The organism is Pseudomonas fluorescens, from assembly GCF_041354075.1.
Classification (GTDB): domain Bacteria; phylum Pseudomonadota; class Gammaproteobacteria; order Pseudomonadales; family Pseudomonadaceae; genus Aquipseudomonas; species Aquipseudomonas fluorescens_CE.
The window spans coordinates 352,324-409,076 of record NZ_JARZGC010000002.1; the positions used below are offsets into that span (position 1 = coordinate 352,324).

Annotated in this window: 52 protein-coding genes and 2 pseudogenes (2 of these 54 only partly in view); 25 read left to right on the plus strand and 29 right to left on the minus strand. The window is 62.8% G+C overall.

Annotated elements, in window-relative coordinates; translation table 11 throughout:
* Both QIW53_RS03900 and QIW53_RS03905 read right to left on the minus strand, forming a co-directional pair.
* A protein-coding gene (locus tag QIW53_RS03900) for an aldo/keto reductase (RefSeq protein ID WP_371048367.1) crosses the window boundary here: on the minus strand, positions 1-571 show its 5' portion. The gene continues 374 nt to the left of window position 1, outside the view; the window shows 571 of its 945 coding nt (coding positions 1-571); it begins with the start codon at positions 569-571; its stop codon lies off the left edge, out of view.
* Positions 558-1,841, minus strand: a complete 1,284-nt coding sequence (locus tag QIW53_RS03905) for an NTP/NDP exchange transporter (RefSeq protein WP_371048368.1) — start codon at positions 1,839-1,841, stop codon at positions 558-560. Before QIW53_RS03905 ends, QIW53_RS03900 begins: the two co-directional genes overlap by 14 nt.
* Positions 1,842-1,939: 98 nt before the next feature.
* On the opposite strand from QIW53_RS03905, the gene QIW53_RS03910 reads away from it, so the two are divergent.
* Positions 1,940-2,722: an alpha/beta hydrolase gene (locus QIW53_RS03910; protein WP_371048369.1), complete on the plus strand. Its 783-nt coding sequence runs from the start codon at positions 1,940-1,942 to the stop codon at positions 2,720-2,722.
* Between the two features lie 9 nt (positions 2,723-2,731).
* Here the strand turns inward: QIW53_RS03910 and QIW53_RS03915 are convergent, their stop codons facing one another.
* The 3 genes from QIW53_RS03915 to QIW53_RS03925 form a co-directional block, all read right to left on the minus strand.
* Entirely contained in the window at positions 2,732-3,061 is a 330-nt protein-coding gene (locus QIW53_RS03915) for a hypothetical protein (protein WP_192303717.1), read from the minus strand.
* Positions 3,062-3,152: 91 nt separating this feature from the next.
* On the minus strand, positions 3,153-3,473 hold the full coding sequence (locus QIW53_RS03920; protein ID WP_371048370.1) for a DMT family transporter: 321 nt from the start codon (positions 3,471-3,473) through the stop codon (positions 3,153-3,155).
* Between the two features lie 66 nt (positions 3,474-3,539).
* Positions 3,540-3,995, minus strand: coding sequence for a carboxymuconolactone decarboxylase family protein (locus QIW53_RS03925; RefSeq protein WP_192303719.1), 456 nt, complete (start codon positions 3,993-3,995; stop codon positions 3,540-3,542).
* A gap of 200 nt (positions 3,996-4,195) precedes the next feature.
* On the opposite strand from QIW53_RS03925, the gene QIW53_RS03930 reads away from it, so the two are divergent.
* The 3 genes from QIW53_RS03930 (at position 4,196) to QIW53_RS03940 (ending at position 6,940) form a co-directional block, all read left to right on the plus strand.
* Positions 4,196-4,849 (plus strand): FMN-dependent NADH-azoreductase, encoded by a 654-nt coding sequence (locus tag QIW53_RS03930; protein ID WP_371048371.1) that lies wholly within the window; start codon positions 4,196-4,198, stop codon positions 4,847-4,849.
* Complete coding sequence (gene pdxR, locus QIW53_RS03935) at positions 4,815-6,230, plus strand: MocR-like pyridoxine biosynthesis transcription factor PdxR (RefSeq protein ID WP_371048372.1); 1,416 nt, start codon at positions 4,815-4,817, stop codon at positions 6,228-6,230. The genes QIW53_RS03930 and pdxR overlap by 35 nt, the downstream gene beginning before the upstream one ends.
* A gap of 104 nt (positions 6,231-6,334) precedes the next feature.
* On the plus strand, positions 6,335-6,940 hold the full coding sequence (locus QIW53_RS03940; protein ID WP_192303722.1) for a TIGR00730 family Rossman fold protein: 606 nt from the start codon (positions 6,335-6,337) through the stop codon (positions 6,938-6,940).
* Positions 6,941-7,008: 68 nt separating this feature from the next.
* Here QIW53_RS03940 and metE read toward each other — a convergent pair whose 3' ends face one another.
* The 8 genes from metE to QIW53_RS03980 form a co-directional block, all read right to left on the minus strand.
* On the minus strand, positions 7,009-9,297 hold the full coding sequence (gene metE / locus QIW53_RS03945) for a 5-methyltetrahydropteroyltriglutamate--homocysteine S-methyltransferase (protein WP_371048373.1): 2,289 nt from the start codon (positions 9,295-9,297) through the stop codon (positions 7,009-7,011).
* A 234-nt stretch (positions 9,298-9,531) separates the two neighbouring features.
* The gene (locus QIW53_RS03950; protein ID WP_371048374.1) at positions 9,532-10,572 is read right to left on the minus strand and encodes a GGDEF domain-containing protein; all 1,041 of its coding nucleotides are present in this window, start codon (positions 10,570-10,572) and stop codon (positions 9,532-9,534) included.
* Positions 10,573-10,680: 108 nt separating this feature from the next.
* The gene (locus QIW53_RS03955) at positions 10,681-11,700 is read right to left on the minus strand and encodes an ABC transporter substrate-binding protein (RefSeq protein ID WP_371048375.1); all 1,020 of its coding nucleotides are present in this window, start codon (positions 11,698-11,700) and stop codon (positions 10,681-10,683) included.
* A gap of 208 nt (positions 11,701-11,908) precedes the next feature.
* Positions 11,909-12,664 carry an ABC transporter permease gene (locus QIW53_RS03960; protein ID WP_371048376.1) on the minus strand — a complete coding sequence of 252 codons (756 nt, stop codon included), beginning with the start codon at positions 12,662-12,664 and terminating at the stop codon, positions 11,909-11,911.
* Positions 12,664-13,863, minus strand: coding sequence for an ABC transporter substrate-binding protein (locus QIW53_RS03965; protein ID WP_371048377.1), 1,200 nt, complete (start codon positions 13,861-13,863; stop codon positions 12,664-12,666). Before QIW53_RS03965 ends, QIW53_RS03960 begins: the two co-directional genes overlap by 1 nt.
* The gene (locus QIW53_RS03970; RefSeq protein ID WP_371048378.1) at positions 13,829-14,668 is read right to left on the minus strand and encodes an ABC transporter ATP-binding protein; all 840 of its coding nucleotides are present in this window, start codon (positions 14,666-14,668) and stop codon (positions 13,829-13,831) included. The genes QIW53_RS03965 and QIW53_RS03970 overlap by 35 nt, the downstream gene beginning before the upstream one ends.
* On the minus strand, positions 14,665-15,735 hold the full coding sequence (locus QIW53_RS03975) for an acyl-CoA dehydrogenase (protein ID WP_371048379.1): 1,071 nt from the start codon (positions 15,733-15,735) through the stop codon (positions 14,665-14,667). The genes QIW53_RS03970 and QIW53_RS03975 overlap by 4 nt, the downstream gene beginning before the upstream one ends.
* Before the next feature lie 19 nt (positions 15,736-15,754).
* Positions 15,755-16,312 (minus strand): carboxymuconolactone decarboxylase family protein, encoded by a 558-nt coding sequence (locus tag QIW53_RS03980; RefSeq protein ID WP_371048380.1) that lies wholly within the window; start codon positions 16,310-16,312, stop codon positions 15,755-15,757.
* A 103-nt stretch (positions 16,313-16,415) separates the two neighbouring features.
* Between QIW53_RS03980 and QIW53_RS03985 the strand changes: the two genes are divergently transcribed.
* Both QIW53_RS03985 and QIW53_RS03990 read left to right on the plus strand, forming a co-directional pair.
* Entirely contained in the window at positions 16,416-17,327 is a 912-nt protein-coding gene (locus QIW53_RS03985; RefSeq protein ID WP_371048381.1) for an AraC family transcriptional regulator, read from the plus strand.
* Between the two features lie 63 nt (positions 17,328-17,390).
* Positions 17,391-17,696 carry a DUF7693 family protein gene (locus QIW53_RS03990; RefSeq protein WP_371048382.1) on the plus strand — a complete coding sequence of 102 codons (306 nt, stop codon included), beginning with the start codon at positions 17,391-17,393 and terminating at the stop codon, positions 17,694-17,696.
* On the opposite strand, the gene QIW53_RS03995 is transcribed toward QIW53_RS03990, so the two are convergent.
* Both QIW53_RS03995 and QIW53_RS04000 read right to left on the minus strand, forming a co-directional pair.
* Entirely contained in the window at positions 17,680-18,954 is a 1,275-nt protein-coding gene (locus QIW53_RS03995) for a glucarate dehydratase family protein (protein WP_371048383.1), read from the minus strand. The genes QIW53_RS03990 and QIW53_RS03995 overlap by 17 nt on opposite strands.
* A complete protein-coding gene (locus tag QIW53_RS04000) occupies positions 18,951-20,348 on the minus strand; it encodes an MFS transporter (RefSeq protein WP_371048384.1) in 1,398 nt (465 codons plus the stop codon). Before QIW53_RS04000 ends, QIW53_RS03995 begins: the two co-directional genes overlap by 4 nt.
* Positions 20,349-20,454: 106 nt before the next feature.
* On the opposite strand from QIW53_RS04000, the gene QIW53_RS04005 reads away from it, so the two are divergent.
* Positions 20,455-21,357, plus strand: a complete 903-nt coding sequence (locus QIW53_RS04005; protein WP_371048385.1) for a LysR substrate-binding domain-containing protein — start codon at positions 20,455-20,457, stop codon at positions 21,355-21,357.
* 81 nt (positions 21,358-21,438) lie between these two features.
* Here the strand turns inward: QIW53_RS04005 and QIW53_RS04010 are convergent, their stop codons facing one another.
* Genes QIW53_RS04010 through QIW53_RS04020 form a run of 3 tightly spaced genes read right to left on the minus strand, consistent with a single transcriptional unit; the run spans position 21,439 to position 24,552 of the window.
* On the minus strand, positions 21,439-22,230 hold the full coding sequence (locus QIW53_RS04010; protein ID WP_371048386.1) for an SDR family oxidoreductase: 792 nt from the start codon (positions 22,228-22,230) through the stop codon (positions 21,439-21,441).
* Positions 22,231-22,242: 12 nt separating this feature from the next.
* A complete protein-coding gene (locus QIW53_RS04015; RefSeq protein ID WP_371048387.1) occupies positions 22,243-23,568 on the minus strand; it encodes an MFS transporter in 1,326 nt (441 codons plus the stop codon).
* A 45-nt stretch (positions 23,569-23,613) separates the two neighbouring features.
* Positions 23,614-24,552 (minus strand): 3-keto-5-aminohexanoate cleavage protein, encoded by a 939-nt coding sequence (locus tag QIW53_RS04020; RefSeq protein WP_371048388.1) that lies wholly within the window; start codon positions 24,550-24,552, stop codon positions 23,614-23,616.
* Between the two features lie 140 nt (positions 24,553-24,692).
* Between QIW53_RS04020 and QIW53_RS04025 the strand changes: the two genes are divergently transcribed.
* Complete coding sequence (locus QIW53_RS04025; RefSeq protein WP_371048389.1) at positions 24,693-25,721, plus strand: AraC family transcriptional regulator; 1,029 nt, start codon at positions 24,693-24,695, stop codon at positions 25,719-25,721.
* Between the two features lie 39 nt (positions 25,722-25,760).
* On the opposite strand, the gene QIW53_RS04030 is transcribed toward QIW53_RS04025, so the two are convergent.
* A complete protein-coding gene (locus QIW53_RS04030) occupies positions 25,761-26,987 on the minus strand; it encodes an OprD family porin (protein ID WP_371048390.1) in 1,227 nt (408 codons plus the stop codon).
* A 263-nt stretch (positions 26,988-27,250) separates the two neighbouring features.
* Positions 27,251-27,811 (minus strand): MarR family winged helix-turn-helix transcriptional regulator, encoded by a 561-nt coding sequence (locus QIW53_RS04035; protein WP_371048391.1) that lies wholly within the window; start codon positions 27,809-27,811, stop codon positions 27,251-27,253.
* Between the two features lie 127 nt (positions 27,812-27,938).
* On the opposite strand from QIW53_RS04035, the gene QIW53_RS04040 reads away from it, so the two are divergent.
* From QIW53_RS04040 to QIW53_RS04050, 3 genes are read left to right on the plus strand one after another with little or no spacing between them, the layout of a single operon-like run.
* Entirely contained in the window at positions 27,939-28,679 is a 741-nt protein-coding gene (locus tag QIW53_RS04040; RefSeq protein WP_371048392.1) for a hypothetical protein, read from the plus strand.
* Positions 28,679-28,939, plus strand: coding sequence for a DUF2024 family protein (locus QIW53_RS04045; protein ID WP_371048393.1), 261 nt, complete (start codon positions 28,679-28,681; stop codon positions 28,937-28,939). The genes QIW53_RS04040 and QIW53_RS04045 overlap by 1 nt, the downstream gene beginning before the upstream one ends.
* Positions 28,940-28,943: 4 nt before the next feature.
* A complete protein-coding gene (locus tag QIW53_RS04050) occupies positions 28,944-29,222 on the plus strand; it encodes a Rho-binding antiterminator (RefSeq protein ID WP_371048394.1) in 279 nt (92 codons plus the stop codon).
* 63 nt (positions 29,223-29,285) lie between these two features.
* Here QIW53_RS04050 and QIW53_RS04055 read toward each other — a convergent pair whose 3' ends face one another.
* Positions 29,286-29,486, minus strand: a complete 201-nt coding sequence (locus QIW53_RS04055) for a YbdD/YjiX family protein (RefSeq protein WP_371048395.1) — start codon at positions 29,484-29,486, stop codon at positions 29,286-29,288.
* Between the two features lie 215 nt (positions 29,487-29,701).
* Here QIW53_RS04055 and QIW53_RS04060 point away from each other — a divergent pair, with 215 nt between their 5' ends.
* Complete coding sequence (locus tag QIW53_RS04060; protein WP_371048396.1) at positions 29,702-30,679, plus strand: EamA family transporter; 978 nt, start codon at positions 29,702-29,704, stop codon at positions 30,677-30,679.
* Here QIW53_RS04060 and mdeB read toward each other — a convergent pair.
* The 3 genes from mdeB to QIW53_RS04075 form a co-directional block, all read right to left on the minus strand.
* Entirely contained in the window at positions 30,676-33,375 is a 2,700-nt protein-coding gene (gene mdeB / locus QIW53_RS04065) for an alpha-ketoglutarate dehydrogenase (RefSeq protein WP_371048397.1), read from the minus strand. The two genes, QIW53_RS04060 and mdeB, sit on opposite strands and share 4 nt — an antisense overlap.
* A gap of 78 nt (positions 33,376-33,453) precedes the next feature.
* The gene (locus QIW53_RS04070; RefSeq protein ID WP_371048398.1) at positions 33,454-33,918 is read right to left on the minus strand and encodes a transketolase; all 465 of its coding nucleotides are present in this window, start codon (positions 33,916-33,918) and stop codon (positions 33,454-33,456) included.
* 175 nt (positions 33,919-34,093) lie between these two features.
* Entirely contained in the window at positions 34,094-35,110 is a 1,017-nt protein-coding gene (locus tag QIW53_RS04075; RefSeq protein ID WP_371048399.1) for a 1-aminocyclopropane-1-carboxylate deaminase, read from the minus strand.
* A gap of 201 nt (positions 35,111-35,311) precedes the next feature.
* Here QIW53_RS04075 and QIW53_RS04080 point away from each other — a divergent pair, with 201 nt between their 5' ends.
* Positions 35,312-35,821 carry an Lrp/AsnC family transcriptional regulator gene (locus QIW53_RS04080; RefSeq protein WP_371048400.1) on the plus strand — a complete coding sequence of 170 codons (510 nt, stop codon included), beginning with the start codon at positions 35,312-35,314 and terminating at the stop codon, positions 35,819-35,821.
* Positions 35,822-35,839: 18 nt separating this feature from the next.
* On the opposite strand, the gene QIW53_RS04085 is transcribed toward QIW53_RS04080, so the two are convergent.
* Both QIW53_RS04085 and QIW53_RS04090 read right to left on the minus strand, forming a co-directional pair.
* Complete coding sequence (locus QIW53_RS04085; protein ID WP_371048401.1) at positions 35,840-37,183, minus strand: PQQ-dependent sugar dehydrogenase; 1,344 nt, start codon at positions 37,181-37,183, stop codon at positions 35,840-35,842.
* Positions 37,184-37,351: 168 nt separating this feature from the next.
* On the minus strand, positions 37,352-38,275 hold the full coding sequence (locus QIW53_RS04090; protein WP_371048402.1) for a LysR family transcriptional regulator: 924 nt from the start codon (positions 38,273-38,275) through the stop codon (positions 37,352-37,354).
* Between the two features lie 175 nt (positions 38,276-38,450).
* Here QIW53_RS04090 and QIW53_RS04095 point away from each other — a divergent pair, with 175 nt between their 5' ends.
* The 11 genes from QIW53_RS04095 to QIW53_RS04145 all read left to right on the plus strand — a co-directional run bounded on the left by QIW53_RS04095 (position 38,451) and on the right by QIW53_RS04145 (position 50,912).
* Positions 38,451-39,590: an iron-containing alcohol dehydrogenase gene (locus tag QIW53_RS04095; RefSeq protein WP_371048403.1), complete on the plus strand. Its 1,140-nt coding sequence runs from the start codon at positions 38,451-38,453 to the stop codon at positions 39,588-39,590.
* A gap of 73 nt (positions 39,591-39,663) precedes the next feature.
* A complete protein-coding gene (locus QIW53_RS04100; RefSeq protein ID WP_371048404.1) occupies positions 39,664-40,443 on the plus strand; it encodes an enoyl-CoA hydratase-related protein in 780 nt (259 codons plus the stop codon).
* A gap of 1 nt (position 40,444) precedes the next feature.
* A complete protein-coding gene (locus tag QIW53_RS04105; protein ID WP_371048405.1) occupies positions 40,445-41,653 on the plus strand; it encodes a CaiB/BaiF CoA transferase family protein in 1,209 nt (402 codons plus the stop codon).
* 183 nt (positions 41,654-41,836) lie between these two features.
* Entirely contained in the window at positions 41,837-42,880 is a 1,044-nt protein-coding gene (locus QIW53_RS04110; protein ID WP_371048406.1) for a TRAP transporter substrate-binding protein, read from the plus strand.
* A gap of 15 nt (positions 42,881-42,895) precedes the next feature.
* Entirely contained in the window at positions 42,896-44,794 is a 1,899-nt protein-coding gene (locus QIW53_RS04115) for a TRAP transporter large permease (RefSeq protein WP_192303818.1), read from the plus strand.
* Positions 44,795-44,822: 28 nt separating this feature from the next.
* Complete coding sequence (locus tag QIW53_RS04120; protein WP_371048407.1) at positions 44,823-45,281, plus strand: thioesterase family protein; 459 nt, start codon at positions 44,823-44,825, stop codon at positions 45,279-45,281.
* 14 nt (positions 45,282-45,295) lie between these two features.
* Entirely contained in the window at positions 45,296-46,255 is a 960-nt protein-coding gene (locus tag QIW53_RS04125; protein ID WP_371048408.1) for an amidohydrolase family protein, read from the plus strand.
* Positions 46,248-47,207: an amidohydrolase family protein gene (locus tag QIW53_RS04130; protein ID WP_371048409.1), complete on the plus strand. Its 960-nt coding sequence runs from the start codon at positions 46,248-46,250 to the stop codon at positions 47,205-47,207. Before QIW53_RS04125 ends, QIW53_RS04130 begins: the two co-directional genes overlap by 8 nt.
* A 31-nt stretch (positions 47,208-47,238) precedes the next feature.
* Positions 47,239-48,816: an aldehyde dehydrogenase (NADP(+)) gene (locus tag QIW53_RS04135; protein WP_371048410.1), complete on the plus strand. Its 1,578-nt coding sequence runs from the start codon at positions 47,239-47,241 to the stop codon at positions 48,814-48,816.
* 129 nt (positions 48,817-48,945) lie between these two features.
* Complete coding sequence (locus QIW53_RS04140; RefSeq protein WP_371048411.1) at positions 48,946-49,518, plus strand: PPC domain-containing DNA-binding protein; 573 nt, start codon at positions 48,946-48,948, stop codon at positions 49,516-49,518.
* An 86-nt stretch (positions 49,519-49,604) separates the two neighbouring features.
* Positions 49,605-50,912: an OprD family porin gene (locus QIW53_RS04145; RefSeq protein ID WP_371048412.1), complete on the plus strand. Its 1,308-nt coding sequence runs from the start codon at positions 49,605-49,607 to the stop codon at positions 50,910-50,912.
* Between the two features lie 45 nt (positions 50,913-50,957).
* On the opposite strand, the pseudogene QIW53_RS04150 reads toward QIW53_RS04145, so the two are convergent.
* Positions 50,958-51,494, minus strand: a pseudogene (locus QIW53_RS04150) (methyl-accepting chemotaxis protein); the annotation flags it as partial.
* A gap of 324 nt (positions 51,495-51,818) precedes the next feature.
* A pseudogene (locus tag QIW53_RS04155) lies at positions 51,819-52,940 on the minus strand (PDC sensor domain-containing protein); the annotation flags it as partial.
* 436 nt (positions 52,941-53,376) lie between these two features.
* Here QIW53_RS04155 and katG point away from each other — a divergent pair.
* A complete protein-coding gene (gene katG / locus QIW53_RS04160) occupies positions 53,377-55,641 on the plus strand; it encodes a catalase/peroxidase HPI (protein ID WP_371048413.1) in 2,265 nt (754 codons plus the stop codon).
* A gap of 351 nt (positions 55,642-55,992) precedes the next feature.
* Here the strand turns inward: katG and QIW53_RS04165 are convergent, their stop codons facing one another.
* Positions 55,993-56,753 carry the final stretch of a thiamine pyrophosphate-requiring protein gene (locus QIW53_RS04165; protein WP_371048414.1) on the minus strand. The gene runs 1,030 nt beyond the window's last position, so 761 of the gene's 1,791 nt are visible here — the last part of the coding sequence; its start codon lies off the right edge, out of view; the stop codon is at positions 55,993-55,995.

A 56,753-nucleotide genomic window follows, 5' to 3' on the forward strand; every position in this document is an offset into this window, starting at 1 on the left:
CCTCATAGGCCGACGCGGTGTAATGGGTGATGCCGATGTAGCGAATGCGCCCTTGCTCCTTCCACTGGCGCAGGGTCGGCAGGTGGGTTTTCCAGTCCAGCAGGTTGTGGATCTGCATCAGGTCGATGCGGTCGGTCTGCAGCAACTTGAAGGATTGCTCCATCTGCGCGATGCCTTCCTCGCGGCCCCGCGTCCACACCTTGGTCGCCAGGAACGCCGGCGAGCGTGGCTGGTGGATCGACAGCAGCTCGCCGGTGGTCTGTTCGGCGCGGCCGTACATGGGCGAGCTGTCGATCACCGTCCCGCCCTTTTCGAACAGCGCACTGAGCACGGCGGGCAGCTGCTTGTAGGCTGGATCGGCCGGTGCGACATCAAAGCCGCGATACGTGCCCAGGCCGACCATCGGCAAGGGCTCGTTGCTGGAAGGAATGGCGCGGGTCAGCATGTTCTTGCCTCCTGTTTCCTTCGGCGGCGCACTGCTCGCGAAGGCCGGATCGAAAGTGAGCACCGCCGAAGCACCGGCAGCCAGCGTGAGTATTTGTCGACGCGTGTATCCATCAGTGTGGCTCATGGTGTTGCCCCTCCCCTGTCTTGCTCGCCTTTTGCGCCTGTTGCCCCGCCAGCCACGCGCTTAACGCGACCCACAGTGCGGCAAACGGCACGATCATCAGCGCCACCAGGCCAAACCCCGCGCCCAGCGCCGTCAGGCCGGCGGACAACCAGCCACTGGCGGCATCGCCGCCGCGATACACCAGGGTCTCGATCACATTCTTGGCCTTGTACTTTTCCTCGCGGCTGACCACCGTCCACAACACCTCGCGCGCCGGCCGTACCAGGGCGAACTCCACGGCGCGGCGCACCCCCTGGGCCAGTGCAACCGTGGTCGGCAGCGGTGCCAGGGCCATGGCGGCGAAGGCCACGATCGTCGCCAGCGGCAATGCCGTCAGCGCCCCGCCGATGCCGATCAGGCGGATCAAGGGCGCCGTCAGCAACAGCTGCATGGTCAAGGTGAGCGCCGAGACGATCAGGTCGACCACCGCGAAGTATTGCGTGCGGCTGGCCACATCAGAATAGCTGTCGGCGACGATTCGTCCCTGTTCGAAATACAACAAGGTCGCGGCGCTGGTGTGCAGCAGCATGAACGCCACCAATCCCAACAGGTACCGCGAGCGCCAGATCAGCGTGATCCCGGCGAGCATGCTGCCGCCCAGCCGTTGGTCGTCAAGCCCGCGTCGGGCGCCTTGTGCCGTGGTGCGCCGCAACAATGCCCGGTAGCAGCGCACCGCGACTTCCAGCAGCAGCGCCGCCAGGAACGTCAGCGCCAGCGGGCCGAGACGGGTCGCCAGGGTGGCGGCCAGCAACGGCCCGATGAAAGTGCCCAGAGTGCCGCCCGCCGCGATGAAACCGAACAACCGTCGCCCCTGCTCACTGGAAAAGCGATCCACCAGCACACTCCAGAAGATCGAGACGATGAACAGGTTGTAAAGGCTGATCCAGACGAAGAACACCCGCCCGACATTCACCGGGGCGACACGGTGGGCGATCAGCACGCCGAACAGCAGCATCGACACGGCGATCAGCCGGTAGATCAACGGCACAAAACGGGTCGCTGGCCAGCGCGACGCAAGGAAGCCGAACACCGGCACCATCAGCAGCATGACCAGGAAGGTCGCGGTGAACAGCCACTGCAACTGGCCGGCGCCGCCCTCCAGTCCCAGCGCATCGCGCAGGGGCCGCACCAGGTAATAGCTGGCGAGCACGCAGAAATGGAACGCGAACCCCAGCCCCAGCGCCGCCCTTTCATCGGGTAACACGTCGAGCCATTTACCCACGATGGGCATCGCTACCCCCCTCCCCGGCCCTTATCGGCACGCCGCTGTCGTTCAACTACACTCTGACAGCGATCGCGCCGTCGCGGTGTTCAACCCCAGAGCAGTCAATGTCACGCCCTAACGTTAGCCGAATGTCACGTACCCTGATCTGTCTCGTCGTCATCCTGGCCGGTTCATACCTGGCCCTGTGCGCCGCATTGCTGGTGTTTCAGCGCGCGCTGATTTACTTCCCGCAGCCCGCCACGCTCGACACACCCAGGCTGACCCTGGACGTGGCCGACGCGCATGTGCAGGTCAGCATCCGGCCGCACGAAGGGCCCAAGGCATTGATTTATTTTGGCGGCAATGCCGAAGATGTGTCGCGCAACCTGCCTGAGTTTGCCGAAGCGTTCCCCGACCATGCGCTGTACTTGATGCATTACCGGGGTTTCGGCGGCAGCAGCGGCTCACCGTCGGAAGAGGCGATTGCCCGCGATGCCCTGACGTTGTTCGACAAGGTCTACGACAGCCATGGGGAAGTCGCCGTGATCGGCCGCAGCCTCGGCTCGGGGGTTGCGGTGCGCCTCGCCAGTCAGCGCCCCGCCGCGCGCTTGGTGCTGATCACGCCTTACGACAGCCTGGAACGACTCGCCGTGCGTCAGTACCCGATCTTTCCGGTGAAGTGGCTGCTCAAGGACCGTTTCGACGCGTGGAAATACGCCGAGCATGTCTCGACCCCGACACTGCTGCTGGCCGCCGAGCAGGACGACATCATCCCGCGTGCAAGCACCGACGCCCTCTACCGGCATTTCCCCAAGGGCGTGGCGGTGCTGAAGGAGATCGCGGGGGTCGGGCACAATTCGATCTCCGACAGCCCCGAATACCTGAATCTGATCGCCGACGGGTTGTAGCTCATTCGATCATTTGCGTGCCAGCTTGTAGCGCAGGCAGTCCTCGTTGAAACTGCGGCGCAAGGCTTCGGGACTCATTCGTGTGGGGCTGTCGTAGGTCTGCTCGGTAATGCCCATGGCCATCATGCGCATCCACGGCTTGCTGAACTTGTAGGTCTGCAATTTCTTGCGGGCGGCATACAACGAAACGCCCGCCAGTTTCAGTTCCTGAGCTCGGGCTGCGGTGCCCGCGCCCCAACTGCACATGTAGCGGTCATTGGCTTGAAGCGCCCTGGCCTGCGCCTGCACGGCAAAACCTGCCAGGCCCAGGGATATCAGTGAAATCCATACATAACGCATTTAAAGCCAGCCCTAACCACCTGAAAGTAAAGTGATTCTGTCTGTAACTTTCGGGCTTCGGGGCCAGCAAAATGCCTTATCTGAAACATTTTCAGTTGGCCGTCACCAGCTTGAGTCCGATCACGCCGCCGAGGATGATGGCGATGCACAAGACCCGCAACAGGGTGGTGGCGTCACCCAGCACAGCCATGCCGAGTATCGCGGTGCCCGCTGCACCGATGCCGGTCCATACTGCATAGGCAGTGCCCACGGGCAACGTGCGCAAGGACAGTGAGAGCAGGAAGACACTGGACAAACCGGTGGCGGCCGCCAGCAGTCCCGGGATCAATCGGGTAAATCCGTCAGAGCCTTTCATGAAGAACGCAAAGGCAATTTCAAGAAGGCCTGCAATACCGAGCAGTAACCATGCCATGGAAGTGACTCCCTCGGGTGAGCCGCCGAGCCTGTACGCCCGGCGAGTTTAGGTTGAAGCGCCGACTCAGGCGTTGTTGGCCGCGGCGGGCTTGGCACGGAACGCCACGCCGAACCGGTTGAAGGCATTCATCAAGCCGATGGCGTAGGTGAGGTCCGCCAGTTCCTTATCGCCGAATTCGGCCGCCGCAGCGGCATAGTCCGTCTCGGGTACCCCGGTCTGCGCCACCTGGGTGACCGTTTCCGCCCAGCTCAGCGCGATGCGTTCGCGGCGACTGAACACGTCGCCGACATCACGCCAAACGGGCACCAGCACCAGTTTTTCAACGCTGACGCCGAGCTTGACCAAGTCCCGCGAGTGCATGTCGATGCAGAAGGCGCAGCCGTTGATCTGGGAGACACGCAAATAGACCAGATCGATCAGTTCATGGGGCAGGCCGCTGTTTTGCAGGTACACGTAAACCCCGCCGAAAGCCTTGTAGCCCTCGGGCGAAGCCTTGGCGTAGTCGAGACGATTGTTCATGGTGAATCCCTTGTATTGGCTGATTGGAGGCCCCCATCGTGGGGGCTGCCGAGCCTGCCGTTAAGGTCCATGATCAGCCTTGAGGCATAGGCCATGACCCAGTGATCATGGCCCAGGCCGGAAGTCGATTCATGGCTCTTCGACCTGGGGCATGGACTTCATAGAATCATTGCTCTGGCCCACAACGCTTCGGATAAATCATGAACATCCTCCACGTCACTTGCAGCCCTCGCGGCGAATCGTCCGAAAGCCATCGGCTGTCGAAAACCATCATCGGCTGTCTGCTCCAGACCAACCCGGCCGCCACGGTCATCAACCGGGTGGTGGGCGCAACGGCGTTGTCGCCCATCGATGAGCCATACGCCATGTCCCAACAGGCGCTCGCCGATGTCACTGAAGCCGGCTCGATTGCCCTGTCGAACGGGCTGATCGAGGAACTGCAACAGGCCGACGTGCTGGTGATCGCAACGCCGATGCACAACTTCGCCGTGCCGGCGGCGCTCAAGCTCTGGATCGACCATGTCGCCCGGGTCAGGCGCACGTTCAATGTCGGCGCACAAGGCAAGACCAGCCTGCTGCGCGACCGCCCGGTGTATGTGGCAGTGGCCTCGGGCGGCCGGTTTTCCGGGTTGACCGCGCGTCAACCGGACTTTCTGACGCCCTACCTGAAGGCTGTACTGGGTATGATCGGGCTGCATGACCTGCATTTCTTCTGCGTCGAAGGCACCGCCATGGGCCCCGATGCCTTGAACGCTGCTCGGGACCACACGCAGCAGGCAGTGCGGGACCATTTCTCTGCTAACCCATCGGTTGAGGCCAATGCCCCTTCACAGCCCACACTTTTCAGCGCTTGATCCGACCTCTGAGGACCCGATCTACCGGCAGATCTACTGGCGGTTCCGTGGTGCGATCAGCGACGGGCTGCTCGTGCCCGGTGACCGGGTGCCAGCGGCCAGGGCCCTGGCGAAAGAGCTTGGCCTGGCACGCGGCACCATCGACACCGCCTATTCACTGCTGACAGCCGAAGGGTATCTGCTCTCGCGGGGCCAGGCAGGCACCGTGGTGGCTCCCGGGATCAGTTTAGGAAAGCCTCGCGCACAGACAGAACGGCCCAACCCGGCCACCGGCCCGTCGATCCGACAGAAGGCGCCAGTCCTGCCCTTTCAAATGGCGCTGCCGGCGCTGGACGCCTTTCCGCGCAAGATCTGGTCGCAGATCGGTGCACGCTGCGTGCGTGCCACACAAATCGCAGACATGGCCAATCCGTCGGTGCTCGGCCTGGAATCCTTGCGCAATGCCATTGCCACTTACCTGCAAGTGGCACGGGGAATCACCTGCTCGCCCGCGCAGGTGTTCATCACCTCGGGGTATCGCAACAGCCTGGCGTTGATTGCCCATGCCCTGCTCAAGGCTGGCGACCGTGTACTGGTCGAGGACCCCGGCTACCTGCCCACCCGCCAGTTGCTGGCGCACCTGCAGATCGAAGCGGTCGCGGTACCGGTCGATCAGGAGGGCATGCGCGTCGAGCATGGGCTGAGCAACACACCGCAGGCCAGGGCGGCGGTCGTCACCCCGGCCCATCAAAGCCCGCTGTGCGTGTCGCTGTCGCTGCCGCGCCGCCTGCAGTTGCTTGACTGGGCAACTCGCCAAGAAACCTGGATCGTCGAAGATGATTACGACGGCGAGTATCGATACGTCAGCCGTCCGCTGCCGGCGCTGAAAAGCCTGGATCGCGATGGGCGAGTGCTCTACGCCGGCACCTTCAGCAAGGTGCTGTTTCCGGGCATCCGCCTTTCTTACCTGGTGGTGCCGCCAGCGCAGGTCGAACGCTTCGCCTGCATCAGCGAGACCTTCCTGGGCGGGTGCCCGGAGTTGACGCAAGCCATCGTCGCGACGTTCCTGACAGAAGGCCATTTCGCCCGCCATATCCAGCGCATGCGCAAACTCTACGGCGAACGCCGCGAGGCCACGGCCCGCGGGCTGAAGAACGTCCTGGGTGAACGCATCCACATCGACCCGCTGCCCGGCGGCATGCACCTGATCCTGCGCCTGAGGCCCCCGCAGTCTGATCGCGCACTGGTCGAGCGGCTGTTGGCAGCGGGAATCTATGCCGAAGCACTGAGCGACTGGCACACGCACGACCCCAGCGATTCTGCATTGCTGCTCGGGTTTGCCAATATCGACTCGCAGGCCACCGCTGAACATTTGGGCCAACGCATCCTGGCGTTGATGTAACGCGTGGGCCAACGGCATGGCCCAGGCAGACAGCCGGTTCTTGGCCCTGTATCGCCTGGGGGGGACATCGCATCATCGGGATTTGGCCCACCCGGAAAAAACCGATGCCCAGTCCTTCCCCGCTTCGCAGCATTGCCGTGTTCTCAGGCTCCAACACCGGCTTCAACCCCGCCTACGTCGCAGGCGCCCAGGCCCTGGGCCGGGAAATCGCCAGGCGCGGCATTCGCCTGATCTACGGCGGCACCGACAAGGGCTTGATGGGCGTCATCGCCGACACCGTGATGACCGAGGGCGGTGAAGCGGTCGGCATCATCACCCGACTGCTGTTCGACCTTGGCCATCTTCACCCCCGCCTGACCCGCCACGAAGTGACCCCGGACATGCGCAGTCGCAAGACACGCATGGCGGAGTCGGCAGACGCGTTCATTGCCCTGCCCGGCGGACTGGGAACGTTCGAAGAATTGTTTGAAGCAGCGACCCTGACGCAACTCGGAGAACACCACAAAGGTGTCGCCTGTCTGAACATCGGTGATTTTTTCAAACCGGTGCGCAGCCTGCTCGACCATGCGGTGCAAGAAGGCTTCATGAAAGCGGAGCACAGCCAGATGCTGGTTTTCGATACCGACCCGGCGGCGCTGATCGACGCGCTGGAACAGTGGCAGCCGCCCACCGCGACGAAGTGGATTGAATCGCCGCGCTCACGGGTTTAGTCGGACTGCCATCGGAGGGAGCCCGGCCAGGGCTCAGGTGCTCCGGCCGGGGTGATGCGAAGGGCCTCTTACGCCCATTCTTTACGCAATTGGCGGGCCGCTGCGACCATGTGCACCAGCGCCGCTTCGGTCTCCGGCCAGCCGCGGGTTTTCAGGCCACAGTCCGGGTTGACCCACAAACGCTCGGCAGGAATGCGCTGGGCTGCCTTGCGCAACAGGTTGGCCATTTCCGGGGCATCCGGCACCCGTGGCGAGTGGATGTCATAGACGCCCGGACCGATGTCGTTCGGGTAATCGAAGGCTTCGAAGGCGTCGAGCAGTTCCATGTCCGAACGCGAGGTTTCGATGGTGATCACATCGGCGTCCATGGCCGCGATGGATTTGATCACGTCGTTGAACTCGCTGTAGCACATGTGGGTATGGATCTGCGTTTCGTCACGCACACCGCTGGCGGTCAGGCGGAAGGCTTCCACGGCCCAGTCCAGGTATTGCTGCCAGTCGGCCCGGCGTAGCGGCAGGCCTTCGCGGAACGCGGCTTCGTCGATCTGCACGACCTTGATGCCGGCCGCTTCCAGGTCCACCACCTCGTCACGCAAGGCCAGGGCCAATTGCCGGGCCTGAACTTTGCGCGAGACGTCTTCACGAGGAAACGACCACATCAGCATGGTCACGGGACCGGTCAGCATGCCTTTCATGACCTTGTGGGTCAGGCCCTGGGCGTAGCGGATCCACTCCACGGTCATCGCCTGCGGTCGGCTCAGGTCACCGAAGATCACCGCCGGTTTCACGCAACGCGAACCGTAACTCTGCACCCAGCCGAAACGGGTGAACACGTAACCATCGAGCTGCTCGGCGAAGTACTCGACCATGTCGTTGCGCTCGGCCTCGCCGTGCACCAGCACGTCCAGCCCCAGGCGCTCCTGCACCTGCACCGCATGGCGGATTTCACTGTGCATGGCTTCGGTGTATTCGGCTTCGCTCAGCTTGCCTTGCTTGAACGACTGACGGGCGAGGCGAATGCCGGCGGTTTGCGGAAACGAGCCAATGGTGGTGGTCGGGAACAGTGGCAGATTCAGCCGCACCCGTTGCTTGCCGATACGGCCGTCAAAGGACGAGTGACGCTGGCTGTCGCGGGCAGTGATGGCCGCCACGCGTGCCTGCACGTCAGGTTTGTGGATACGCGGCGAAGCGGCGCGGCTGGCCTGGACGGATCGGCTGTTGGTCAACGCGCGCAGCACGTGCGGTGCTTCCGGTTCGTTGACCGCCTGGGCCAGCACGGCGACTTCTTCACACTTCTGCACAGCAAACGCCAGCCAGCTTTTCAGCTCGGCGTCGAGCTTGTCTTCACGCCCCAGGTCCACCGGGCTGTGCAGCAGCGAACAGGACGGCGCCACCCACAAACGATCCCCCAGGCGCTCGTTGGCGTGTTGCAGGGTGGCCAGGGCTTGCTCCAGATCGCAGCGCCAGACGTTACGGCCGTTGACCACGCCCAGCGACAGCACTTTGTAGGCCGGCAGGCGATCGAGAATGGTCGGGTATTGCTCGGGGGCACGCACCAGATCGATGTGCAAACCGTCCACTGGCAGGTTGGCGGCCAGGCCCAGGTTCTCTTCCAGTCCGCCAAAATAAGTGGCGACCAGTTTCTTCAGCGGGTCGCGCTGAATCAGGTTGTAGGCGCGTTCAAAAGCGTTTTTCCAGTCCTGCGGCAGGTCGAGCACCAGGATCGGCTCGTCGATCTGCACCCACTCCACGCCTTGCGCGGCCAGGCGCTGGAAGATCTGGCCGTAAAGCGGCAACAGGCGATCCAGCAGATCGAGCTTGTCGAAATCGCCGCCCTTGGCCTTGCCCAGCCACAGATACGTCAACGGCCCGATCACCACCGGCTTGACGTTGTGGCCCAGTGCTCGCGCTTCTTCGACCTCTTCGAACAACTGGTCCCAGCCCAGCTGGAAGGATTGATCAACGGTGAATTCCGGGACCAGGTAGTGATAGTTGGTGTCGAACCACTTGGTCATTTCCTGGGCGTGTGCACCGCCACAGCAGCTGTCGCTGACGCCACGGGCCATGCCGAACAAAGTTTGCAACGACGCTTGGCCGTCTGCCGGGCGGAAGCGCTCAGGGATCACGCCGAACATCAGGGAATGAGTCAGGACCTGGTCGTACCAGGCGAAATCGCCGACCGGCAACAGCTCGATGCCGGCGTTTTTCTGCAAGTCCCAATGGCTCTTGCGCAATTCACGGCCGACGGCGCGCAGACCGTCTTCGCTCAGTTCGCCCTTCCAGAACGCTTCCTGTGCTTTCTTCAATTCGCGGTCGCGGCCGATGCGCGGAAATCCAAGGGAATGGGCCAAAGCCATGACAAATAACTCCAATGTGTTTGATGGAGACATTGTCGGTAGGTGGCAGGCTGTGAGACAAACTCATTTTAGTCTTGATGATCAAGAGTTTTGCTCATGATAAGAACTGTGGGAGCGGGCTTGCTCCGGGCGGCGCTCCGACGAAGGCGGTGTGTCAGCGGTAACTCATGTCACTGACACACCGCCTTCGCGAGCAAGCCCGCTCCCACAGTGGGTGTGTGTGGCAAAAAGGTATTAGCAATGCACCCGATTACGCCCCGTACGCTTGGCCTGGTACAGCGCATCATCGGCGCGGGTCAGCAGGTTGTCCGGTTGCTCGCCCGGGTGCGCGAAGGCCACGCCGAAGGAGGCGGTGATGGTATCCAGCACCTTGCCGTCGCCACGGGCCTTGATCCGCAACGACTGCACTTTCACCCGCAGTTGCTCGGCGAACGCCGCGGCGCTTTCCAGGTCGGCGCACTGCTGCAGAATCACGCAAAACTCCTCGCCGCCGTAACGCGCCGGGGTGGCGTGGGGCGGCAGTGAATTGCGCAACACTTGCCCGACATGCTGGAGCACGCGATCCCCCAAGGGGTGACCGTACTGGTCGTTGAATTGCTTGAAGTGATCGATATCCAGCATGACCAGAGCCATGCCGCCCGCACCGTTGCTCAACGCCTGCTCCAGCACGCGAGTGAACGCGCAGCGGTTGAGCAATTCGGTGAGGCCATCGAGCGTGGCAGCCAGTTGCGCGCGCTCGAGCTTGCTGCGCAGGCTCTGGATTTCGTTCTGCGCCGAACTCAGCTGGGCGAGAAACCGCTCCTGCTGGGACTGCATCAGTTGAGTGCTCTGTTGCAGTTCGCCGAGGATGTCCGGCAAACGCTCATGGACCGGCCCCTCGAGCATTTCGATGCACCGGCCCAGGCTGCTTTGAAAATCGAGACTGCCCTCCACGCTCCGGGAAACGTCGCGGTGCATGTCGTCCACCAGGTTGATCGCCTGTTGCTGGCCGGCGCGCGCCTCCTCCAGCTCGTCGCGAATGATGTAGTCGCGAAACAACCGGGTGGCGGATTCCGGCGGAATGCCGTCGAAGTCCTTGACCACCCGGTCCAGGTGCCGGTTGAGTTCGCTGTCCGCGCCTTTGCTGTAGGTGTACCACAGCGCGTAATGCACCGGATTGGGCGGGATGTTGTGTCGCACCATCAAGGGAACGGCTTGTTTGAGCAGCGCCGCAGCTTCGCGGGAGTCTTCCGGGTACAGCGCCAGCGCAGTCGCACGCGTCTCTCTTTGGCTCATGTCATCACTGTTGTTGTTAATGATAGGCAGATGCAAAACCTGCCGAGCATAACCAGACATGAGGCAATCTGCCATCCCTCTTAGGTGTTAGTGCTGCACACTGGCGTATCAGCTGCCGGCATCACCGTGGGCTTCTTCGAAGAAATAATCCTTCCAGCTCTCGGCCTTGTTTTTCAACACGCCCAGCTCCTGCAATTTCTCGGCGTAGACCGCCGTGCGCTGCGGCACCACCGTGAAGTTGATTTCCGGGTCGTTGACGATGCTTTCGACCAGTTCCAGCGGCAGTTTCGATTGCTCGACGCGGATGTAGGTCTTGGCGGCGGCGGACTTGTCGGCCTTGATGATCTTCTCGGCCTCGGCCAGGGCGTCGTAGAACGCCTTGTAGGTCTTCGGGTTTTCGTCGTGGAATTTTTCGGTGGTGTACAGCACGTTGAAGGTCGCCTGGCCGCCCAGCACGTCGTAGGAACTCAGCACCTTGTGCACGTTGGGATTCTGCAGTTCCTGGTATTGGAACGGCGGGCTGGAGAAGTGCGAATTGATCTCCGAACCACCGGCAATCAGCGCCGCTGTCGCATCCGGATGAGCGAGGCTGATCGAGATGTCGTCGAATTTCTTGTACTGGTCATTGCCGAACTGCCGGGCAGTTTCGATCTGCAAGGTGCGCGACTGGAACCCTACCCCGGCCGCCGGCACGGCGATGCGGTCCTTGCTGGAGAAGTCCTTGAGCGTCTTCACGTTCGGGTTGTTGGTCAGCAGGTAATTGGGCATCGACCCCAGCGAAGCGATGGCCTTGACGTTCTGCTTGCCCTTGGTGCGGTCCCAGATGGTCAACATCGGCGGCACACCTGCGGACACCACGTCCAGGGCACCGGCCAGCAGCGCCTCGTTCATCGCCGTGGCGCCGGAAATGCTGTTCCAGTCGACCTTGATGTCCAGGCCCCGAGCCTTGCCGTGCTTCTCGATGAGCTGCTGATCGCGCACCACGTCGAGAATCAGGTAACCGATGCCGAATTGCTGGGCGATGCTGATCTTGCCTTCAGCCTGGGCGCCGGGGCTGAGCAATGCGCTCACGGCGGCCAATGAGGCCGCGAGAATTGTCAGTGCCGAACGCTTGTGGGGAGTTGCCATGGAATGCTCACTATCAGTCAGGGGTGATCCAATGATGGCCGAATGATTTCGCGGCCTGCCGTGGGCAGTGATAGTGCATGAAAATACTTAGGCGAAATAATTCTTAATTATTATTTGTTTATTCCTTAAAGAAATATAAAGGACACCGTCCATTCCCCCGGACGCCGAGCAAGGATTGGCCAACCGGTGCCCATCGATGCGCGGCGGATCAGGCCGGTGACCAGCGTCGGTGCAGCCCACGCGCCAGGGCATCGAGGGCAAATCCCAGCACGCCAATCAACAGGACCATCGCCATCAGCTCGGAGTACGCCAGCCGGTCTCGGGTATCGAGGATGAAATAGCCCAGGCCCGCACTGACACCGAGCATTTCGCAAGGCACCAGCACGATCCACAGGATGCCGATGGACAGGCGCACTCCGGTCAACACATGGCCGAGCACGCCGGGCAGGATCACCTTGCGCAGGGTTTCCCAACGCGTCGCGCTGAGGCTGCGGCTCAGTTGCAGCCAACGGGGGTCGAGCTGGCGCACCCCGGCGGCGGTGTTGAGCAGGATCGGCCAGATCGCGGCGAAGGTCAGCAGGAAGTAGATCGGCTGGTCGCCCACGCCCATCAACATCACCACCACCGGCATCCACGACAGCGGCGAGATCATTCGCAGGAACTGAAACGCCGGGGTGGTCGCCGCCTCCAGGTGACGATAGCTGCCCACCAACAAGCCCAGCGGAACGCCGATCAGCAGCGCCAGCAGCAGGCCCACCAGAATGCGCTGCAGGCTGACGAACACGTGTTCGTACAGCTCGCCTCGTCCCAGCAGTTCCACCAGGCTGACCAGGGTCGCCTCGGGGGCGAAGCGCGCCGCCAGGCCCTCGGCGCTGCCGAACAGCCGCACCCCCAGCCACCACACAAGCAGCAGGCACAACAGCCCCGCCACCCCCAACAGCCATGAAGCAATGTGCTTGTTCATCAGGCGCCAAACTCTTCGCTGCGCTCGAAGCTGTCCGGCAGACCGAACGCCTTCAGGCCGCCGACGGCCGCAATGGCGTTACGCACGAAACGGTCGTCCACCAGGTCCCGGGCAGCGGCTTGCGGATCGAGGCTGGCGAGGAAACTCTTGTCGCCTTCGATCAACGTGTCCTTGAGACGCTTGACCAGCTCTTCGGTATAGCTGGGGAACGGGTATGGCTGGAAGTCGATGCGCTGCTCATCCCAGTGGCTGTGCTGGATCGCGCCGCTGGCCAGGTATTGCTCGCGGTCGGACGCCGCCGGTGCCAGCACTCGGTTCAACACCGGTTGAGCGTGCGGTGTGTAGCGGTTGTCGCCGTCCTTGGACAGCAGCCTGGCGGCTTCTTCGCGGTGGTCGCGGGTCCACAGTTGCGCCTTGACGATGGCGTTCACCACTTTCTGCGACCACTCGGGACGGTTGTTCAGGTCCTGCTCGTGCATGAACACCACGCAGCAGGCGTGATTGCGCCAGATGTCGCCGGTAAAGCGTTGCACCCGACCGACCTTGAGGTCTTCGGCCAGGGCGTTGAACGGCTCGGCGACGATGTAGCCGGCGATGCGTTTGCTGGCCAGGGCTGGCGGCATGTCCGAGGGCGCCAGCACCACCAGGTTGACTTCGTTCGGCGCCAGCACGGCGCTGGCCGATTTGCTCACCGGGACCAGTCCGTGATCGCGGAACAACTGTTGCACCACGACATTGTGAATCGAGTACCAGAACGGAATCGCCACCGATTGCCCGCCCAGTTGCGCGACTTCGGTGATGCCCGGTGCCACGGTCAGGCCCGAACCGCCGACATGGTTCCAGGCCACGACCTTGGCCGGCACCTTGCTGCCATAACGCGCCCACACGGTCATCGGCGACAGCAGGTGAATCACGTTGACCTGACCGGAGATGAACGCCTCGATCACTTGCGCCCAACTGCGCAACAGCACCGGCCGCTCGGCCTGAATGCCCTCGGCTTCGAACAGGCCGTTGTTATGCGCCACCAGCAATGGCGTGGCGTCGGTGATCGGCAGGTAGCCGATGCGCACCGGCGCGTTGGGGTCCGAGGCGGCGCGGGCCTGCAGGCTGTTGAGCAGCGGCAGCGCGCCGCCGGCGGTCAGCAAGGCGCTGAGTTTGAGGAAGTCACGACGTGTGTGGGTGAAGTCGTCCAGGCACATGTTCAATCTCCGGTTCGGGCAAGGGTTGGGAATGTGGATTGCGGCTCGCCCGCCGAAGGGTTTTGAGAATCTCGATACGCAGTGCGCCCAGTTCCTCGACCAGCTCGGCACGCGGCTGTGGCAGGTCGATGCGCCATTCGCCAAGGGTCCGCGCCGGGCTGTTACCCAGTAGCAGAATCCGCTCGGAGAGCAGCAGGGCTTCGTCAATGTCGTGGGTGATCAACACCGCGGCGGTGTTGTGCTCGGCAATGACCTGAAGCAGCAGTTGTTGCATGTCGGCGCGGGTCACTTCATCCAGCGCGCCGAAGGGTTCGTCCAGCAGCAAGACCTGTGGCTGACGCGCCAGGCAGCGGGCAATCGCCGTACGCTGGGCCATGCCGCCGGACAGTTGTGCCGGGTGCTGATGGCGCGCGTGCTGCAACCCGACAGCGGCAATCGCGTGATCGATCCGCGCCTTGCGCTCCTCCGGGCTCAGGTGGGGTTGCCGGGCAAAATCGAGGCCGAACGCGACATTCTTTTCCAGGTTCAGCCACGGCAACAGGCTCGGGTCCTGGAACGCCACCGCCACCCGTGGATGAGGGCCGTTCAACACCTCGCCATGCAGGCTGACGCGACCGCCATGGGCCGTTTGCAGACCGGCCAGCACCCGCAGCAGGCTGGATTTGCCGACGCCGCTGGGGCCGAGAATCGACACCACCTCCCCTGCTCGCAATTGCAGGTCAAAATCCTCCAGCACCGTGTGCCAGCCCTGTGCCCGGGCGTACCCGAGGCTGATGCCTTCGGCCTTCAGCAACGGCGCGCTCATGCCGCCGCGTCCCCCGCCTGACGTTGCAGTTCGGCATGCAGTTGCACCAGGCTCGGGGTAACGATCGGCACGAACGCCGACTCGCGCCAACGCCGGGCGAATCCGCTGCCGTACTCGCTCAGGTAGGCTTTGCCGCCACTGGCCTGCAACTCCAGTTGCACCGCCTGCGCCGCCGAGTCGGCCAGGGCAATGCGCAGGCGGAACAAGGCGGCGGGCTGGGCGAGAAAACGGCCGTCGAGCAGGCCTTTCTTCAGCTCACTGACCGTCGATTCCAACTGCCCGCGTTGTTGTCGCAACGGCTCCAGCAGAATCGAACGAGCGCCTTGCAGATGCGCCTCGACTTCGTGCAGCGAACGTCGCGCCAGACCGATCGCCATCGCGCATTGCAACCCCAGAAATGCCGGGCGCACGGCCGGCAGGAACACCCGGGCGTCTTCATGCAGCAGCCAGTTGCGATCGATCTCCACCCGTTGAAAGTCCAGCGCCGCAGTATTGCTCGACTGCAGACCCATCAGTTGCAGATCGTCCGAGCGCTGCACCCCGGCGAGCGCATCCGGGATCGCCAGGATAAAGGGTGCGCCACCGGCCTCATCATCGATGGCCGCCGCCACCACGAAACCGCTCTTGCGCAGGTTGGTCACCCAATGCAGGCGACCGTTGAGCATCCAACCCTCGTCCTGCAACCTGGCGCGCACTTGCAGCGTCTCGATGCCCGAGAGGAATTTCATGGCATTCGACAGGCCGGTGGCCCCGGCCAGTTCGCCCGCCAGCAACGACGGCAATAAGCCTTCACGCAGCACCGTGTTGGGGCTTTGCAGCAGGTATTCGATGAAGGCGCGCTGTCCCCAGAACACAAACGCCGCCGCCAGGGAATGGCCGGCAACGGCGGCCACCACCTCCACGGCGTCGGCGATGTCGCCACCGCTGCCGCCCAGCACCGGATCGATGCCGACCCGCAGCACCTCGGCACTGGCCAGTTGCGCCAACACCTGCTGCGCGTCGCCCTCACCCTGGTCCAGCGTCTGGGCGTGGGTGTCCAGCCATTGAATCAATGCCGGCTTGAGCATGTGGTTTTCTCCTGTTGAATCATTGGCCCGACTGCCAGCGATAGCGGGCCAGCTCCGGGTTGAGCGGCGTACCGGCAAAGACATTGGCGAAGTTGCACAAAGTGGCCAGGCTCACGCCGAGAATCACTTCCAGCGCGTTGCCTTCGCTGTAGCCGGCGGCCTTGAAGGCGCCATAGGTCGCTTCGCTGACGTTGCCGCGAGTGGCGATGACTTCGCGGGCGAATGCCGCGAGGGCTTCAAGCTTTTCTTCCGGTACGGTGGCTTGCTCGCGCAGGGCACTGACCACCTCGTCCGGCAGTTTTGCCTTGTTCACGGCGACAGCGGTGTGGCCCGCCACGCAAAAATCACAGCCGTGGGTGGTGGCAGCAATGAGTTGCACCACCTCGCGCTCGGCCAGGCTCAGTTCGGCTTTGCCATTGAGCGCCGATACCGTAACGTAGGTTTCCAGCGCCGCCGGCGCACTGGCCAGCACCGCCAGCAGATTCGGGATGAACCCGGACGCTTTCTGGGCATTTTCCAGGAAGGGCCGGGCCGCTTCGGGAGCGCTTTGCAAAGTGTGTAGAGTGACGCGCGACATGGAGTGGACTCCTGCTGTGGGGTGTCCTGCAAGTCTGTTGGTTATAAGAATTCCGATCCATATTCTAAAGTAGCGATTACTTGCTCCTGAGTGTTTCCATTAGATGATTTCGTCGAGCCCACTGGTTGATTGGTTATTAGAAAGCCTGGAACTCCAGGCCAGCCTGTTCCATGTCGGCCGCTATTGCGGCGGCTGGCATGCGAGCACCCACGGCATGGCGCGGGCCAGTTTTCATCTGATCGTCCAGGGGCATTGCTGGCTGCACGTCGAAGGCGAAGATCAGGCCCGGCGGCTGGACGCCGGCGATGCGGTTTTTCTGCTGCGGGACTTGAACTATCGGCTGTCCAGCACCGAGGACAGTGACGTCGCACAGCGCTTGCCGAAGATGGCCATGACCCCTCTGGACAGCCAGGCACAGGACGGCGTCGGCCTGGTCTGCGGCTTTTTCCATTTCAAGTCCGGGTTGTCATCATTGATCATCGAAGGCTTGCCGGACTGGATCATCCTGCGTGCCGGTGACCCGTCCTCTAACGCGGCCCGCGCCTTGTTCGAACTGATCCTCGAAGAATGCCAACGCCTGCCCGCCCCCTCCTCCGCACTGCTGGAACGTCTGAGCCATCTGCTGTTTCTCTACGTATTGCGCCAGCAGGTGGCCGACAACCCGGACCTTGGCGGGCTGGTCGCCCTGGCCCGACACCCGCAGTTCGCACCGCTGCTGGATCAATTGATCGAACAGCCGCAGCAGCCCTGGCCACTGGAAAGCATGGCAGCCTGCACCGGCCTGTCGCGCTCGGCGTTTTTCAAGCGTTTCAGTGAATTGGCCGGACAGTCGCCGGGCCAGGTGCTGCTGGCCCTGCGCATTCGCCATGCCTGCCAGTTGCTGAAGAGCAACCACACGGTGGAGCAAGCCTGCAGCGCCGTGGGGTATCAATCGATCGCCGCGTTTACCCGGGCCTTCGCCAAGGCCGTGGGCGTGGGGCCGGGGGCTTATCGCAGGCAACATGAGGGTCGCTGAAAACCCGGCGAGCAACGAAGCAGGAGCGTATCTTGCGATGACCCATTGCTGCCGGAGTTGCGCGTGCCGCCACTGACCACCCGTGAGATTTATCAATTGCTACGCGACGCCGCCCTTGAGGTTCGCCCGCTGCGATGCCTCGAAGAGCCCTGCGAATCCGGGCTGATCCGCGTCGACATCGAGGGTTGGCGGCTGACCCTCGAAGTCGACGGCAATCATCTGCGCCACTGCCGGTATTGTCAGAGCCCGGACGGTCGTGAAGTCGGGTTTGACAGCTGGCAGCGTTACGGCACCGATCCGGTGAGTCTGCTCAGCACCTGGGAACTGGCCCGGATCGAGCGCTTGCTGGCCGTCAGAAACGCGGTTTGACCGCCTTCCATTCCGGTTTGTAGCGCTGCATCTGTTTCACGTCGTCGCGCTGGCGAATGCCGCAGGTCAGGTACTGATCGTGCAGCTTGCCCAGTTGATCGTGATCCAGCTCCAGGCCCAGCCCCGGTGCGCGGGTGATTTTCACGCAGCCATCGACGATCGGCAGCTTGCCGCCCTTGATCACCTCCTCGTCCGGTTCCTGCCATGGGTAATGCGTGTCGCAGGCGTAATCCAGGTTCGGCACGGCAGCCGCCACGTGCGCCATGGCCATCAGGCTGATGCCCAGGTGCGAGTTGGAATGCATCGACACGCCAAGGCCGAAGGTTTCGCACATTTTCGCCAGCGCCTGGGTATCCCGCAGGCCGCCCCAGTAATGGTGGTCGGCGAGGACGATCTGCACGCTGTTCAAGGCCACGCTGCGGCGGAATTCGTCGAAATCGGTGACCACCATGTTGGTCGCCAGCGGCAGCCCGGTGCGCTTGTGCAGCTCGGCCATGCCGTCGAGGCCGGGGGTCGGGTCTTCGTAATACTGCAGGTCGTCACCGAGCAGTTCAGCCATGCGGATCGAGGTTTCCAGCGACCAGTTGCCATTCGGGTCGATGCGCAGCGGATAACCGGGAAAGGCCTTTTTCAGCGCCTTGATGCACGACACTTCATGCTCGGGCGGCAGGGTGCCGGCCTTGAGCTTGATGCTCTTGAAACCGTAGGCCTCGATCATCCGCCGGGCCTGGGCGACGATCTGCGCTTCGCTCAGCGCCTCCCCCCAGTTGTCCGGTTTGTAGGGGGAATCCACATGCTCGGCGTACTTGAAAAACAGGTAGGCGCTGAACGGGATCTCATCGCGAATCGCCCCGCCCAGCAAGTCCACCAGGGGCAGGTTCAACGAATGCGCCTGCAAATCGAGGAACGCCACTTCGAACGCCGAATAGGCATTGCTCACCGCTTTGCTGGCATGGGAGCCCGGTGCCAGTTCGGCGCCGGCCAGGCTCGCGGGCTTGTTCGCCGCCACGGTGGCCTGGACGATGCGCCGCAGTTGATTGAGGTCGAACGGGTCGAGGCCGATCAGTTGCGACTGCAATTGCTGCTGGATCGCCAGGGCCGGCGCATCGCCGTAGCTTTCCCCCAGACCGATGTAGCCGTTGTCGCTTTCGATTTCGATGATCGAGCGCAGCGCGAAGGGTTCGTGAATTCCGCTGGCATTGAGCAGCGGCGGATCGCGGAAGGCAATCGGGGTCACGGTGACGCGTTTGATTTTCAAGAGGCTGCTCCTTTCAGGCCTGGGCGCAGAGTGGTTTGACTGGCTGAATCGACGGGTGTGGCGTCATGGGCGGCGTGATCGCTCAGCGCACGAATGGGCTGCCCCCGAGGGGTGGTGCGGGCGAAGAAGATCACCACGGCCGCGACCAGCGACGTCGCCGCCAGGCCGTAAAGGCCCCCTTCGATGGAGCCGGTTTTCTGCTCCAGGAAACCGAAGGTCGCCGGCGCGACAAAGCCGCCGAGGTTGCCGATGGAGTTGATCAGGGCGATCACCGCCGCCGCGATGCGCGCGTCGAGGTAGCCTTGGGGAATCGGCCAGAACAAGGCCGAAGCCGCCTTGAACCCGATCGCGGCAAAGCAGATGGCGACGAAGGCGAAGACCGGCCCGCCAGTGGTGGACATGAACATGCCGAACGCCGCGATCACCAGGGTCAGGGCGACCCAGGCCTGTTGGTGTTTCCATTTCGATGCCATGGCCGCGAAGCCGTACATCGCGACGATGGAAATGATCCACGGAATCGAGTTGAACAGGCCGACCTGGAAGTCGCCGAGGTTGCCCATTTTCTTGATCATGCTCGGCAGCCAGAACGTGGCGCCGTAGATGGTCAGGGCGATAGAAAAGTAGATGAAGCAGAACAGCGCGATCTGTCTGTCCGCCAGCAACCTGAACATCGACGGCTTGACCGTCTGCGTGGCTTCACGAGCCTTCTGCTCCGAGGCAATGGCGTCGATCAGGGCGTCTTTCTCTTCGGCACTCAACCAGTTCGCCTGGCGCGGATGGGACTGCAGCCAGAACCAGACGAAACCGCAGAGCACGATCGAGGCAAAACCTTCGATCAGGAACATCCACTGCCAGCCATGCAGGCTCAAACCGCTGACGTGCAACAAGGCACCGGAGACCGGGCCGGAAATCACCGAGGCGATGGCCGAGCCGCTGAGGAAAATTGCCATGGCCTTGCCACGTTCGGTCGACGGCAGCCATTGGGTGAAGTAGTAAATGATGCCGGGAAAGAACCCCGCCTCGGCCGCGCCGAGAATGAAGCGCAGCACGTAGAAGCTTGTCTCGCCACGCACGAACGCCATGGCCATGGCCGCCGCGCCCCAGGTGAACATGATGCGCGTCAGCCAGGCCCGGGCGCCGTAGCGTTGCAGCAACATGTTGGAAGGCACTTCGAAAATGGCGTAACCGATGAAGAACAGACCGGCGCCCAGCCCATAGGCGGCGGCACCGATGCCCAGGTCGGTTTCCAGGTGACTGCGCACGAAACCGATGTTGACCCGGTCGATGTAGTTGACGATGAACATCACCACGAACAGCGGCAGCACATGGCGTTTCACCTTGGCCGCCGCGCGGGCCAGCGCAGACGGATCCGAGGGACTCTGGAGGGTATTCAAGGGGCGACTCCCGTTCATTGTTTTTTTAGGGACGGGTCGATCATGGACGCCGGGATTGATCCCGTCTAATCTAACTTGGCACTTGATTGATACCTGGATTAGATCAATGTTCGAACTGACGCAACTGCGCTGCTTTACTACGGTGGCCACTGAGCTCAACTTTCGCCGCGCCGCCGAACGGTTGAACATGACCCAGCCACCGTTGAGCCGGCAGATCCAGTTGCTGGAGCATCACCTGGGCGTTGAGCTGTTCACCCGCAGCACCCGTAGCGTGGCGCTGACCGCCGCCGGCCGGGCGTTTTTCGTCGAAGCGCAGAACCTGCTGGAACGTGCGCAACAGGCCGCCGTCACCGCCCGGCGTTTCGCCGAGGGCGACATCGGCTCGGTGAACATCAGTTTTGTCGGCAGCGCGGTGTACGAATTCCTGCCCAAGGTGATTGCCGAGGCGCGCCTCAAGCAACCGCAGGTCAAGATCGACCTGGCGGAAATGAACACCTACCAGCAGCACGAAGCGCTGCGCGCCCGCCGCATCGACCTGGGCATCGTGCGCGCGCCGTTGCTGGAGCCCGGTTACGCCACCGAATGCCTGGTGCGCGAACCCTTCGTGCTGGCGGTGCCCAGCCGTCACCGGTTGGCCAGCGCCGACACGGTCTCGGTCAGCGACCTCGATGGGCAACCCTTCCTGATGTACTCCCACGCCGCCTACCCGCCGTTCAACGAACTGCTGACCGGCATGCTGCGTTCGGCCCGTGTCGCGCCGGAGTACGTGCAGTGGCTCGGTTCGTCACTGACGATCCTGGCACTGGTCAACGCCGGCATGGGCCTGGCCCTGGTGCCCCGCTGCGCCAGCAGTGTGGTGTTCAAGAATGTGGTGTTTCGCGACATCGACCTGGGGGAAGGCGTGCAGAGCGAGCTGCACCTGATCTGGCGGGAAAACAACGACAATCCGGCGTTCGCGATGTTGCTGGAAGCGATTCGTACGGCGGTGCGGGAGGGTTGGGGATCTTAGAGATTCAGACACAAAACCACTGTGGGAGCGGGTTCGACCATCGCGGACGAGTCCGCTCCTACAGGGTCCGGTGAATTGCCGTTACAGGTACTCGACATTCCCATCGACACTGATCGCTTGCCCCGTAATGTTCACCGCCGCTCGCGAGGACAGGAACAGCGCCATCGCGGCGACGTCTTCCATGGTAACCATCCGGCGCAACGAGATTTTCTCCAGGTACTGCTCGCGCATGCTGTCAAAATCGATGCCCAGCGCCTGGGCCCTGGCATCGATGACCCGGTCCATGCGCTCGCCTTCCACCACTCCCGGCAAAATGGCGTTGACCCGGATGTTGTCAGGTCCCAGTTCACCCGCCAGGGATTTCATCAACCCGACAATCGCCCATTTGGTTGACGCATACGGCGTCCTGAACGGATACCCGAGCCGTCCCGCCACGGATGACATGGCAATGATGTGGGGGTTCTGTCTGGATTTCTTCAGCCAGGGCACCGCTTTGCTCAGGAAGAAATACTGGCTGTTCAGGTTGGTCGCCACCGTCTGCTCCCAGGCATCGCTGTCCAGCGCTTCGATGTTCCCGGTCGGCCCGGCGATGCCAGCGTTGTTCACCAGCACATCGAGCCCGCCCAACAGGGAAATCGCTTCGTCCATGATCCGATCGACCTGTTGTTTGATCCCGACATCCACCACGCCACCGTGCAGACCCGGAAATTCGAGCTTCATCCGCTCGACCGCGCTGGCGTTGATGTCGCAGACGTAGACCTGCGCACCGACCTCATGGAAAGCGCGGGCGATCACGGCGCCAATGCCTGCGGCCCCACCGGTGACGACCACTTTCAGGTTTGCCGGCGGCGCCAGCAGATCGACAATCCTCATGCCCCTCTCCCCTTATTGTGTGACTTGCGCGGCCGACCGCGGACTGACTTCATGACGGATCGCCGAGGCCAGCAGCGGTACCAGCAGCAGCCCCAGGATCGCGGCGCCCACAATCACATAGAAACCCGATGAGCTCAGGCCCGTAGCTTTCTCTGCGAGCCCGAACAGGTAGGGCCCGGCAAATCCACCGAGCAAGCCGATGGTGTTGATGAACGCCAAACCGGCGGCAGCCTGGATCCCCTGCAGCCGTTTCATGGCGATCGCCCAGTAGATCGGCAGCACGCCGCCGGCGAAAAACGCGGTGGCGGTAAACAGCGCAATCCGTACTGACGCCTCATCAATCAAGGTAAACGCCACTGAACTGGCGATCAGGCCGCCGGTGAACAATCCCAGGCAGTAGCAATCCCTGGCAATCCTTCGGTGGATTCGGGGCAGCACCAGGACCCCGGCCAGAAAGCCGATGCCAACGCTGCTCGACAGCAGGCCAACGGTCAACGGCGAAGTGATGTGCATCTGCTGGATGATCGACGGTGTGAAGAACACCAGCCCGACGAACGCCACCTGGTTGAGGAAGTAGATCAGGCCGATCAGCACCGTTGTCGGGCGCTTCAACGCCTTGACCCAATGCCCGGAATACTCGTGCGAGTCCGCATGGCCGGGGAGCAAGGCATGTTCCTCCAGGGATTGCGCTTGTGCCGCCGTCAGCCAGCGGGCGTCACGTGGCCGTTCCGGCAGCTTGAACCACAGGATTACCCCGACAATGATGCTCGGCAGGCCTTCGAGCAGGAACATCCATTGCCAGCCATGCAGCCCGCCGATGCCGTCCATTTTCATCAGCGCGCCGCCGATCGGATTGCCGATCACCAGGGCCAGCGCCGGTGCGAGGTAAATCCAGCCGATGGCAATCGCACGATCCTTGGGTGCAAACCACAGCGTCACCATGTACATGAGCGCAGGAAACAGGCCGGCCTCGGCAATACCCAGCAAGACCCGAAGCAGGTAGAACGACCATTCGCCCTGGACGAACATCATGGCCGAGGACAACGCGCCCCAGGTGACCGCGATCCGCGCAATCCAGCGACGCGGCCCGATGCGGTGGGCCAACAGGTTGCTGGGCACTTCCAGCAGTGCATAACCGAGGAAGAAGATCCCTGCGCCCAGACCGTAGGCCGCGGCACTGATGCCCAGGTCGGCGTTGAGGGCAGCTTTGGCCAGGGCGACGTTGGTTCGGTCCAGATAGGACATGAAGTAAATGGCGCACATCAACGGAATGAGTCGTGTCATCGCCCGCCGGGTGGCCAGCCAATGCAGCTCCTCGGTGTTTTGCATGATCGTCATGGTCAAGCCTCTTGTTTTTATTTTTCTTAAATTCAAACAGCGGGTTTACAGGTGGACCTTGTCTCTGCCTTTGAGGCCGAGCATCTGTCGCGCCTCCTGCGGCGTGGCGATCTCATACGACAGTTCTTCAAGGATGTGGCGCACCTTGCGCACTTGCTCGGCGTTGGTCCTGGCCTTCACGCCCTTCGCCAGGTAGATGCTGTCCTCCAGGCCCACGCGCACGTTGCCGCCCATGATCGCGCCCATGGTCACGAAAGGCAGTTGGTGCCGCCCTGCCCCGAGAATGGAGAACTGATAGTTTTCTCGGCCAAACAGACGGTCGGCCGTCGCACGCATGATGCTCAGGTTCTCCGGGTCGGCGCCCAGGCCACCCAGAATGCCAAAGCACGACTGGATGAAAAATGGGGGTTTGACCAGCCCCTGTTCGACGAAATACGCCAGGTTGTAGAGGTGGCCCACGTCGTAGCATTCAAATTCGAAGCGGGTCCCGTATTCACCGAGTTCCAGCATGATGTCGCGGATGTCCTTGAAGGTGTTCTTGAACACCACGTCCTCCATACCTTCGATGTGTTCCTTTTCCCACTCATGGCGCCAGGCCGAGATCTTGCGGGCAATCGGGTGGATCGAAAAATTCATCGATCCCATGTTCAGTGAACACAGCTCCGGCTTGGCAAGCAGCGGGTAGGCAAGCCTCTGCGCCAGCGTCATCCGTGTACTGCCACCGGTGGTGATGTTGATGATGGCGTCCGTGGCCTGGGCGATGGCCGGCACGAACTGGCTGAACACCGCCGGGTCCGGCGTAGGCCGCCCATCCAGAGGGTCACGGGCATGCAGGTGCAGCACCGCCGCACCCGCCTCGGCCGCTTCAATCGACTGCTGCTGGATCTCGGCCGGCGTCAGCGGCAGGTATTCGGACATCGAGGGGGTGTGCGTGGCGCCGGTGATTGCGCAGGAGATGATGACCTTGCGGTTGACTGAACTCATGGGTAATCCGAATTGTTATGGTTATCGGCGGAGGTTCACAGCCGCCTTTCGTGAGATGAGCTTATTGAAATTAACCGGCGATAGTAAGATCCTTAACGGACACCAATGAATCCCTAAGGGACACCTTCAGGAGTTAACCGATGGCGCTGAAAATGCCCCTGTTCAATGAGCGTATCTACGCGCCCTACAAGATCGCGGCGCTGGTGGAAGTGTTGAGCGAACAAGGCATCGCCCCGGCGGACAGCCTCAAGGGCAGCGGCGTCGACGAACAAGCCATCTATGACGCGACCGCACTCACGTCGGTGCGCCAATACGCGGCGGTCTGCAGCAATGCGGTGTCGCTGTCCACAGACCCTGCCACCCCCTTCAAGACCGGCTCGCGCCTGCACCTGTCGGCCTATGGCATGTATGGCTATGCGCTGATGTCCTGCCTGTCATTGCGCGACTACTTTCGGCTTGGCGTGAAATACCACTCCCTCGCCACGCCGACCTTGACGATCGAATGGCACGAATATGAGAACGAAGCGGTGTGGACCTTCCCGGACGCGTCCAACCCGGTGCCATCGATGGAAATCAAACGGTTTCTGATCGAACAGCAATTCACCCAGCACGTGACCCATCTGCAGGACGTGTTCGGCAGGAGCTGTCCACCGACCAAAGCCTGTTTTTCCTATCCCGCACCGGCACACGCCGCCATTTATGAGCAATACCTGGGCTGCCCGTGCGTCTTCGACCACGATCAATGCGAGTTGCACTACGACAGCTCGATCCTCGACCAAAAGCCCCATCTGGCCCATCGACTGACAGCGACAGTGCTGCAGGAAACCTGTGATCGCCTGATCGGCCAGGCGAAGGTGTCGTCGGGCATTTCCGGCGAGGTGTATCAGATGATGATGCAGACGCCGGGCGCGTTTCCGGACATGGAAACCGTGGCTGAAAAACTGCACATGACCACCCGCAGCCTGCGACGCAAGTTGCAGGACGAGGACACCTCGTTCGTGGCCATTACCGATGACGTCAGGTGCTCGCTGGCCATCGAATACCTCAAGACCACGATCATGAGCACCGACGATATTGCGCTGCTGCTGGGGTTCTCGGAGCCGACCAACTTTCGTCGCGCTTTCAAGCGCTGGACCGGCAAAACCACTCGGGACTACCGCCAGGGATGAGGGTGATGGTCGGGCGGCCGACCATCACCCTGGTACGCCTTAAAAAACGGACAGCGGATAACTGACGATCAAGCGGTTTTCGTTGAAGTCAGCCAGGCTGAAATCGCGTTTGATCACCGAGTTGCGCCAGCGAAGGGACAGGTTTTTCAGCGTGCCGCCCTGCACGACATAGGTGAGTTCGGACTCGCGCCCCCACTCCTTGCCGTCGGTGACACCACCGCTGTGGACATCGGCGCCCTTGATGTAGCGGTTCATCAGGGTCAGCCCCGGCATGCCCCAACCGGCGAAATCAAAGTCATGACGAAGTTGCCAGGACCGCTCGTTGGCGAAGTCATAACTGTTGCTGAAACTGTCGTTCGCCAACGTTGCACCGCTGGTGCCGTTGAGGCGCATCCAGTTGTCGCCCTCCACTTTTTGCAGGCCCAGGTAAAACGTACTGGCCTGGAAACGCGCGGACAACAGGGCCGACCAGGTTGTGTTATCGAGCGCACCCGCCAGTTTCTTGCCGTCATCCTCGCCACTGAAATAACCGAGGTTCGCGCCCAACACCCATTGCCCCACGGGTTGTGTGTGGGTCAGATTGAAATAACGTTGATGGTAGATATCCTCCAACTGCGCATACCACGCGCCAACCTGAGTCTGTTTGTTGTTGAACGCATATTCCACGCCGGCAAAGTTGAAGCGATCGGAAGTGATGCCCGGCCGATTGAACATCGACATCCGCTCCATGCTTGCGTCGTTGCGCGGACTGTTGCCACGAAACTGCCCGCCGTAAAACGTGAAGTTGTCCAGGTCTTTCGAGGTGATTTGTGCACCGCGAAATGTTTGCGGAAGTGATCGACCGTCATCCGAGCGAATCACTGGCAGCACAACGGCCCATTCACCGATGCGCGCCTGGGTCTTGGCGAAGCGGACTTTCGCGGCAACCGCCAGGCGTCCGAAGTCATCGGCCGGTCGCCCGTCGTCATGCACCGGCAAGAGCTGCGTGTTGGCGGTGCCCTTGCCGCCATCGAGCTTTTGCGAATACAGACCCAGGGCGTCAACGCCGAACCCGACCGCTCCCGGCGTGAAGCCGGAGCGCGCATCGATGATCACACTCTGCGTCCATTCCTCGGCCTTGGCTTGCGGGGAGTTACGTTCGGTAAAGTTGCGATTGATGTAGTAGTTTCTGAAGTTGGCGCTGACCTGCGCATCATCGACTAACCCCTCGGCCATCGCGGCGAGCGGCATCAGCGAACCGCCCAACAATAGACACTTGAATGACATCGAAACAGCGTGGTGATTGACCCGGGCGCAATATCGCATATGAACTCTCTTTTATTTTTATTAAGAGCGAGACGGTGTATGCAAAACCCGGCGGCCTTGTTCAAGGCGCAACTCCACCTTCGGCGAGCGTCGTTCAAAGACGCTGCCAAATCCGTCGCCGGCTGTTCTGCACGAGGCGATCCTAGCCGGGTTGAGTCGCAACCATAAGATCCATAGCAGACACGATGAGATCTTAAAGGGACAATTTCAGCTTTTCAGATGCATCACGCGTCAGAGGTTTCGGGCACGACATGCTCGCGGCAGATCAACCCGATCTCCTGCGACTCCAGCGGCTCCTGGGTCAGGCCGCAAAAGGCTCCCGCTTCCTTCTGCTGATGAAACCGGCAGCTACGGCACAGGCCGAAGCTCGGTACGTTTTCCCCTCGCTGGATGTTTCTCAGCAATTCCAGCAGCAGCCCTTCCAGATCTTCCGAGCGTGTTCCCATGCGCCGGGCGGCCGCGACCAGGAAGTCCGGCGGCATCACCGCGTCGAGCAGCGCCCGGGCGGGCGCCGTCAGTTGCAGGTGAACGCTGCGCTTGTCTTTGGTGTCCTGGATCTTGACCAACAGGCCTTTGGTCTCCAGGGCCTTGAGCGATTGCGAGACGGTGCCCTTGGTCAGCCCCAGGTATTCGGTGACCGCCAACGGCGTGTTGGAGTAGCGGTTGCAGCGCCCCAGGTACATCAACGCACTCAACTGAATCGGCTGCAGATCCGTCAGCTTCGGGTGTTCGCGGAACCAGACGCGGGTCAGGCTCGACAGCCTTTCCAACAGATCGAATAACACGGGCGTTTCCTGATCAATGAGCTCGATAGATAGTATCGAATAAAAACCATATTGACAAAGGCCGGCTTTGCCGTAGGCTTTTACGTGTCGATTCGAAACTACTTTCATGCATTGAACTGGAGGCTCCATGAAAACCGTACTGGCACTGACCCTCGGCACCCTGCTCGCTTCACAGGCATGGGCACACGGCCCGGAGGGCATTCACAGCGACAAGAGCAAGACCGACGCGGCGTTCGACCTGGTGCACACGCGCGTCTTCAAGCAAGGCAACGATCTGGTGTTCGAGCAACTGGTGGACGGCAAGGCCGGCAGCCGCGTGCCATCCGCCAAGGGCTCTTTCGCCGGTGCCGAGGTGTACAGCTACGTCTGGCCGACCAGCCTGGACAGTTCGGTAGTGGGTTTCGGGGCCAAGTCGGGGATCCTCGCTCTGGCGCTGACCTCGCACCCGGACTTCGACGACACCCCGCAACTGGACGAAAACAACGACGGCAAGAAAGACAACGACGGCGGCCTCTGGCATTCCCACTGGGTGGTCCTGACCAAGGACGAAAGCTGCGGGCCTGGCGGCCTGAAAGTGCGCGACATTCCCAAGGACGCCAAGCCGAAACTGCCGGCGACCTGGCCCGGTGCACCGATCTACATCGACTCCCCCGGCTACACGCTCAGCGTCGCTGACAACGCCGCGCAGATCCGTGTGCCACTGGCCGCAGTCGGTTTCCCGGAAAGCTTCAACTACGACGGCGTCACTGCCGCGCTGAAGGTCAACGCCGACCTGCACAACCCCCTGCTGTGCGTCAGCAGCGTCTACGACATTGCCTCGGGCGACCTGTCCTTGCCCGGCACCTGGAAACTGAAGGAGAGCGAATGATGAACGTGAAAGTATTCGACACCCACGTGCGCACCAAAGACGGCCGTTATCTACACTTCGATGTTCTGATCGACAGCAACGACAGCGAACTGGCGAAAACCTACGCACGCCGGTTCCTCGAGGAGCAAGGCGTTCAGGACGAGGACATCTCCCTCAACGAATGCCGGTTCTGCCACGTTGAACCCACAAACCCGGTGGTCTCCGAGGCGATCAGCCGCCAGGGCCACTACATCATCAAACTGCAAGGTTGCCAGGAGTAACGAAATGAACGTGTACCAGCCCTTGGATTGTGATCTGCACGACTACCTGGAAATCGCCTGCCTGCGCGGCTATCGACTGCAGATCGAGTTGATCGACGGCGCAAGCCTGACGGCCAGGGCGCTGACCACACGCACCTCCAGCGACAAGGAAGAGTTTCTCTGCGTTGAAGGCGCTGACGGCCCACAGGAGATCCGCCTGGATCAATTGCTGGCCGTGACGCCGCTGGACGACAACGCGCAGTTTGGCCGCGTGGTGTTGCAGGGCGCGGTCTGCTCGTTCTAGCCGGCTAAAACTCCCGCCCCCTGAAGAGGGCGGGAGTCTGCCTGTGCTTTTCGCTCACGCGGTTCAGCAGCAGCGCGTCGTGCAACTGCGCTTGCCGTAACGGGCTTCCTGGCGTTCGCGAAAGAACGCCGAAGGGCTCATCACCGGTTCGCCCGGGTGATTGCGCGCCATCAGCGCGACGTAGTTGTCGTAATCCGGAACGCCCACCATCAGGCGCGCGCTCTGGCTGAGGAACCGGGCGGCATGCTGCAATTTGCGGAACATGGCAGAACTCTCTTTGTGGGCAATGGACGCTGCCATGAAAGCGCACTCATGTATCTGCAATGTGTCTGCGAGAAAGATTTTATTCTGCGCCAAGTCATACGATCTCTTCGGTCTACAGGCCGCTCAAAACCTTGTTCAGCTCCTCGAATTACGGTACAAACCCGAAAGTCGTACGACAACATAATAATAATCCTGCCGTCGCCAGAGACCCTGCCATGACCCGCCAGACCGCTCCACAGCCCTTTCCCCGTCACCTCGCCGTATTGATTCTGTTGTGCATGGGCTGTGCCTTCGCCGGCAACCATGTGGCCGCCCGGGTGGCGTTCGACGACGGCGCCGGGGTGTTGCTGGCGATTCTGATGCGCTCGGGTGGAACGCTGCTGGTGCTGGCCGCGCTGGTACTGTGGCAGCGTCAGAGCCTGCGCTTGCCGGCAGGTGCCTGGCGCTGGCAGTTGCTGCTGGGCCTGCTGATCGCGACCCAGAGCCTGTGCCTGTACTCGGCCGTCGCCCGGGTGCCGGTGGCGCTGGCGCTGCTGGTGGCGAACGTGTTTCCGATCCTGCTCGCACTGCTCACCTGGGCCTTGGGCGGACCGCGACCGACAGCGCGCACCGCCGCGTTGATGGCCCTGATTCTGCTCGGCCTGGTGTTTGTGCTGGACGTGCCCGGACGGCTCTCGGCCAATAGCAGTGTCGGCCCCGAATGGATACTCGGGGTCGCGCTGGCGTTCTGCGCCGCCAGTGTGTTCGCCTGTGCGTTGTGGATTACCGATCACAAGCTGTCGCCGGTACGCGGCTCGGTGCGCAGCCTGCTGACTATTTTCATTGTTTTCAGCAGCGTCAACCTCGCCGGCTTGACCGGTGCCCTCCCCGGCGGCCTGAACCTGCCGGCCAGCGCAACCGGCTGGTGGGCGCTGGCCACGCTGGTGGTGCTCTACGGCACCGGCTTCATCGTGCTGTTCATTTCGGTGCCACGCCTGGACATGCCGCGCAACGCGCCGGTGATGAACATCGAGCCCCTGGCCACGCTGCTGATGGGCTGGATCGTGCTGGACCAGATGCTCAGCGCCGGCCAGGTGATCGGCGGCGCGATCGTGGTCACCGGTATCGTCCTGCTGACATGGCGCAAGGCGCAGCGCGAGCCAGGTTCACCCGCGATGGCTGATCAACCCGCTCGCCCTCAAGCGCCGCGCTAGGCGTCCCACGGGGCACGCGTCTCGACATCGATGGCATAACGCGCAATCGCCTCGGCACAGACGGCGGCCTCCAGGCGCCCCACCTGCACCAGCGATGTCAGCGCACTCAGGACGATCTGATGGCGGTCCACTTCGAAGAACCGCCGCAGTTGACGGCGGGTATCGCTGCGGCCGAAACCGTCGGTACCGAGCACGCTGTAGGGCGCGTCCACATAACTGGCGATCAGTTGCGGCAAGGCCCGCACGTAGTCGGTACAGGCGATGACCGGTGCGGTTGCCGTCAGTGACCCCCGCACATGGCTGAGCCGTGCCGATTGCCCCGGATGCAGGCGGTTCCAGCGTTCGGTGTCACGGGCGTCACGGGCCAGTTCGGTAAAACTGGTGACGCTCCACACCTCGCTGTCGATGTTCCAGTCGCTGGCGAGCAGTTGGGCGGCGGCAATCACTTCCAGCAGGATCGCGCCGCTGCCCAGCAACTGCACAGTGCCCCGCGCATCCTCGACTTCATGCCGGGCGAACAGGTACATGCCCTTGATGATCGCCGCTTCGACGCCTTCGGGCAGGTTGGCTTGCGGGTAGTTTTCGTTCATCAGCGTGACGTAGTAGAACTCGTCGACCTGGCGTTCCAGCATCTGGCGCATGCCGTGGTCGAGGATCACCGCGAATTCCCCGGCGAACGCCGGATCGTAGGCCCGGCAATTGGGCACCATCGAGGCCATCAGGTGGCTGTTGCCGTCCTGATGCTGCAAGCCTTCGCCGCCCAGGGTGGTGCGTCCCGCCGTCGCCCCGAGCAAAAACCCGCGCGCCCGCTGATCGGCCGCCGCCCAGATCAGGTCGCCAATGCGCTGGAAGCCGAACATCGAGTAGTAGATGTAGAACGGCAGCATCGGCAGGCCGTGCACGGAATAGCTGGTGGCGGCGGCCACCCAGGAGCTGATTGCCCCGGCCTCGCTGATGCCCTCTTCGAGAATCTGCCCGTCCAGCGCTTCGCGGTAACTCAGGATCGAGCCGATGTCTTCCGGCTCATAACGCTGCCCCACGCTGGAATAAATGCCGATCTGCTTGAACAGGCTGGCCATGCCGAACGTGCGCGCCTCGTCGGCGACAATCGGCACGATGCGCGGGCCCAGTTGCTTGTCCCGCAGCAAGCCGCTGAGCAGGCGGACGAAGGCCATGGTGGTGGACATTTCCTTGCCCTCGGCGGCGATGGCAAACCCGGCGTAGCTGGCGATGTCCGGCACGGCCAGCGGCGCCGAAACGGTCGGCCGCGCAGGCAGGTAGCCGCCCAAGGCCTGGCGACGCTCGTGCAGGTAACGCATTTCGGCGCTGTCGGCTGCGGGCTTGAAGAAGCTCAGGGAGGTCGCCTGTTCATCGCTCAGCGGCAGGTTGAAACGGTTGCGGAAGGCGATCAACGCATCCTTGTCGAGCTTCTTCTGCTGGTGCACGGTCATCTTGCCCTGCCCGGCATCGCCCATGCCGAAACCTTTCTTGGTCTGCGCCAGGATCACCGTGGGTTTTTGACCCTCACGCAACGCGCTGTGGTAAGCGGCGAAGATCTTCACCAGGTCGTGGCCACCGCGCTTGAGACGGTCGATCTGTTCATCGGTCAAACCCTGGGCCAACTGCGCCAGGGCCTCGTTCTGGCCGAAGAAATGCTCGCGGTTGAAACGCCCGTCCTTGGCGGCAAAGGTCTGGAACTGACCATCGACGGTGGTGGACAAGGCCCTGACCAGCGCCCCGTCATGGTCGCGGGCAAACAGGCGGTCCCAGTCGGAACCCCAGACCAGCTTGATCACATTCCACCCTGCCCCGCCGAACAGCGCCTCCAGTTCGTCGATGATGCGCCCGTTGCCGCGTACCGGACCGTCCAGGCGTTGCAGGTTGCAGTTGACCACCCACACCAGGTTGTCCAGGCCTTCGCGTGCTGCCAGCGTCAGGGCCGACATGCTTTCCGGTTCATCCATTTCGCCGTCGCCAAAAACCCCCCACACGGTGCGCCCGGCGGTGTCCTGCAAGCCTCGGTGTTGCAGGTAACGCATGAAGCGCGCCTGGTAGATCGAGCTGATCGGGCCAATGCCCATCGAGCCGGTCGGAAACTGCCAGAAGTCCGGCATCAACCAGGGGTGCGGGTAACTCGACAGCCCACGGGCACCTTGGGCGCTGGCGCCGATCTCCTGCCGATAATGCTGCAGGTCCTGCTCTTCAAGCCGCCCCTCCAGAAACGCCCTTGCATAGACACCGGGCGCCGAGTGCGGCTGATAGAACACCAGGTCACCGCCGCTGCTTTCGCTGCGCGCTCTGAAGAAGTGATTGAAGCCCACTTCGAACAGGTCGGCGGCGCTGGCGTAACTGGCGATGTGCCCGCCCAGTTCGCCATAGGCCTGGTTGGCCCGGGCGACCATCACCAGCGCGTTCCAGCGCATGATCGAGGCCAGGCGTTCTTCCATGGCCAGGTCACCGGGAAACAGCGGCTGCTGTTCCACGCCTATGGTGTTGATGTAAGGCGTGCCGTGGCGCGGCCGCCAGTCGATGTCGGCGGTGCTCGCCAGCGTCACCAGCATGTCCATGATCTGCCGGGCCTGCCCGGCACCGCCGTGGGCGATGACCGATTGCATGGCGTCTCGCCATTCGGTGAGTTCTTCAACGTCTGGCGAGGTCTGCCCGGAGAACTGGGCTGGCTGATTGGACGTGCTCATGGGCATCTCCTGCAAAAGGCTGTGTGGAGAACAAGGCGTCTGGAGAACGATAGTCGCCCGATCGGCTCAGCGGATTGACTACAGGACGCATCGCTCCTGCAACAGGCTTTTCGCCAGATGGCGGGTGGCCGATAAAATGTCCTCGACCTGCTGATCCATCCCTTCGCGGGAGGTCGCCACCACGCCCAGGTCGATCACCCGCAACACGTGTCCGCAGACCGAGCCGAGCCAGGCCAGGCCCGGCTCGGCACCCGTCTCGACATCCAGCAGAAAACTGCCCCTGGCCACGTGGCACAGCAAGTGACCGGCATCGCTGGCGTTGGCCAGCTCCGCGCATTCGGGGCTGCACCCGACCTGCAGCCATTCGCGCATCAATTGCTGCGAATCACTGACGGCCAGGCAGGCCACCTGATCCCAGTCGTCGATGGCCCCGCGCAACTGGTCGATCAGGTAGCTGGGCAGCGCAGCGCTGGTGACAATCACCACCCCGGCGTCCGCTGAAGGTGGCTTGATCCAGGTTGCGGATTGCGAAATCGCCTGCATGACAGCACTCCTGTGGTTCGAACATGGTTCCGTGGGTATCCCGAACCCTGTAGGAGCGAGCATGCTCGCGATGGTCGTCAACGATAACGCTGGCAGCCTGATACCCCGCGGTGTCTCGGCCATCATCGCGAGCATGCTCGCTCCTACAGGGGTTCCCGGTAGCGTCTTCTGACGATTACCCGTTACGAAACAGGAAGCTATAGGCATTCAACGCCGGCACCCCGCCTAGGTGTGCATACAGCACTTTCGAGCCCTCGGGGAATTCGCCGCAACGGACCCTTTCGATCATCCCGTGCATGGATTTGCCTTCGTACACCGGGTCGGTCAACACGCCTTCCAGGCGGCCGCACAGGCGAATGGCTTCCAGGGTGCCTTCGTTGGGCAGGCCGTATTCGGGGTGGGCGAAGCGGGTGTCGAGCACCACGTCTTCCTCGGTGATTTCCCGGCCCAGGTCCACCAGTTCGGCGGTGTGGCGGGCGATACGCAGGATCTGCGCCTTGGTCTGGGCGGGCTTGGCCGAGGCGTCGATGCCGATGACATTCTTCGAGCGACCGTCGGCGGCGAACCCCACCACCATGCCCGCCTGGGTACTGCCGGTGACCGAGCACACCACGATGTAGTCGAACTTGAAGCCCAGCGCTTGCTCCTGCTCCCGAACCTCTTCGGCGAAACCGACGAACCCGAGGCCGCCATAGGGGTGTTCGGAGCACCCCGCCGGAATCGGAAACGGTTTGCCGCCCCGCTCCTTGACGTCACTCATGGCCTTCTCCCAGCTGGGACGAATGCCGATGTCGAAACCGGCCGAATCCAGCCGCACATCGGCGCCCATGATCCGCGACATCTCGATATTGCCGACCCGGTCATACACCGCGTCGGAGTAGTTCACCCAGTTTTCCTGGACCAGCACGCACTTCATGCCCAGGTGGGCCGCGACGGCCGCCACCTGGCGGGTCTGGTTGGACTGGATGCCGCCAATCGACACCAGGGTGTCGCAGCCCTGTTCGATGGCTTCGGGAATCAGGTATTCAAGTTTGCGGGTCTTGTTGCCACCGAAGGCCAGGCCGCTGTTGCAATCCTCGCGCTTGGCGTACAGCTCGACCTTGCCGCCCAGGTGCTCGCTGAGGCGTTTCAAGGGGGTGATGGGCGAAGGGCCGAAGGTCAACGGGTAGCGCTTGAAACGATTAAGGTTCATGACTCTGCTCCGTGGTGATTGGATATCCAAGCGCCAGACCGAAAGGCAACAAGCCTGCACAGACAGGCTGTTTCAGGGCGGCTTCGATGTGTTCAATAGTAAGAACAAAGCCATAATTATGTGTTGCAAGTTTACGGCACCTGGAGAAACATAAGCCGTTAATACCCGACTCTCGCCTTATTTTACTGTGCGAAAACAACCATGAGCGCAACAAATAACCGCAGCAACAGCGCCAGCCCAGCCCAGGAGCCGCCTGTGCTGGATCGCATTGACCGAGCCATTCTCAAGACCCTGCAGCGCGACGCGTCCATCTCCAACGTGGCCCTGGCCGAGAAGGTCAAACTGAGCGCGCCGGCTTGTTTGCGGCGCGTCGAACGCCTCAAGCAGGCTGGCCTGATCAAAGGCATCGTCGCGTTGCTCGACAGCGAAGCGCTGGACGCGGGCATGGTGGTGTTGATCGGCGTGGTGCTGGATCGCTCGACCCCGGAATCCTTTGCCGCCTTCGAGGAAGCGGCGCAAAAGGTCTCGGGTTGCATGGAATGCCATGTGGTGACGGGGGAATTCGACTACTTCATGTTGCTGCGCACCAAGGACAGCAACAGCTTCAACCGGCTGCACGCCGAGCAGTTGCTGTACCTGCCCGGCGTGCGCCAGATCCGTTCGTTCATGGGCCTGCGCAACGTGTTGTCGACGACGCAGATTCCGATTTGAGCCATCTTCAAGACGATGTCAGCGGCCCGACGGCGCCGCCACGCGCCAGATCGTGTTGCCAACGTCATCGGCCACCAGCAACGCTCCGCTGCGATCGAGCATCACGCCCACCGGGCGGCCCTGGGCCTCGCCATCGGCATTGAGGAAGCCGGTCAGGAAGTCCACCGGCAGTGCCGAAGGTTTGCCGTCGCTGAATGGCACGAACACCACCTTGTAGCCGGCCTGCGGGTTGCGGTTCCATGAACCGTGTTCGCCAATGAACGCGCCATTGGCGAAAGCCTCCGGCATGCCGCGCGCATCGGAGAACGCCAGGCCCAACGGGGCGACGTGAGTGCCCAGGGCGTAGTCCGGGGCAAGGGCCAGGGTCACCTTGTCCGGGCGCGGCGGTTGCACCCGGACGTCGACATGATCGCCATAGTAGCTCCAGGGCCAGCCGTAGAACGCACCGTCCTGCACCGACGTCAGGTAGTCCGGCACCAGGTCGCTGCCGATTTCGTCGCGCTCGTTGACCACCGTCCACAACTGGCTCGAACCCGGTTTCCAGGCCATGCCGTTGGGGTTGCGCAGGCCGCTGGCATAAAGTCGCTTGCTGGCGCTCTGGACGTCGACTTCCCAGATCGCCGCCCGCCCTTCCTCTGCGTCCAGGCCGTTTTCACCGACGTTGCTGTTGGAGCCGACAGTCACGTAGAGCTTGGTGCCCTCGGGATTGGCCAGCACGTTCTTGGTCCAGTGATGATTGATGCCTGCCGGCAGGTCGGTGACCTTGACCGGGGTTGCGCTGATTTCGGTTTGTCCTTCGTGGTACGGCACCTTGACCAGCGCATCGGCGTTAGCGATGAACAGCTCGTCCCCCACCAGCGCCATCCCGAACGGTGACGTCAGCCCGCTCATGAACACCGTGCGCAGTTCCGCGCGACCATCACCGTCAGCGTCGCGCAGCAGGGTGATGCGATTGGCGCTGGGCGCATCGGCGCCGACCCGCCCCATCACGATCCCCATCGCCGTGCGGCGCGCCCAGGCCAGCGGACCGCTGCCGCCATCGGTGGCCCCCTCTGGCATCGGCGGATGATTGCTTTCGGCAACCAGCACGTCGCCATTGGGCAGCAGATAGACCCAGCGCGGGTGATCCAGATGCTCAGCCAGCGCTGTCACCTTGAAGCCGGCAGGTGCCTTGGGCGTATCGCCTCCCGACCAGCCGACCGCCTTGGAAACCTTCAATGTGGGGATCAGCGACGTAGAGGGTTCGGGCAGTTGCGGGTTCGGGCCGACACTGGCCTGGGGCGGCAATTTGGACGATTCGCCACAGGCGGCAAGCAACGCGGCCGTGGTCATCAGGAGCGCCAGTCGGCGGGAGACAGTCATGGTTCAAACCTCGCGATGGCCATCCAGGGCCAATGAGTGGGCAGGCAAAATCCCGTCGAGTATCGCGACCTTGATCCGGTGTAAACACTGCCTCGGCCACAAATCAATTTTGCCTGAATCGCACGAATGCTCCCCCTCGATGGCGGGCACTATCACAGGCAGCGGATGTCAGGCGGGATTGAGCAGTGCCTCGCGTAACAGTCGGGCCGCTGGCGAATCCGGCACGCCTTTGCGCGACACCAGTTCATAGGGCTCGCTGCGCGAGGTGATGGGCAGCGGCAACGTGGTGGTGAAGCCGTAGCCGGAGCAGAACTTCGCCACGTCGGTCGAGACCAGCGCGACGAGGGTCGGATTCTCCTGCAACAGCGACAGGGTGGCGAAGGCCGAGGTGGTTTCCAGAAGGTGCACCGGAAAACGCAGGTCTGCCTCATGGAACTCGCGCTCCAGCAGAAGGCGCATGGGCATGTTGGCGCGATAGACGACCCAGCGGTAATCCACCAGGTCCTTGAGCGATAACTGCCGGGCATAAGCAAACGGATGCTGGGTACTGGCGATCACCGCCAGGGTTTCTTCGACGAACGTGGCGCTTTCGTACAGGTAGGGGGAGTTGCTGATGGTGGTCCGGCAGATCGCCAGGTCCAGTCGCCCGGCGTCGAGCTGGCTGAGCAGCGCGGCGCTGGTGTCTTCGACGATCTCGATGGACAGCTTGGGGTGGTCGCCGATCACCCGGCTGATGGCCCTGGTCAGCAGCGGCACAGCACCCATGATGGTGCCGACCGACACACGCCCGCCCTCGCCGCTCATGATGCCGATGATCTCTTCGCGCAGGTGCGCCAGGTCGGTCTGAATCAAGCGCGCGTAACGGATGACCGAACGACCGGCATCGTTCGGTTCAAGCCCGCGGTTAGTCCGGGTGAACAACGAGGTGCCGAAGGTGGTTTCAATTTCCTGCAGCGCCTTGCTGGCGCCAGGTTGGGTCAGCGCGACCTGTTTGGCCGCGCCGAGCAAGGAGCCGTGTTCATCAAGGGCAATCAGCAAACGCAGTTGCTTGATGTGCAGGCGGGACATGATCGAGTTCAGTGAGGGGGTCATCAGGGTTAACTAAAAGTTATAGAGGTATCGAAAGTTGTCAGTATCGAGGCTGACCAGGACGGTCCTATAGTCCACCCCACAACCAGGCAATGCAACGAGTTTGACCCGAGAGCGAAAGCCCTCCCGCCCATGACCGGTTGCAACAATAACAATCCTGTATAACTTGTGGTGAATCATGTCACTCATCAACTACATCACCAAAATCCAGTTCGGCTATGACAGCCTGCAACACCTGGCGGCAGAAGCCGAACGTGCCGGCATCACCCGTCCCCTGATCGTTACCGACGTCGGCGTGCGCAACGCCGGTATCGTCGACAAAGTCATCGCCGCCCTGGGCGCCGACCGTGCACCGACGATTTTCGACGCCACCCCACCCAACCCGAACGAACACGCCGTGCGTGAAGCCGTGGCGCACTATCACCAGGGCGAGTGCAACGGCATCATCGCCGTCGGCGGTGGTTCGTCCATCGACCTGGCCAAGGGTGTCGCCGTCTGCGCCACCCACGAAGGTCCCCTGCAAAGCTTTGCCGTGATCGAAGGCGGCCTGGATCGCATCACTGCGGCCACCGCTCCGCTGATTGCGATCCCGACGACGGCGGGCACCGGCAGCGAGGTCGGGCGCGGCGCCATCCTGATTCTCGACGACGGGCGCAAGGTCGGCGTGATCTCTCCTCATGTTGTACCCCGGGTGGCCATCTGCGATCCGGAACTGACCCTCGGCCTGCCGGCCATGCTGACCGCCGCCACCGGCATGGACGCGATTGCCCACTGCATCGAGACCTTCATGGCCCCGGCCTTCAACCCCGCCGCCGATGGCATCGCCCTCGACGGCCTGCGCCGGGCCTGGGATCACATCGAGCGCGCCACCGCCGAACCGGGCGACCGCGAAGCGCGGCTGAACATGATGAGCGCGTCGATGCAGGGCGCACTGGCGTTCCAGAAAGGCCTGGGCTGCGTGCATAGCCTGTCCCACGCCCTGGGCGGGATCAATCCGAAGCTGCACCACGGCACCTTGAACGCGATTTTCCTGCCGGCGGTGGTCGACTTCAACGCCGATGCCCCGACCGTTCGTGACGAACGCAAGCTCGAACGCCTGCGCCATGCCATGGGCCTTGCCGCCGACGCCGACATCGGCCTGGCCATCGAGGACCTGACCCGGCGCCTCGGCCTGCCGACCCGCCTGAGCCAGATCGGGGTTGACCCGAGCCTGTTCGCCGGGATCGTCGAAGGCGCCCTCCACGATCACAGCCACAAGACCAACCCACGCGAAGCGTCCGGCGCGGACTACCTGTCGATGCTTGAACAATCGCTGTAAGCCGCTGCTGCCCAACAACAATAAAACAGGAGGCATCCGTGTCGTCGGCCGCGCCGGCGCCAGCGGAACCATCATGAAGCCCACCGTCCTTATCGAACGGCAAGATGCCATTGCCATCGTCACCCTCAGTCATCCAGGCAAGATGAACGCCCTGACCCTGTCCATGTGGCAGGACCTGGGCGACGTCATGACCGAACTGTCCGCCGACCTCAGCGTGCGCTGCGTGGTGTTGCGCGGCGCCGGTGAACAGGCCTTCGCCGCCGGCGCCGACGTCGGTGAATTCCCCGTCGTCCGCGCCAACCCGGCGCAGGCCCGCCACTATGCCGAGGTGACATCGGCCGCCATGCGCGCGGTCGCCGACTGCCCGCACCCGGTGATCGCGATGATCCACGGTGTGTGTGTCGGTGGCGGCCTGGAAATCGCCGCGCTGTGCGACCTGCGCATCTGTGGCACGTCCAGCCGCTTCGGCGCGCCGGTCGGCAAGCTCGGACTGGTCATGTCCTATGACGAAATGGCCGGGCTGGTGGCCCTCGCCGGACGCTCGACGACCCTGGAGATCCTGCTCGAAGGACGGATCCTCGATGCCCAGGACGCCTACGTGAAAAACCTCGTGACCCGCGTGGTCGCCGATGCCGAGGTGCAGGCCGAGACCCTCGCCACCGCCCGACGCATCAGCCAGGGCGCACCGCTGGTCGCCCGCTGGCACCGCCAGGCAGCGCGACAACTGGAAGCTGGCGTCGCCCCCACCGTCGAGCAGATCGACGACAGCTACGCCTGCTATGACACCAACGATTTCCAGACCGGCCTGAACGCGTTCATCGCCAAGACCAAACCACAATTCGAGGGCAAATGACATGGGACCGCTGACAGGAATGCGCGTGGTAGAACTGGCTCACATCATGTCCGGGCCGGTGTGCGGCATGATGCTCGCCGACATGGGCGCCGACGTGGTGAAGGTCGAGAAAGTCCCGGACGGCGACGACTCGCGGCGCTTCTCGCCGATCATGGCCAGCGGTGAGTCGGCGTCGTTCATGGTGGTCAACCGCAACAAACGCGGCATCGGCCTGAACCTCAAGACCGACGGCGGGCGTGACGTGTTGCGCCGCCTGCTGATGGACGCTGACGTGGTCACGGAGAACTACCGCGCCGGCACCATGGAAAAATTCGGCCTGGGTTACGACACCCTCAAGACCCTCAACCCCGGACTGATCTACTGCGCGATTTCCGGTTACGGACGTAGCGGGCCGTTCGGCGACAAAGGCGGCTTCGACCTGATCGCCCAAGGCATGAGCGGCATGATGAGCATGACCGGTGAAGCCGGACGCGAGCCGGTCAAGGCCGGTTCGCCGGTGGCCGACATCAACTCCGGCATCCTCGCCGCCCTCGGCATCTGCGCCGCCTACGCCGCCAAGCAGCAGACCGGGCTGGGCCAGATGGTCGACACCTCGCTGTTCGAAGCCGGTCTGCAACAAATGTACTGGCCGGCAGCGGCGTATTTTGCCGACGGCACCATCCTGCCCAAGATGGGCTCGGCCAACTCCACCAGTGCGCCGTATCAAGTGTTTCGCACGGCGGACGGCTGGATCAACATCGGTGCCGCCAACCAGGCCAACTACGAACGACTGGTCGAGGCGCTCGCCGTGCCGCAACTCAAGGCCGACCCACGCTTCGCCAGCAACGCCTTGCGCATGGAACACCGCCTGGCGCTGGTGGAAATCCTCAATGAAGTGCTGGTCGCGCGTACCACCGATGAGTGGATGGTGTTGTTCGACAGCCTCGGTCTGCCGGCCGGACCGGTGCTGGACATCGCGGCGGCATTGGCGCATCCGCAAACCCAGGCGCGCGGCATGGTGGTTGAAACCGATCACCCCACCGAGGGCAAGGTCCGGGGCATGGGCTTGCCCATCCACTTTTCCGACATGGACAACGCCGCGCCACCGACCAGCCGCCCGGCGCCGCTGCTCGGCGAGCACACCCGCGAAGTGCTCAAGGAAAGCGGCTACGCCGAGGATGAAATCGACGAGTTGATCAAAAGCCAGGCGGTGGTGGCCCTCGCTTCCTGAACGATGAAAAAACTGCAGGAGCGAGCACGCTCGCGATGGTCGTCAACGATAACGCGGGGAACCTGACACCTCGCGTCGCTCTTGAGTTCATCGCGAGCCTGCTCGCTCCTACAGAGAGAACGCCGTTCGCGTAACCGATCCAGCGTTTTTCAGAACAACAACAAAAACAAGAAGGTGAACATCATGAGCCGTATCTTGACCGAGTCCGTCAGCCGCCGATCCTTCCTGGTTTCTGCCGGCGCTACCGTGGGTGGCGCGTTTGCCGCCAGCCTGCTGCCATCCGGCGTCTTCGCCGCGACCAAACCCATCGTGCTGCGTTACACCAGCAGCCTGCCCGACAGCCACCCGTTGAACCAGCAGATGAAAGCCGCCTCGCAAGCCATCAAGACCGAAACCAACGGCGCGGTCGACCTGCAGGTGTACGCCAACGGTGCCATGGGTGGCGACACCGACATGCTGTCCCAGGTACGGGCCGGCGCCATCGACTTCATTCCACTGCCCGGCGCGATTCTGTCGACGCTGGTGCCGGTGATGTCGATCGAAAGCATGCCGTTCGCCTTCAAGGACTACGACAGCGTCTGGTCGGCCCTGGACGGCAAGCTCGGCGAGCACCTGCGCGCGAAGACCGCCAAGGTCGGGCTGATTCCGATGGAGAAAGTCTGGAACAACGGCTTCCGCCAGATCACCAGCTCGACCCGGCCGATCAACACGCCGCAGGACCTCGCGGGCTTCAAGCTGCGCGTTCTGGTCAGCCCGTTGTGGACGTCGATGTTCAGTGCCCTGGGCGCCTCGCCCACCGGCATCAGCATCAACGAAACCTATTCGGCCTTGCAGACCAAAGTGGTCGACGGCCAGGAAAACCCGCTGGTGGTGGTCGAGTCGGCACGCTTCTACGAAGTGCAGAAGTTCTGCTCCATGACCGACCACATCTGGGGCGGGTTCTGGATCGTCGCCTCCGGCAAGACCTTTCCCAAGCTGCCTGCCGACGTTCAGGAAATCGTCTCACGGCAGATCAACGCCGCCGCCCTGGTCCAGCGCCAGCAGGTGATCGACCTCAACGCCAGTCTCGAACCGTCGCTGGCCGCCCACGGCATCACCTTCAACAAGGTGGACCGCTCACTGTTCAGGAGCGACCTGCAATCCAAGGGTTTCTATAGCCAGTGGAAGGAAAAATACGGTGCAGAAGCCTGGAGCCTGCTCGAGCAGTACGCAGGTCAACTGTCCTAAGCCGGAGACACAGTCATGAAAAACGAGATACCAATGACGGACGTTCCCCCTGCTGAAGGACTCAGCCCGCGCCAGGCCACCTTTCGCCTGGGTCGCGCACTCGATACCGGCCTGCGCTGGCTGACCGAAGGCAGCGCGGCGTTGCTGGTGGTGATCGAAGTCGCCCTGCTGTTCTGCAACGTCTTTTCGCGCTACGTGCTCAACCAGCCGATCGTCTGGGGTGACGAACTGGCTTCGCTGCTGTTCCTGTGGCTGGCGATGCTCGGCTCGGTGGTGGCGATGCGGCGCGGCGAGCACATGCGTCTGACCTCGTTCATCGCGCGGCTCTCAGTGGAAAAACGCGAATTCGTCGACACCCTCGGCGCGGTGATCGTCATCACCTTCATCGGGCTGCTGTTCACTCCTGCCTGGGAGTACGTCACCGACGAATGGATCATCACCACCGCCGCCCTGGAAATCCCCAATGCGTTTCGCGTATCGGCCATTGCCGTCGGCCTGAGCCTGATGCTGATGACCTGCGTCGCCCGCCTGCTGACGCGGGCGCGGTTGATCGACTTTTCGGTGTCGGTGGCGATGCTCGCGTCCCTGGGAGCGCTGTTGTGGGTCGGCGAAAGCTCGATGCTGTTGATGGGCAACTGGAACCTGGTGATTTTCTTCATGATCGGGGTGATGGCGATGATCGTTATCGGCGTGCCGATCATGGTCGCGTTCGGCCTGGCGACGGTGGCGTACCTGTCGAGCATGACCAGCACACCACTGACCCTGGTGGTGGGGCGGATGGACGAAGGCATGGCCAGCCTTATTCTGCTGGCCATCCCGCTGTTCGTGTTCCTCGGCGCGCTGATCGAGGCCATGGGCATGGCGCGGGCGATGATTCGCTTCCTGTGCTCGTTGATCGGCCACGTGCGTGGCGGCCTGTCGTACGTGCTGATCGGCGCGATTTACCTGATCTCGGGCATTTCCGGCTCGAAAGCGGCGGACATGGCGGCCATCGCCCCGGCGCTGTTTCCGGAAATGAAGAAGCGTGGCGAAGATGAAAACGAACTGGTGGCGATGCTCAACGCCTCCGGCGCCATGTCGGAAACCATCCCGCCAAGCCTGGTGCTGATCACCATCGGCTCGGTGACCGGCGTGTCGATTTCCGCACTGTTCACCGGCGGCTTCATGCCGGCGGTGGTCGGGGCGATTGCCATGGCGGCGGTGATCTGGTGGAAGAACCGCAAGGGCCAGGCGTCCAAGGGCAAACGCGCGTCGGGCAAGGAAATCGGCCACTCGCTGCTGCTGGCCGTGCCCGCACTGGCCCTGCCCTTCGTGATCCGCACGGCGGTGGTCGAAGGCGTGGCCACCGCCACCGAAGTCGCGGCCATCGGCGTGGCCTACACCTTCATCGTCGGCCTGCTGTGCTACCGCTGCTTCGACTGGCGCCGGCTGTACCCGATCCTGGTCAGCACCGCGTCGCTGTCCGGGGCGATCCTGATCATCATCGGCAGCGCCACGGCCATGGCCTGGGCTCTGACCCAGTCGGGCTTCTCGCACCAACTGGCGCAAGTCATGGCCACGGTGCCCGGCGGCGCCATGGGCTTCCTGATCATTTCCGCAGTGGCCTTCATCCTGCTCGGCAGTTTCCTGGAAGGCATCCCGGCCATTGTGCTGTTCGGCCCGTTGTTGTTTCCGATTGCCAAGACCCTGGGCATCAACGATGTGCACTACGCGATGGTGGCGATCTTCGCCATGGGCCTGGGCCTGTTCGCGCCGCCGTTCGGCGTGGGCTTCTATGCCGCATGCGCCATTGCCAAGGTCGACCCCAGCGGCGCCATGCGGAGGGTCTGGCCGTACCTCGGTGCGCTGGTAGTCGCCCTCGGGGTGCTGATCGCCGTGCCGTGGATCTCCATCGGTTTCCTGCCCAACAAGTGATTTCGACCACTCAACCACGAGGTTTTCCATGAATTTCTCCACACTCCAGACCGGCACGGCCACCGAGCGCCGACTGACCGTCGACACACCGCGCACCATCTCGTTTCTTGGCGAGGACCTGCGCATCTACGCCACGCCAAGACTGGTGGACGACATCGAACAGACCTGCCTCGACTACCTGCTGACCTTCCTCGACGAAGGCGAGAACACCGTCGGCGCAGCGGTCGATATCCGCCACGTCGGCGCTACGCTGTTGGGCATGTCGGTGAGCATCATCGCCACTGTCACCCGCATCGAAGGTCGCAGCGTCACCTTCAACGTCGAAGTGCGCGATGAGGTCGAACTGGTCGCCACCGCCTCGCACACCCGGGTCGTGGTCAACGTCGCCAAGCTGCGCGGTCGCGTCCAGGCCAAGGCCGACGCGGCGGCGGCGGGCGAAGTCGAGGACGGCGTGCTCAGCCCCTCGCAATTCGCCGCGTCGCGCTGAGCCGGGCTGCCGCCATGATCACGCTCCATGAACGCAACGGTATGCCCAGCCTGGCCACCGAGGATGCGCTGCCGTTGATCGACGCTCATCACCACCTCTGGGACCTGGGCAACGGCCGCTATCCCTGGCTGCAGGAGGAATACCACGAGGGCTTTTTCCTCGGGGACTATCACCACCTCTGCCAGGATTTCCTGCCTGAACATTTTCTCGCCCTGACCCAGCGCCAGCGCCTGGTCGGCACGGTGCACGTCGAAGCCGAGCGTGCCCGTGACGAACAACTTGCCGAGACCCGCTGGCTCGAGCAGGTGCAGGCCCGCTTCGGGTTCCCGAACGCGATCGTCGCACACGCCTGGTTCGATCGCGAGGACAGCGCCGACATCCTCGCGGCCCAGGCCGCCCGCCCGCTGGTCAGGGGCATCCGCTCGAAACCGGTGACCTCGGCGTCGCCGCACGTGAGTGTCACCGGGGGCCGAGGCACCATGCAAGACCCGCGCTGGCTCGAAGGGTTTGCGCGGCTGGCCGATCATGATCTGTCGTGGGACCTGCGGGTGCCGCCCTGGCACCTGGTCGAGGCCGCCGAGGTGGCGGCGATGTTTCCCCGGATTCAAATCGCCCTCAATCACACCGGTTTTGCCTGGGACCGCAGCCCCGAGGGCATGGCCCGCTGGCGCAAAGGTCTGGAGGCACTGGCCTTGCAGCCCAACGTACATATCAAGCTGTCGGAGTTCGGGCTCAAGGATTCACCCTGGCACTACGAGGACAACCGGTTGGTGGTGCTGACCGCGCTGGAGATTTTCGGTGCCGGGCGCTGCATGTTCGCCAGCAATTTTCCGGTGGCCGGGTTGCGCGCTTCCTACGACACGATTGCCGATGGCGTGGCCAGGATGCTCGCGCCCATGGGCCGCGCCGTGCAGGAAGCCGTGTTCGCCGGCAACGCCCGGCGCTTCTATCGGTTGGAGCCAGACCATGAATGACCTTGCAGCCATCGACTGGCGCGCGCGTTTTCTCGCCAGCGGCGACGACGCGGACCTGCCCATCATCGACGCGCACCAGCATTACTTCGACGTCGAAAACCATTACTACCCCTGGTTGAACGACCGCCCGTTGCGGCCCTTCCGCTATGGCGATTACTCATCGATCTGCCGCAATTTCCTGCCAGCGGACTATCGGCGCGTGGCCGGCCATCATCGGGTGGTACAGACGGTGGTCATCGAAGGCGAGTGGGACCCGGCGACCCCGGCTGCTGAAGTGACCTTCGTCGACGCCCTGGCGCAGGAGGAAGCCAGCATTGGGGCCATGGTGGCGCAGGCCTGGCTTGATCGCGAAGACATCGGCGAGCTGCTGCGCCTGTATGGCGCTCACCCGTTGGTGCGGGGCATTCGCCACAAGCCGTCGGTGACCACCCGCGAGCACTGGCGGGCAGGCTTCATCGCTGCCGGTTCCATGCGTGATCCGCGCTGGCGCGAAGGTTATGCGCAACTGGCGCGGCACGGGCTGCACTTCGAGTTGCAGGCACCGTGGTGGCACCTGCCGGAAGCGGCCGAACTGGCGCGGGATTTTCCCGACGTGCCAATGGTGGTCAATCACACCGCCCTGCCGGCCGACCGTTCCGAAGCCGGCCTGGCCGGTTGGCGCGACAACCTGGCGCTGCTGGCGCGGGAGGCGAATGTCGTACTGAAGATTTCCGGCATCTGCATCCCCGGCCAGGCGTGGCCCGTCGCAGCGAACGCCAGAGTGGTCGACGACGCGATCTCGATCTTCGACGTCAGCCGCTGCGCCTTCGCCAGCAACTACCCGGTCGATGGCGTGGTGAACAGCCTCAGCGAGGTGTTCGACGGTTTCAAACACCTCGTCAGGTCCCGTCCCCGCAGCGATCGGCTGGCCCTCTTCCATGACAACGCCCGGCGCATCTACCGGCTCGCTTGAGCCGACCTGCAGCCTTTATCAGGAGTCCAACATGTTTGAAGTTTCCGGCCACAACTACATCGCCGGCGCCCGTTCGGCCAAGGGCGCCCATACCCTGCAAAGCCACGATGCCAGCACTGGCGAAGCCCTGCCCTATCGCTTCCATCAGGCAACGAACGAGGAAGTGAACGCCGCAGCCGAAGCTGCCGCGGTGGCTTATCCGATTTACCGGAATTTTTCCGCCGAGCGCCGTGCCGGCTTCCTCGACGCCATCGCTGCCGAGCTGGACGCCCTCGACGAATCGTTCATCCAGCTGGTGTGCCAGGAAACCGCCCTGCCCGTCGGGCGTATCCAGGGTGAACGGGCCCGCACCAGCGGCCAGATGCGCCTGTTCGCAACCATGCTGCGTCGGGGTGATTTCTACGCTGCACGCATCGACCGCGCGCTGCCGGAGCGGCAACCCTTGCCTCGCCCGGACCTGCGCCAGTACCGCACGGGCCTCGGTCCGGTCGCGGTGTTCGGCGCCAGCAACTTCCCGCTGGCCTTCTCCACCGCCGGTGGTGACACTGCCTCGGCCCTCGCCGCTGGCTGCCCGGTGGTGTTCAAGGCCCACAGCGGGCACATGGCGACGGCCGATTACGTCGCCGATGCGATTACCCGCGCCGCGCAAAAAACCGGTATGCCCAACGGCGTGTTCAGCCTGCTCTACGGCAGCGTCGGTGAGGCGCTGGTCAAGCATCCGGCGATCCAGGCGGTCGGTTTCACCGGTTCGCTGCGCGGCGGCCGGGCCTTGTGCGACATGGCCGCAGCCCGAGCGCAACCGATCCCGGTGTTCGCCGAGATGAGCAGCATCAACCCGGTGCTGCTGATGCCCGCCGCGTTGAACGCCCGCGCCGAGCAGATCGCCGCAGAACTGAGCGCATCGGTGGTGTTGGGCGCGGGCCAGTTCTGCACCAACCCCGGTCTGGTGCTGGGCATTCGCTCGCCGCAGTTCACCGGTTTTTTGCAACGCTTGAGCACGTTGTTCGATCAACAACCGGCGCAGACCATGCTCAACGCCGGTGCCCTGAACAGTTATTGCCAGGGTCTGGAGCACCTGCACGCGCACCCCGGCATCACCCACCTGGCCGGCAACCCACAGCAGGGCAATCAGGCACGGGCGCAGTTGTTCAAGGCCGATGTCAGCCTGTTGATCAACGGCGATGAGCGACTTCAGGAAGAGGTGTTCGGCCCGACCACCCTGGTCGTCGAAGTCGCCGACCACGCCGAACTGCTCCAGGCCTTGCACGGCTTGCGCGGCCAGTTGACCGCCACGCTGATTGCCGAAGACGCTGACCTGGCCGGCCTGGACCCGATCCTGTCACTGCTGGAACAGAAGGTCGGGCGCGTGCTGTTCAACGGTTACCCCACCGGCGTGGAAGTCTGCGATGCCATGGTGCATGGCGGGCCCTACCCGGCCACCTCGGATGCACGCGGCACCTCGGTCGGCACCCTGGCGATCGACCGTTTCCTGCGCCCGGTGTGTTTCCAGAACTGCCCCGACAGCCTGTTGCCCGACGCCCTGAAAAACGCCAATCCGCTGGGCATCGCCCGGCTGGTCGATGGCGTCAGTCACCGCCAGGCGCTGTAACCCGCCGCCCATTTCAATCCACATCCGCGCGCCTGTCGAGTGACAGGCGCCGGGTTCGCTCGCCCTGAAAACAGGGTTCTGCACCGCTCCACCGCTGTCACCCACAACAACAAAAACCGAGGAAGTCCCATGCACGTTCAACGTCACCCGCAACATCGCCTGTGCAAACTGATGCTCGCCATGACCGCCGCCTGGCTGCTCGGCACGACCGGCACCCCGCAGGCCCTGGCCGAAACCACACCCGCCGCGACGACACCGCCCATGCAATGTGCCACCCCAACCACACCACGCTACACCAAGACTCCCACCGGTTACCTGATGGTGCTGCGCATGGGTGACAACGCCTTCAAGGAGCTGACCAAACTGGCCATCGCCGAAAAGATCCCCAGCGCCTCGATCAGCGGGATCGGCTTCGGCAACGTCAAGTTCGGGTTCTGGAACAAAGACAAGAAAGACTTCGACCCAAAAGTCCTGAACAACGTCGAGATGGCCAGCATCACCGGCTCGCTGGCCTGGAAAAACGATCAGCCGTCGATCCACATGCACGGTGTCGCCGGCGATGCCACGTTTCAGGCCTACGGTGGCCACATCCTCGATTTCGAGGTGACCACCGGCTCGATGGAGATCACCGTGATCGTCCACCCGCGTCGCCTGGAACGCGGCATTGATCCGTGCATCGGCGCCAACGTGCTGGGGATCTGAGCCGAACACCTCGCTCCCGCCGTCCGCGCATCGGCCGGAGGGAGTCACCCTCGCGAATCCAACTACAAGAAAATGGGGCGTTTTACATGAGCAGCAAGTACACCGTTATCACCCTGGCTTTGGGCGCCATGACCTTCGGCAGCCAGGCGCACGCGGACTTTTTGCGCGACAGCAAGGTGACACTGGGGCTGAAAAATTTCTACTTCAACAACGACAACCGCGACGGGACGGCGGTGCCGTCGAAAACCGAAGAATGGGCCCAGGGATTCCTGCTGGATTTCAAGTCGGGCTACACCGACGGCATGATCGGTTTTGGCGTCGATGCGCTGGGGCTGATGGGCGTGACCCTGGACAGCGGCAAGGGGCGCCATGTCGGCAGCAGCATGATCCCATCGGACAGCGACGACAGCGCCGTGGATGAGTGGAGCCGCCTGGGCCTGACCGGCAAGGTCAGGGTGTCGAAAACCGAGCTGCGCCTGGGTACGCTGATGCCGAAACTGCCGATTCTGGTGGCCAACGACGGCCGCCTGCTGCCCCAGACGTTCGAGGGTGGGCAGATCACCTCCAGCGAGTTCAAGGACCTGACCCTCATCGGCGGGCGCATCGAACACGCCACCGGCCGCGGTTCCAGCGACCAGACGGGCCTGGCGGCGACCGGAGGCACCCGGGAAAGCAACGCGTTCGATTTTGCCGGTGGCGACTGGAAAATCACCCGCGACCTGACTGCCCAGTATTACTACGCCCACCTGGACGACTACTACAGCCAGCAGTTTTTCGGCCTGCTGCACACATGGACGATCACGGACAATCAATCGCTGAAAACCGACCTGCGCTACTTCAAGACCGATTCGTCCGGCAAGAACGGTTCGGGCACCTCGGGCTACCGGATCAGCGGCTATACCGACGGCAATGATGGCGAAATCGACAACCGCACCTGGAGCGCCGCGTTGATTTACAGTCTCGGCGCCCATGCTTTCACCGCAGGCTACCAGAGCGTGTCCAGCGGCAGCGGCTTCACACAACTCAACCAGGGCGGCCTGCCGGACAAGGGCGCTGGCGGTGTCAGTCTTTACCTGTATACCGATCGCCTGATCCAGACCTTCACCCGCGCCGGCGAGCGCACCGCGTTCGGCCAGTATGCGTATGACTTTGCAGCGCTTGGCGTGCCGGGTTTGAAGGCATCCGTCATTTACCTCAGCGGCGACAACATCAAGACCGCCACGGGCAACACCCAGAAGGAGTGGGAGCGCGACTTCAGCCTGGACTACACGGTCCAGTCGGGTGCACTCAAGGGGGTGGGGCTTGGCTGGCGCAATGGCCAGTCCAACAGCGAGGCGAGCCGCAACCAGGAGCAGAATCGCCTGATCGTCAGCTACAGCATCCCGCTGATGTGACAGCAGAGAACGGAGGCGGCGGCCGACGCAACCTCCGTCCTCGACTCAATCCTTGAACTGGGTCAGTTGCTGGTTCAAGGAACCCGCCTGATCGCGCAATTGCAGCGACTGATCGAGCAGGCTGCGGATCGCCTGGTCGTTCTGCTCGGAAATCCGGCTGACGCCCTGGATGGCCACCGACAGTTGCTCACCCGTCGCCGCCTGGCTTTGGGTCTGGCGCGCCACTTCGCTGATGCGCGTCAGGATGTCCTGGGCATGCTGGCGAATCTGCTCGACACCCTGGGCCGAGGTGGTCAACTGCACCACCCCTTCACGCACCGCTTCGCCGACCTGCTGGACGTTGGCCACCGTGTTGCGCACGTCCGAACCGATGGCCCCGATCATCTCGCCGATTTCGCCGGTCGAACGGCTGGTGCGTTCCGCCAGTTGTCGCACTTCGTCGGCCACCACCGCGAACCCGCGCCCCTGCTCCCCTGCCCGCGCCGCTTCAATCGCCGCGTTGAGCGCCAGCAGGTTGGTCTGATCGGCGATGCTGCGGATCACCGCGATGATCCCGGCAATCTGCTGCGAGCGTTTTTCCAGGTCGCCCACCGTGTCGGCAACGACGTCCATGGTCTGGTCGATGTGGGTGATACCCGCCAGTGTCTGGCTCATGTCGCCTGAGATGTTCTGGGTCAGCTTCTCGGTGTTGCGCGCCAGTTGCTCCACGTCTTCGGCCTGTTGCGACATCTCGGTGACCGAGTGCGCCAGCGCGGTGACGCCGCTGGCCATTTCTTCGGTGGCCGTATGTTGTGACGTCGCCCGTTCGGCCACTGCCTGGGTGGTCTCGCCCAGGTGATTGGATATCTGGATCAAAGCCCCGCTGCTGTGACGGATCGAACCCACCAGATCGCCCAGGCGCTGGATGAACTGGTTGAACGCGCCAGCCAGCTTGCCGGTTTCATCGCCGCTGCGTTGCTCGAAACGCAAGCCCAACTCGCCGCCCCAGGCCTGGATGCCGGTGGTCAGGCCCGACAACGGACGGATCTGCCACGCCAGCAGATGCCACAGCACAATGGCCAGCACCAGCAGCGCCACCAACCCGATGATGACCGCCGTCCAGAGGAACTGATTGATCCCGGCCATGGCTTCGGCCAGCGGGTACGCCACCATCAACGCCCAGGTGTTGGGCGCCTTGCCGATCTGCACCGGTTGCAGCATGTAGCTCCAGCCGTCGCGCTGGAAGCTGTAGGGCTTGCCCGCCTTGATCGCTTCCCTGGCCGCGGGTGGCAGGTCGTCGGCCGGCTCGCCCAGGCGTTTGTCATCCGGGTGGCTCGCATACAGGCCATTGCTGGAGATCAGGGCGCCGTAACCTTTGTAGGCGTCAATCTTCGACAGTTGTCGCTTGATGCTTTCCAGCGGGATATCGACCCCCGCCACGCCCACGGCTTTACCGCCTTGCAACAGCGGCGCCATGATCGACACCAGCAGGGTTTTCTGACCATTGCCCGTGCTGTAGGCATAGGGCTCGGACGCCCACGGCTGGCCGCTTTTCAGCGGCCGGTAGTAATACTGGTTATCCGCACTCTCCGGGACGTAACCGACCAGCACTTCCGATTTCACCGAACCGCTGCCACGGTTCCAATAGGTCAGGAACCGTCCGCTGGCATCGTGGTTGGGCTGGTTGACGAAGTCACTGTCCTTGCCGTCGAACGCGTTGGGTTCCCAGTATTGGCCCAGGCCGAGCAACTGCGGGTTGGCCTCGAGCAATTGACGCGTCACGGCATCGGCGGTCTTACGTTCGACCTGCTGTTGCTGAAGAGCCGTCGCGGCGCTGGCCAGGGATTGGGCAACGGTAAAGCCGACACCCAGTTCAACTTCAACTTCCTTGGCATTGGCCTTGACGATGGTGTCGACCAGTGCGGACGTTTCCTTGACCGAGGAACCGTAGGCGATGTAAGCGATGGAGCCCAGCAGCAGGGCCATGACGACGACGGTCCCGATCAGGGCCGTCCAGAACAACTTGAAGTGCAGGGAGCGATTAGGCATGGACAATCTCAAGTAAACCCAGTGTCAACCAGCAGGGAACGTTCAGCGCTGTGCACGCGATCCGACTGGCATATTTTTATGATTGATATTATTTGGCCACTATAAAGAACACCACTGCCAAAAGCGCGTTATCTCAAGGTATTAGAAGAAAGATTCTCTCTATGGCCTCGCAATACTGGGGCTATTAGCTGACTCCCCCGCTCGGGTCTACCCTTAGTCTGCGCTGGCGCCATAAGCCGGCCGGATTAGCGCTGAAAAGGAGACAGGAATGAGCCCCAAGCCTGACTAGCCCACCGACCGCATCGGCCCTCGCCGTTGTTCCCACCTGCCTGTGTGGTCTCACTGCTGGCCTTGAAGCCTGTGGCCTCGATTCCGCTCGTCGCTGTTTAACGCCCACTTCGGGCGCCGGATGAACACGACCAAAGGTATCTCGCACATGGCAAACGAATCGAAATGTCCTTTCAACCACGCTGCTGGCGGTGGCACGACCAACCGCGACTGGTGGCCGAACCAGCTGAACCTGAAGATCCTGCACCAGCACTCGTCCCTGTCCGACCCCATGGACGAGGGTTTCGACTACGCCAAAGCCTTCAAGGAACTTGACTTCGCGGCGGTCAAGCGCGACCTGACGGCACTGATGACCGACTCGCAAGACTGGTGGCCCGCCGACTTCGGCCATTACGGGCCCCTGTTCGTGCGCATGGCCTGGCACGCGGCCGGCACCTACCGCACCGGTGATGGACGGGGCGGTGCCGGTTCCGGCCAGCAACGCTTCGCCCCGCTCAACAGCTGGCCCGACAACGTCAGCCTCGACAAGGCGCGCCGGCTGCTCTGGCCGGTCAAGCAGAAATACGGCCGCAACCTGTCCTGGGCCGACCTGATCGTCCTGACCGGCAACGTCGCCCTGGAATCCATGGGCTTCAAGACCTTCGGCTTTTCCGGTGGGCGAGCCGATGTCTGGGAACCGGACGAAGACGTTTACTGGGGCTCGGAGAATACCTGGCTGGGTGGCGACGTGCGTTACGACAAGGCGCAGAAACCCGTGCAGGCGCCGGGTGATGTGCCCCTGGTGGCCGAGCCCGGCAGAAACGAAGACAGCCGCACCGACCATGGGCGCAACCTGGAAAACCCGCTGGCCGCCGTGCAGATGGGCCTGATCTACGTCAACCCCGAAGGCCCCGAGGGCAACCCCGATCCGGTGGCGTCGGCCCTGGACATCCGTGAAACCTTCGGCCGCATGGCCATGAACGACGAGGAAACCGTGGCCTTGATCGCCGGGGGGCACGCCTTCGGTAAAACCCACGGCGCGGGGCCTGCCGACAATGTCGGCCCCGAACCGGAAGCGGCGGGCCTCGAGCAACAGGGTCTGGGCTGGAAAAACAGTTTCGGCACCGGCAAGGGGCCGGACACCATCACCAGCGGCCTGGAGGTGACCTGGACCACCACGCCAACGCGATGGAGCAACAACTATTTCGAAAACCTGTTCGGTTTCGAGTGGGAGCTGACCAAAAGCCCGGCGGGTGCCCACCAGTGGATCCCGAAAGACGGGGCCGGCGCCGGGATGATTCCCGATGCCCACGACCCGTCCAAACGCCACACGCCACGGATGCTCACTTCCGACCTGGCGCTGCGTTTCGACCCGATCTACGAGCCGATTTCCCGCCGCTTCCTGGAGAACCCCGATCAGCTCGCCGATGCCTTCGCCCGCGCCTGGTTCAAGTTGATCCACCGCGACATGGGCCCGCTCTCGCGTTACCTGGGCCCGGAACTGCCCAATGAAGAATTGCTCTGGCAGGATCCGATTCCCAAGGTCGACCATGCACTGGTCAACGACGCCGACGTGGCTGCGCTGAAGAGTAAAATCCTCGCGTCCGGCCTGAGTGTGTCGCAGCTGGTCTCGACGGCCTGGGCGGCAGCTTCGACTTTCCGTGGCTCCGACAAACGCGGCGGTGCCAATGGCGGCCGCCTGCGCCTGGCCCCGCAGAAATTCTGGCAGGCCAACCAGCCTGAGCAATTGGCCGGCGTGTTGGCGAAACTCGAAGGCATCCAGGGCGAATTCAACGGTGCGCAAGGCGGCGGCAAGAAAATCTCGCTGGCTGACCTGATCGTGCTGGCGGGCAGCGCCGGTGTCGAACAGGCGGCGAAAAACGCCGGGCACAACGTGACGGTGCCCTTTACCCCGGGGCGGATGGACGCTTCCCAGGAGCAGACCGACGTCGAATCCTTTGGCTTCCTGGAACCGATTGCCGACGGCTTCCGCAATTACACCAAGGCCCGCTACAGCGTTGCGCCCGAGCATTTACTGATCGACAAGGCGCAGCAACTGACCCTCAGCGCACCGGAGATGACCGCACTGATCGGCGGGCTTCGGGTATTGGACACCAACGCCGGACAAAGCCGTCATGGCGTGTTCACCACCGAGAAGGAGAAACTGACCAACGACTTCTTCAAGAACCTGCTGGACATGGGCGTGGAATGGAAACCCACCTCGGACACCAACGAAACCTTCGAAGGACGGGATCGCAAAACCGGCCAGGTGAAATGGACCGGCACGCGAGTCGACCTGGTCTTCGGCTCCCACGCGCAGTTGCGTGCGCTGGCCGAGGTCTATGCCAGCAGCGATTCGAGGGAGAAATTCGTCAAGGACTTCGTCGCGGCCTGGACCAAGGTGATGAACCTGGATCGGTTTGACCTGAAATAACGCCGCAATCTCCTGTAGGAGCGAGCATGCTCGCGATGAAAGCAGCAGCACCGCGGGCAGTCAGAATGCCCTCGTCATCGTTCGCGACCATCGCGAGCATGCTCGCTCCTACAGGGCACGCAGCGCTGCAATCAAACCGGCGAAATGGTCGCCAGCGCACCGATCAACAGGGTCAACACCAGAAATCCACCGAGAAACAGAGACATCTTGGCCATGGGGGGCCTCCTGGAAATGCACACTCAGTGCAATGGCTGAATCGTGGCTCCATTGTGATCCGCTGCGCCTGTACATAACAGGCGCAGATTCCACGATAAAATACGGATCAGATTGCACCCAGACCGCTTCGCTGCGCTACTTCTTGCCTCCGGGCAGCACCGAGCTCAACACCTGCTTGGCGGTCTGCACGATGATGCCGGCCTGGTCCGGATCGCCCTGAAGCAAGGTCGAGGCGAACTTCTTCGCCTGCTCCAGCTTGATGTGCGGCGGCAGCGGCGGGACGTTGGGGTCCGTCTTGAATTCGATCACCACCGGTACCTCCGACGCCAGCGCCTGTTCCCAGGCCGCTGCCACGTCCTCTTCACGATCGACAAAAATGCCCTTGAGCCCGATGGAGATGGCGAACAGGTGGTACGGCACGTCGGGAATGTTCTGCGAGGCCTCGAACTTGGGATCGCCTTCCATCACGCGTTGCTCCCAGGTGACCTGGTTGAGGTCCTCGTTGTTGAACACCGCACAGATCCATTTCGGGCTCTGCCACTGCTTCCAGTATTTGGCGACGGTGATCAGCTCGGCCATGTTGCTCATCTGCATCGCGCCATCGCCCACCAGCGCAATCACCGGACGCTGCGGGTAGGCAAACTTGGCGGCAATCGCGTAAGGCACTGCGGCGCCCATGGACGCCAACCCGCCGGAGAGTGAACATTTCATGCCGCGACGCACTTGCAGATCCCGGGCGTACCAGTTGGCGCAGGAGCCCGAATCGCAGGTGATGATGGCCTGCTCCGGCACACGTGGTGACAACTCATGCACCACCCGTTGCGGGTTGATCGGGTCGGCCTTCATCAGCGCGCGTTTGTGCAGGGTCTTGTCCCAGGTGTTGCGCCAGCCTTCGA

Excerpts from the sequence above, each read along its gene's own strand:
- QIW53_RS03975 (WP_371048379.1), bottom strand. The coding sequence starts at position 15,735 with ATGCTCAAGCCGGCATTGATTCAATGGCTGGACACCCACGCCCAGACG.
- QIW53_RS04085 (WP_371048401.1), bottom strand. The coding sequence starts at position 37,183 with ATGACTGTCTCCCGCCGACTGGCGCTCCTGATGACCACGGCCGCGTTG.
- QIW53_RS04070 (WP_371048398.1), bottom strand. The coding sequence starts at position 33,918 with ATGCAGGCGATTTCGCAATCCGCAACCTGGATCAAGCCACCTTCAGCG.
- QIW53_RS03980 (WP_371048380.1), bottom strand. The coding sequence starts at position 16,312 with ATGTCGCGCGTCACTCTACACACTTTGCAAAGCGCTCCCGAAGCGGCC.
- QIW53_RS03920 (WP_371048370.1), bottom strand. The coding sequence starts at position 3,473 with ATGGCATGGTTACTGCTCGGTATTGCAGGCCTTCTTGAAATTGCCTTT.
- pdxR (WP_371048372.1), top strand. The coding sequence starts at position 4,815 with ATGCCCCTTCACAGCCCACACTTTTCAGCGCTTGATCCGACCTCTGAG.
- QIW53_RS04105 (WP_371048405.1), top strand. The coding sequence starts at position 40,445 with ATGGGACCGCTGACAGGAATGCGCGTGGTAGAACTGGCTCACATCATG.
- QIW53_RS03905 (WP_371048368.1), bottom strand. The coding sequence starts at position 1,841 with ATGCCCATCGTGGGTAAATGGCTCGACGTGTTACCCGATGAAAGGGCG.
- QIW53_RS04125 (WP_371048408.1), top strand. The coding sequence starts at position 45,296 with ATGATCACGCTCCATGAACGCAACGGTATGCCCAGCCTGGCCACCGAG.
- katG (WP_371048413.1), top strand. The coding sequence starts at position 53,377 with ATGGCAAACGAATCGAAATGTCCTTTCAACCACGCTGCTGGCGGTGGC.
- QIW53_RS03915 (WP_192303717.1), bottom strand. The coding sequence starts at position 3,061 with ATGCGTTATGTATGGATTTCACTGATATCCCTGGGCCTGGCAGGTTTT.
- QIW53_RS04020 (WP_371048388.1), bottom strand. The coding sequence starts at position 24,552 with ATGAGTTCAGTCAACCGCAAGGTCATCATCTCCTGCGCAATCACCGGC.
- QIW53_RS04100 (WP_371048404.1), top strand. The coding sequence starts at position 39,664 with ATGAAGCCCACCGTCCTTATCGAACGGCAAGATGCCATTGCCATCGTC.
- QIW53_RS04040 (WP_371048392.1), top strand. The coding sequence starts at position 27,939 with ATGAAAACCGTACTGGCACTGACCCTCGGCACCCTGCTCGCTTCACAG.
- QIW53_RS04050 (WP_371048394.1), top strand. The coding sequence starts at position 28,944 with ATGAACGTGTACCAGCCCTTGGATTGTGATCTGCACGACTACCTGGAA.
- QIW53_RS04120 (WP_371048407.1), top strand. The coding sequence starts at position 44,823 with ATGAATTTCTCCACACTCCAGACCGGCACGGCCACCGAGCGCCGACTG.
- QIW53_RS04095 (WP_371048403.1), top strand. The coding sequence starts at position 38,451 with ATGTCACTCATCAACTACATCACCAAAATCCAGTTCGGCTATGACAGC.
- QIW53_RS04075 (WP_371048399.1), bottom strand. The coding sequence starts at position 35,110 with ATGAACCTTAATCGTTTCAAGCGCTACCCGTTGACCTTCGGCCCTTCG.
- QIW53_RS04015 (WP_371048387.1), bottom strand. The coding sequence starts at position 23,568 with ATGACGATCATGCAAAACACCGAGGAGCTGCATTGGCTGGCCACCCGG.
- QIW53_RS03950 (WP_371048374.1), bottom strand. The coding sequence starts at position 10,572 with ATGAGCCAAAGAGAGACGCGTGCGACTGCGCTGGCGCTGTACCCGGAA.
- QIW53_RS04025 (WP_371048389.1), top strand. The coding sequence starts at position 24,693 with ATGGCGCTGAAAATGCCCCTGTTCAATGAGCGTATCTACGCGCCCTAC.
- QIW53_RS04055 (WP_371048395.1), bottom strand. The coding sequence starts at position 29,486 with ATGTTCCGCAAATTGCAGCATGCCGCCCGGTTCCTCAGCCAGAGCGCG.
- QIW53_RS03960 (WP_371048376.1), bottom strand. The coding sequence starts at position 12,664 with ATGAACAAGCACATTGCTTCATGGCTGTTGGGGGTGGCGGGGCTGTTG.
- QIW53_RS04030 (WP_371048390.1), bottom strand. The coding sequence starts at position 26,987 with ATGTCATTCAAGTGTCTATTGTTGGGCGGTTCGCTGATGCCGCTCGCC.
- QIW53_RS04010 (WP_371048386.1), bottom strand. The coding sequence starts at position 22,230 with ATGAGGATTGTCGATCTGCTGGCGCCGCCGGCAAACCTGAAAGTGGTC.
- QIW53_RS04005 (WP_371048385.1), top strand. The coding sequence starts at position 20,455 with ATGTTCGAACTGACGCAACTGCGCTGCTTTACTACGGTGGCCACTGAG.
- QIW53_RS03965 (WP_371048377.1), bottom strand. The coding sequence starts at position 13,863 with ATGTGCCTGGACGACTTCACCCACACACGTCGTGACTTCCTCAAACTC.
- QIW53_RS03940 (WP_192303722.1), top strand. The coding sequence starts at position 6,335 with ATGCCCAGTCCTTCCCCGCTTCGCAGCATTGCCGTGTTCTCAGGCTCC.
- QIW53_RS04130 (WP_371048409.1), top strand. The coding sequence starts at position 46,248 with ATGAATGACCTTGCAGCCATCGACTGGCGCGCGCGTTTTCTCGCCAGC.
- QIW53_RS04080 (WP_371048400.1), top strand. The coding sequence starts at position 35,312 with ATGAGCGCAACAAATAACCGCAGCAACAGCGCCAGCCCAGCCCAGGAG.
- QIW53_RS04060 (WP_371048396.1), top strand. The coding sequence starts at position 29,702 with ATGACCCGCCAGACCGCTCCACAGCCCTTTCCCCGTCACCTCGCCGTA.
- metE (WP_371048373.1), bottom strand. The coding sequence starts at position 9,297 with ATGGCTTTGGCCCATTCCCTTGGATTTCCGCGCATCGGCCGCGACCGC.
- QIW53_RS03970 (WP_371048378.1), bottom strand. The coding sequence starts at position 14,668 with ATGAGCGCGCCGTTGCTGAAGGCCGAAGGCATCAGCCTCGGGTACGCC.
- QIW53_RS04090 (WP_371048402.1), bottom strand. The coding sequence starts at position 38,275 with ATGACCCCCTCACTGAACTCGATCATGTCCCGCCTGCACATCAAGCAA.
- QIW53_RS04140 (WP_371048411.1), top strand. The coding sequence starts at position 48,946 with ATGCACGTTCAACGTCACCCGCAACATCGCCTGTGCAAACTGATGCTC.
- QIW53_RS04135 (WP_371048410.1), top strand. The coding sequence starts at position 47,239 with ATGTTTGAAGTTTCCGGCCACAACTACATCGCCGGCGCCCGTTCGGCC.
- QIW53_RS04145 (WP_371048412.1), top strand. The coding sequence starts at position 49,605 with ATGAGCAGCAAGTACACCGTTATCACCCTGGCTTTGGGCGCCATGACC.
- mdeB (WP_371048397.1), bottom strand. The coding sequence starts at position 33,375 with ATGAGCACGTCCAATCAGCCAGCCCAGTTCTCCGGGCAGACCTCGCCA.
- QIW53_RS03910 (WP_371048369.1), top strand. The coding sequence starts at position 1,940 with ATGTCACGCCCTAACGTTAGCCGAATGTCACGTACCCTGATCTGTCTC.
- QIW53_RS04110 (WP_371048406.1), top strand. The coding sequence starts at position 41,837 with ATGAGCCGTATCTTGACCGAGTCCGTCAGCCGCCGATCCTTCCTGGTT.
- QIW53_RS04115 (WP_192303818.1), top strand. The coding sequence starts at position 42,896 with ATGAAAAACGAGATACCAATGACGGACGTTCCCCCTGCTGAAGGACTC.
- QIW53_RS03955 (WP_371048375.1), bottom strand. The coding sequence starts at position 11,700 with ATGGCAACTCCCCACAAGCGTTCGGCACTGACAATTCTCGCGGCCTCA.
- QIW53_RS03925 (WP_192303719.1), bottom strand. The coding sequence starts at position 3,995 with ATGAACAATCGTCTCGACTACGCCAAGGCTTCGCCCGAGGGCTACAAG.
- QIW53_RS03930 (WP_371048371.1), top strand. The coding sequence starts at position 4,196 with ATGAACATCCTCCACGTCACTTGCAGCCCTCGCGGCGAATCGTCCGAA.
- QIW53_RS04045 (WP_371048393.1), top strand. The coding sequence starts at position 28,679 with ATGAACGTGAAAGTATTCGACACCCACGTGCGCACCAAAGACGGCCGT.
- QIW53_RS03985 (WP_371048381.1), top strand. The coding sequence starts at position 16,416 with ATGATTTCGTCGAGCCCACTGGTTGATTGGTTATTAGAAAGCCTGGAA.